This is a genomic window from Achromobacter sp. D7-1, from assembly GCF_059760445.1.
The window spans coordinates 169015-225047 of record NZ_JCBAMT010000001.1; the positions used below are offsets into that span (position 1 = coordinate 169015).

Below are 56033 nucleotides of genomic sequence, written 5' to 3' on the forward strand. Positions count from 1 at the left end.
GCCCGCGCGGTCCTGCACGTCGAAGCCCAGGCCACCCATGCTCCTGGCCACGGCCGCAAAGTCCGTCCCGGGGAAATCCACCCCCAAGTTTGGCTGCCCGGTGCCGCGCTGCTTGATCTCGATCAGGGACAGGGACTCGTCCGCGAACACGAAGACAATGACTGGAGTCTTGGCGTCCCGGGCGGTCGCCAATTCGCCCAGTGTCATCTCCAGGCAGGCATCGCCCGTGAAGACCGCCACGGGGCGTTCGGGTTCCGCCAGCTTGGCGCCTATGCCCAGGGGCAAGGAGCAACCCATGGTGCAAAGACCCGACGACTGCATCAAGGTGCGCGGCTCGTAGCACTGCCAGGTCTGGGACAGCAGGATGCGGTGCGCGCCGCTGTCGACCGACGCCACGGTATTGGCCGGCATTTCCGCGCGCGCGACATCCACGATGGCGCCGGGGCCCCATTCTTCGTCGACGCGGTAGATGCTCGCCAGCGCACGCTTGATGGCCCTGACCTCGTCGTCCTGCCATTCCGATGCGGTGCGCAAGCCGTCGGCCAACACCTCCACCCCGCATTTGATGTCGCCCACGAAGCTGATCGCCGACTGGTGCATGTAATGCGTATTGCGGTTCGAGGACAGCTCGATCACGTGCGCGCCGTCTTCCCAGATGTTGCGCCAGCCCACCCGCATTTCGATCGGGTCATAGCCCAGCAACAGCACCACATCCGCCTCTTTGATCAGCGGCAGCACGATGCTGTCGGCCTTCGGCGAAAGGCCCATGCCGCCCACGGCCATATCGTCACGCTCGTCGATGATGCCCTTGGCCTTGTACGTGGTGATCAGCGGGATCCGGTGCTTCTGCACCAGAGCGCGGACCTGCTCCTCCGCGCGATGATGCAGGGCCTCCACACCGGCAATGATGACGGGGCGCTTGGCATTGCCCAACCACGACCGTGCCAATTCGAGCTGCTCGGTATGCGCGGGAACGGCCGGGGCCGGCTGGACGCGCCGGGCGCCCCTGGCCACAGCGACCTCGGCGATGGCCACGCTGATCGGCACGTCGACATGAACCGGTCCGGGGGGATCGTCCATTGCTATGGCCAATGCCTTGTCCATGATGGCCTCTGCATTGCCCGGCGTCATGCGCAACGAGGCCTTGGTGATCGGCCGCATCAGGGCGGCATGGTCGAACACCTGATGGGTATAGGTGGCGGCTTCGTCCTCGTCGACGCAGCCGGTCAGGAAGATCATGGGCACGCGGTCCTGCAGCGCATTGGCCACCACGTTCACCGCATTGGCCACGCCGGGCCCCAAGGTGGCGACCAGCACGCCCGGCGCGCCAGTGCGGTGGAACACTCCCTCCGCCATGAAGCCGCCGGAGTTCTCATGCTTGACCAGAGTGAATTTGACCCCCGCTTCGTCCAGTCCACGCATGACGGACAGGACCTCGCCGCCAGGAATCCCGAATGCGTGGCGGCACCCTGCCTCGTACAGGCGTTTACCGATGATCTGCGAAACCGTGGACATGCAACATTCCCCTTTAGGAAGGCTTTGATACGAGTGTTTAAAAAATGGCGGCGGCAAACGCCGTGGCTATTGAAGATTGCCCAGGGAGGCGGCCATGCGGGCGGCTGCGATCTGCAGGTTTTGATCGGAAGTCGCGTACGAAAGGCGCATGAATCCCGGCATGCCGAAACCCGAACCCGGCACGGCAGCCACGCCCGCGCCCAGCAGGTATGACGCCAGCGCAACGTCATCCTCCAGACGTAGGCCGGCAGGCGTCTTGCGACCGATGAAACCGCGTACGTCGGGAAACAGGTAAAACGCGCCTTCCGGCCGCGGCGTCGCCAGGCCATCGATTTGCGCGAACTGCGCCAGCAGGTAATCGCGGCGTTGCTGGAAGATGCCGCAGCGGCGGCGCACCTCGTCCTGCGGACCCGCGAGCGCGGCGACTGCGGCCGCCTGCGACACCGAGGACGTGTGCGAGTTGATCTGCATCTGCACTTTCGTCATGGCATCGATCAAGAACCTGGGGCCACAGGCGTAGCCCACCCGCCAGCCCGTCATCGAGTAGGCCTTGGATACGCCGTTGACGGTCAGGATCCGATGCGCCAGATCCGGCGCGATCTGCGCGAACGTGACGAACTTCCTGCCGTCATAGAGTATGTGTTCATAGATGTCGTCGACCATGATCAGGAAATCCTGATTGCGGCTGGACCGGATGACGGCGGCGAACTGCTCCAGCTGCTGTTGCGTGTAAGCGGTGCCACTGGGGTTGCTGGGCGAGTTCAGGACCAGCCATTTGGTCTTCGGCGTGATGGCAGCCTCGAGCACCTGCGGATGCAGCGCATAGGCCTCATCCGGCGTCGTCGCCAAGGGGCGCAGCACGCCGCCATTCATCGACACGATATCGCTGTAAGACGCCCAATACGGGGCCGGGATCATCACCTCGTCCCCGGGCGACAAAGTGGCCAGGAAGGCCTGATAGATCACCTGCTTGCCGCCACAACCCACATTGATCTGCGCCAGCGTGCATTCAATGCCGTTGTCCCTGCGGAACTTCTCGGCGATCGCCTCGCGCAACAACGGGGTCCCGTTGATCGGCGTGTAACGCGTCTGGCCGTCAGCGATAGCGCGCGCCGCAGCCTCGCAGATATGGGCAGGCGTCGGGAAATCGGGTTCGCCCAGCGTCATGTCGATGACGCTGCGGCCCTGTTGAATGGCTTGGCGGGTCTGCTCTGCCATGACCTGGATGGGTGAGGAACGCAGAGTGGAAACGAGTGGCGAGAGCATGGACTTTTTCCGGTGGCAACGGGAATAAGTCTAGAATTCAAAGAATTCAACAACAATTGAATTTGAATTCAATATGACATCTCCGCTTGGACCCAATGCGCCAACCTTGCGTCAACTGGAGCTATTCCTGTCGCTCGCTGCGTCGGACGGCATCGCCAGCGGCGGCTCCAAGATAGGCATGACGCCGTCCACCACCAGCCACGTACTGCGTGCGCTCGAAACCACGCTGGGCACAGACCTGATTGATCGCAATGCTCCGCAGCTGGAACTCACCCATGCCGGGCAGCAGATACTGCCTCATGTGCGCGACCTGTTTGCCGCGATGCATCTCATCCAGGCAACGGCGGGCGCAAGCGCGGGCCTCAACAGCGGGATGCTTCGGTTGGGATCGTTTGGCCTGAGTTCCTCGTTGCAGCTACTTCCGCCGCTGCTGCAACGCTTCCGGCAGCTCTACCCCGGAATCGATGTACGGGTCTTCGAGAAAGCCGATGGCGAGATCGAACAGGACTTGATCGAGCGCCGGCTGGAGATCGGCGTCGTCACCCTGCCGAAAAGCAATTTCGACACCCTCCCATTGGCCGAGGACGAATTGGTTGCCGTGCTGCCGGAAGGACATGCGCTCGCTGCGGAGGCAGCCATCGACATCCGCCACCTGGGCCGCTATCCCTTGATCCTGACTCACGCCGGATCACAGAGCCTGGTCGCCAAAATGTTCGCGCGATCCGACACCACGCCGAAGATTTCACACGAACTGACCCAGATGCTGTCGATCCTGGCGTTCGTGCAGAAGGGCGAAGGAATATCGGTAGTGGCATCGCTGGCATTGCCGGACGCCTATCCCGGCGTGGTCTACCGGCCTTTGCTGCCCAAGACGGCACGGCGCGTCGGACTGGCATGCCTGAACGAGAACCGCCTGTCTCCCGCGGCAGCAGCGTTCTGGAAACAGGCCAAGACCAGCCAGAAGAAGAAATAGCCCACGACGCGGCACGCGCGGTCATGCAGGCGGCAGACAGCGCAACAGCGTCCGCGCCGGTAAACTGCGCCGTTATCTCGGCGCCTGCGGGCTGCCCGAACTTGTACACAACCTGGAGCGCTACACACGATGATCCGTCATCTGGTCTTTGCAGCATCGTTGGCCATGGCAGGCAGCGCCGCGGCTGCCCCCTCTTTCAACTGCGCCAAAGCCACGTCTCCGGTCGAAAAAGCCATTTGCGCCCACCCGGCGCTGGCTGACCAGGACGCGGCCATCGCGCAGCAGTACAAGGCTGTGCGTGCCAAGCTCGACGCCGAGGCGGTCAAATCGCTGACCTCCGATCAACGTTATTTCCTGAGCGTGCGGGACAACATCTATGCCGAGCCCTTTACGGGAAGCACTCCGGTCAAAGAGATCGGCACCAGCATGCGCTACCGCCTGGATTTTCTGAAGGCCATCAATCCCCAGCCGGCTGCCGGCTTTGTCGGCAAGTGGAAGAACCTCGAAGGTGAAATTGAAATCACCCGAACCGCCGACGGCCAATTGTTCGTGGCGGCCAACTCGGCCCAGCCCTACAACGGCCGCTGGGTCTGCGATCTGAGCGGCAAGGCGGTCGCCTCCGGCGACAGCCTGATCGTCAGCTATCAGGACGGGCCGCCCTGGACCCTGGATCTGACGCGCCGCGGCGCCGTGCTGATGGTGCGTGAAACGCCGCCCGCCGGTGTGGCAAACGACGGCTTCGGCCCGCCGTTCTGCGGCATGAATGGCAGCCTGGAGGGGGCTTGGTTCGCGGTGCGCTGAGCAGAGGGGTATTGGGCATGTTGAATGGACTTCGTTCCGCTCAATAGAAAGCGGCGTGGTCCCATCACTCCACGCTCAACAGCCGCAGCTCTCACGCGTGGTTGATCAATGCAGCCGCGTCGAAAAGATTCGCTAAATAAGTAAGGGCTTCGGAAATGTCGGTCTCTATCAATTGCCGCGCCTTGCCACCGTCTCGCTTGCGCAAAGCATCGCATAGCTCATATCGCCATCCTGCGCGCACTTGTTGCACCATGCGGATGAAATCTGGATGCAACAGCCGGATGTAAGGACCGGTCTGCAGCCACAGCATTTCGATGTGCCGCACGAGTACGGGCATTTCGCTAGCCCGGTAAAGAGCGACCTGAAACTCGGCCACCTTTTGCGTGTCCTTTGCGATATCGCCCGAATGACGGGCGGCCTCAACCTCGCCTGCCAACCGCTCCAGCACCTTGATGTCCGCAGCCGTCGCGTTCGCAGCGGCGCGTTCAGCAGCCAGGCCTTCCAACGAAAGGCGGATGTCCCGTAACTCCAGCACCCGTGCCTTCGACAATATGGGCACACGCACGGAGCGGCTGTGCTCCTGCGTCAGCACGCCTTCCGCAATGAGGCGATGCAGCGCCTCTCGAACCGGGGTCAGACTGACCTCGAATTCCGACGCGAGTTGCCGCAGCAGCAGTTTTTCCCCGGGCGCGAAACGCCCGCAGATCAGAGACCCACGAATGCCTTGATAGACGCTCTCGCGCATAGCTGTTTCTGGGGTTGCTTCGGACATGACACGCTGCATGACGGAGTTGAATGTGACATAAAACAGGGCCAATTCTCCCAGAATTTCGCACGGCGCACTCCAGCGTCCTTGCCTAGCTACTTGGCAAGGGAATTCCCTAGCGTTATTTTGTGATCACATTATTTTCCATAAGTGATATATTTCTGGAACAAAATCGACACTCCGGGGATTCGACATGGCCAACACCACGTCCCAGAATTGCAGCATTGATGCCAGCCCACGCGCGCACATAGCCCTCGCCGCCTTCCTTGCCCTCTCGAGCCTGGGGACAGCCGCCGCGGCGGCAGACTTTCCCAAGAACGAAATTCACCTCGTTGTAAATTACGGCCCCGGCGGTAGCACCGATGTGGCTGCGCGCGTTCTGGCCAAGGGCATGGAAGCGAGATTGGGCCGGCCCGTGGTGGTCGAAAACAAGCCCGGTGCGCTCGGGACGCTCGGCCCAAGCTATGTCGCGCGCCAAGCGCCGGACGGCTATACCGTCGGCGTGGTCACTTATTCCACACAGGCCATCCTGCCGCACCTGATGAAGCTCCCCTATGGAGATCAGGATTTCGCCTTCGTGGCTGGCGTGGGGCGATACCGTTACGGCATCGTGGTGCGCACCGATTCGCCCTACCTCACCCTGCAAGACTTGCTGAACGCCGCCAAGAAGGGAGATGGCGTTTTTCTCGGCTCACCCAGCGCCGCAGTCAACCTCGCGGTGCTCGAGCTAAGTCGCCAGACCGGGGGCAAGTTCGAACAAGTCCTGTACAAGTCCGGCACCGAGACTGTCAACGCCCTCCTGGGCAAGCAAATAGACGTCACCGTCGCGAACCCCTCCGACGTTCTACCGCACATGCAGGCCGGCAAACTGCGAATGATTGCGTCAGTGGGGCCGATGCGTTGGCCCGAGTACCCAGACGTACCAACGCTTCGGGAGAGCGGCTGGCCAGTGCAGATCGACTCGTCGATCGGGCTTGCGGCACCACTCGGCACGCCGCCCGAGGTGCTTGCCATTTTGCAAGATGCAGCCCTCGCGGCAGTCCGTGATGCCGCAACGCTCGAGTCATTCGACAAGTTGGGCATGGACGCAATGCCGCTGAACGGCGCCGAATATGCCGCACAGTTAAAAAAGGGCCTCCAGGAAATGGGACAGATGATCCGCGACACGCAGATGCCGCGGATCAACTGAGCGTCTGAACTGGCATGAAAACCGAATCCTTGAAAATTCTTGTCGGCGGCTTTTTCCACGAAACCCATGCGTTCAACCCTCGCCGGACCACCGCAAGCGCATTTACATGGATCGAAGGCCCTGAACTCATAGCTGAGATGCAAGGTGCAGGCACCACCTTGGGAGGCATCGTTTCGGAGCTGACGCAACGGGAGCACACCGTGATACCCGCCCTCTTCGCCGAGGCGGCGCCTGGCGGCCCCGTCGATGAGGACGTGTATGAGAATCTCCTGACGCGATTCAAGACAAGCATCGAAAGCGCTCTTGACCAATTTGGACGAATCGACGGCATCGCGCTGGAGCTGCATGGGGCCATGGCCACCGCGTCGATCAGCGATGTCGAAGGCCACTTCCTTAAACTCTTGCGCACCTGGGTGGGCGAGGACGTACCAATTGCCGTCGGCCTGGATCTTCATTGCCATATAACGGCCGACATGCTGAGTGCGGCAGACATTGTCAGTGCCTGCAAGGAAAACCCCCATCGCGACGTCATGGACTGCGGCCGCCGCTGCGTCCAACTGCTGGAGGCTGCTGTCCGGAAGACGATCAAGCCGGTCTCGGTGCTCACTAAGGCGCGCATGATTCTGCCCGGAAATGCCGACACCAGTTCTGGCCCGCTCCACGCGCTACACGAGCAAGCCCGCCAGATGCTGCGTCAACACCCAGCGCTACTGGATATTTCTCTATTCAACGTTTTTCCCTACGCCAACGGCCAAGCCATGGGCCAGGGCGCGCTGGTCATCGCCGACGGCGATGCCCCGCTCGCCGCCAAGCTGGCCGAAAAATTGGCAGGCGATTTCTGGCTTCGACGTGACGAATTTCTGGATACGCTACCGACTACGGATGCGGCTCTCGAGAAGGTTCAGGAAAGTCCCGAAGAACGCCCATTTCTTTTGGCAGATATGGGAGATCGTGTGCTGGCTGGAGCGCCAGGCGACAGCATTGAAATCCTGCGCCATGCCCAGCATCGCCAGCGGCCGCTACGCGGCGCCGTAACAGTGACCGATGCACAGGCGGTCCAGCATGCGCATGCGCTTGGTGTCGGAGCTCGCTTCGTCGCCAGACTCGGGGGCCTTGATACGCCTGGCCTGTCGTCGCTGGAAACCCAAGTCGAGGTCATCGCCCTGGGCCCGGGGAGCTACGTCGTGAGCGGACCCTACAAGCAGGGAACGTTGATTCAGCTCGGCTCGACAGCTACTTTGCGCATGCCCGATGGTTCCGTCGTCATCGCCACCAGCCAGCCTGGACTGATACACGATCCGCAGGGGTTCCGCAGCCATGGCGTCGAGCCGGGCGAATTTGATTTTGTCGGGATCAAGTCGGGCTACCACTTCAAGCTGAACTTTGCGGGCATCGGGACGGCGCTCGCTGTCGCTACCCCGGGGCTTAGTATTTATGCTCCCGGCCGTTACGCCTGGAGTGATAGTCGGATTTGGCCCGAGCACGACGTAACGGCGGAACCTCTGCTGGGGCCTTGGTACTCGGTCGATCGTTTCGCCTAAGCCGGCGCGGCATATCGCGTCGCGTGGTCCGAGCGCGACATCTTTCATGCCTCGCAGAGAGGCCTTCTCGCAAAAGATGCAATCACATTGCACGTCGACCTTCCGGCGGGCATTCGCGCGTCCATGGAACTGGGCGCTCTCACGGAAATTTCGCGGATGACGATGGATCGTCTTGCCCACTCACGGGAATTCCCTATCTATTTTGTGATCACAAATTATATTGTTCGTGATATCTTAATTTTTCATTCACTTCCACATAAAGCACCTGCCATGACGACGCCTCATTTCCCCCCGTCCCCGCGAATCGAATTTCCAGCCACCGGCACGCCCTGGCCAGCGCTGGAGAAGCGCTTGGATGACGCCAAGAATGGGGACTACCGCTGGGACGAAGGCAGGATGGCGCTCTATGTCTACTGGCTGGATGACGCGCTCGGCGCCGTATCGAAGAACGCCTCGGCAAAGTACTTCATGGAGAATGGCCTGGGCCGCAAGGCGTTTCCCAGTGTCCAGCGCCTGGAATCGGAAGTCATCGACATGGCGCTGTCCCTGTTCAATGCTCCGGCTGGCGCCGCAGGCAGCTTCACTTCGGGCGGGACCGAGAGCATTTTCCAGGCGGTGAAATCGGCGCGTAGCCTGAAAAGAGCGACTGGGGTTGTAGCCGGCCACGAACGGCTCAAGATCGTGGTTCCGCGCTCAGCACACCCGGCCTTTAACAAGGCGGCGTATTACCTGGACATGGACGTGCAGCGTATTGCCATCGGCGACGATTTCCGGGTCGACGTCCAGGCGTTGAATGCCGCCGTTGACGAGCGCACGGCATTGATCGTGGGTTCCGCTCCTGCATATCCGCATGGAGTCTACGATTCGATCGCCGCACTTTCGGAGGTCGCGCTGAAGCACCACGTTCCGCTGCATGTGGACGCGTGCGTGGGCGGCTTTCTCGGCCCGTTCATGAAGCTCAATGGCGAACCCATTCCTGACTTTGATTTCTCGCTGCCTGGCGTCACAAGCATCTCGGCCGACATCCACAAGTACGGATTCGCCGCGAAAGGCGCCTCGCTGATTCTTTATCGCAACGAAACCTTCAAACAACACCAACGCTTCGAATTCGACGATTGGCCCCGTGGCCACTACGAGACGGACACGTTTCTCGGCACACGCCCCGCCAGCCCCGTCGCCTCGGCGTGGGCGGTCTTGAATTACCTGGGCACCGAGGGATATCGGGGTATCGCCAAGATCGTGGCCGATACGCGCAATCGCATGATTCGAGGGATCGAAGACATCGAGGGTTTGGAGGTACTCCGTCCTCATAGCGAGCTTTCTTTCGTGCTTTATCGATCGCGAGATTCGTCGGTCGACATCAACGCTGTCGCTCAAGAGCTGGACAAAAAGGGATGGTTCGTCGGCGTCGGCGTGGATCCCGTGGCAATCCACTTCATGGTGAATCCGGTGCACCAATCGATCATGGACAGCTACCTGGACGACCTGCGCGCAGCCGTCAAAAACGTACGCGATAACAAGCTGACGGCGCAAACCAACGCCCATACCTACTGAGCACCCAAGCACTGTAGCGCCAACAAGAATAGGGGGAGTCGATATGACAGCAATCACCATTGCGAAACTGTCCAAGCATTACGATGGCACGACCGCCTTGCGAGATTTGAATTTGCACGTGGAACAGGGGGAGTTCCTGACCATCCTCGGCCCAAGCGGCTCCGGCAAGAGCACTACGCTGGCCTTGATAGCCGGGCTTACGCTGCCCAGCGAAGGAGCAATTTTCCTCGGCCCGCGCGACGTCACCCGACTCCCCCCTGCACAGCGCAACATCGGTCTCGTCTTCCAAAGCTATGCACTCTTTCCCCATTTGTCGGTGCGCGAGAACATCGCGTTTCCTTTGCGAATCCGGCACAACGATGCCGCCGCAATAGACAAGAAGGTGAAGGAAGTGCTCGCGTTGCTGCGCCTGGACGGTCTGCAGAGCCGTCGGCCCGCGCAGTTGTCCGGCGGGCAACAACAGCGTGTAGCGCTCGCTCGAGCCTTGGTCTTCCAGCCCGACATCCTGCTGCTGGACGAACCCATGGGAGCGTTGGATAAACAACTGCGCGAAGAGGTGCAGGTGGAATTGCGGCGGCTGCAGCGTTCTCTGGGTACGACGACCATCCTTGTTACCCACGACCAGGAAGAGGCATTGTCCATGTCCGACCGGGTGATGCTCCTGGCGGATGGCATGATGCAGCAGGTCGGGTCGCCGCAGGAAATCTACTCGCGGCCAAGCAATTCGTTTGTGGCCGGTTTTCTGGGTACCGCCAATTTCCTGCGCGGCCGTCTTGCGACGGCAGACTCCAAGCTCATTCTTGACCTTGGAGAAGGCGAGAGGCTGGTAGTCCATCCCTCGGGCCTATCACAGCCACCAACGGACGGCGATCTCGTGCAGGCGATCGTCCGGCCCGAACGGGCCACACTATCCGCCCCATCTGCCGGGCACGCGGGCCTCAGAGGGCGCGTCCTGGACATTGTCTATCTGGGGCAGTCCATACGCTATCACGTCCAAACCAGCCAGGCGCGTCCGTTCATAGTCGCCGCCAGCGACGAAAAAGTCCGGTTCGCTATTGGAGACCATGTGGTTCTCTCATGGCCTGAAGACGCCGTCTGGCTGCTTCCGGAGAAACACCCCGCCGAATTGGCGCATCCCCCCGCCACTGTCACCCACCTGCACTAACGGAGTCCTTCATGGAACGTCGTACTTTCATCAAGTCGTCGCTGGCTACCATGGGCGCATGCGCCACCCCCACCCTGGTGCGTGCCGCAGCACCAGCGTCGGCAACGGTCAAGTCCATACGCATCATCGCGGCCGGGGGCCAGTCCGGCGAGGCTCTCCAAAAAGGTTACATCGATGCCTACACCGCGCGCACCGGCATCACGGTGCAACGGGAAGACACTACCGGAACGCCCCTGGGAAAACTGCGGGCGATGGTCGAATCCGGGCGCATCGACGCCGTGCTGCACGAAATCGGCGGCCCCGCCTTGGCCCAAGCCATGGCGCTTGACCTGCTGGCGCCTTTGGACTGGGCACGGATCGATCCCGATGCGATGTTCCCCGAGGCGCGGCACACACATGGGATGGGGTATCAGTATTTCTCGGTCGCGCTATCCGGACGGGCCGATGCCACTCCCTTGGCCAACTGGAAGGATTTCTGGGATACCACGAAGTTTCCGGGCTGGCGTTCACTGCCCGATATCCCGTACTACTCCCTACCCATCGCGTTGCTTGCCGATGGCGTGGCGCCCGAGAACCTATACCCAATCGACTTCGATCGAGCCTTCGCCAGCCTGGAGCGGATCAAATCGCACGTACCGGTATGGTGGTCCAGCGGCGCCCAGCCCGCGCAACTGCTATTGGATAACGAAGTCCGCTACGCCGCCTCCTATTCGGGCCGCGTTGCGGGGAACCCAAAGCTGCGCCTGGAATTCAATCAGGGGCTGCTGAATATTGGTTACTTCGTCATGCCGCGAGGCGCCGCGCCGGCCCAAGCCAGCGCCGCCTTTGGTCTGCTCCATCAGATGACGCTGCCCGCTTCCCAGGCAGAGGCGGCGAAGATCATCCCCTATACCGGCAATAGTCCCTACCTGGACAAGCTGCTCCCGCAGGACAAGCTAGCGCAGTTCCCGACGAGCCGGGCCAATCGGGAGGTACAAATCCTCCCCAATGAAGCATTCTGGGCCGCCCATGCCTCCGTGGTCGAAAAACGGTGGCAACTCTTCAAGCTGGGCCTCTGAACATGCACCCGACACCCAAACACGCTGCGCGGCAGCGCAGCAGCCGAGCGGAGCTGAAGCTGGTCGCACCATTGCTCATGCTGATGGTATTGGCTTTCAATCTACCGCTACTCGACACACTGATCCGCAGCTTCGGTTGGCCAAATCCGACGCTGGCGCACTATGGCGAGTTGCTCGGCTCGCCGCTCTATCTGAAGGTCATTGCCAATACCTTCATCATCTCCGCGCTCGCCACGCTGGCCTGCATGGCGCTAGGCTATCCCTTGGCATACTGGATCAACGGTCTGACTCCCAGAGCACAGCTCTTCGCCCTTGCGCTCGTGGTCATCCCATTCTGGGTTAGCGTGCTCATCCGTACCTATGCCTGGATCATCCTGCTGGGCAACGCCGGCATCGTCAACGGCCTGTTGCAAGCTGGCGGTCTCATCGACGGTCCGATCGCATTCTTGTACAACCGCGGCGGCGTAACCCTCGGCGTGGTCAATGCCCTGCTGCCCTTTCTGGTACTGCCCCTGTACGCGGCAATGCGCAAAGTCGATCCAAGACTCCTGCATGCGGCGCGATCCCTGGGATCGACGGAATGGACGGCATTTTGGCGAATATTCTTGCCGCTGACTCTGCCCGCGCTCGCAGCGGGAGGGCTATTGGTGTTTCTGATGGCCCTCGGCTTCTACGTCACACCCATGATTCTGGGTGGCGGACGCGTACCAATGCTGGTCAACATGCTGGATTTGCTGATCAACCGCATGCCCGACTGGAACCTGGCATCCGCCATTTCCATCGCTCTGCTGCTTGCCTGCCTGGCGCTGTACGCCACAAGCAGACGACTTGGGCGACTCAATCTACGTTCGTCATGAGGTCTCCCATGTCGTCAAGGCTTCTAATGGAAGAATCCAAGGCTATGCAGGACAGCAAGAGAATCCGCAAACCAGGCCCCGCCATACTGGCCGTCTATGCATCTCTTGTCCTGTTCTTCATTTGCATTCCCGTCGCCATCGTGGTGCCGATGTCCTTCTCGAGTTCCAGCACCCTGGAGTTCCCCCCGCCTGGCTACTCGTTGCGATGGTACGAAGCATTCTTCGGCGACCCGCGATGGATCGAAGCACTCCAGAACTCCGTATTCATTGCACTGATTTCGAGCCTTATCGCTCTTTGCCTCGGCAGCGTCGCCGCATACGGACTGGTTCGCGGCAGGTTCCGTGGCCGGTCTCTACTCGAGTTGAATTTCGCGGCGCCCATGGTGGTACCGCACGTCATTACAGGCGTCGCACTCTATATCTTCTTTGCCAACATTGGCCTGCTCGGAACCATGGGCGGACTTGTTCTGGCGCACGCGGTCCTGGCCGCGCCCTATGTCGTACTGGTGGTGTCCACCGGTCTGGCCGCGCTCGATGTCCGCGTCGAGCAGGTCGCCTGCACACTTGGCGCATCGCGCGCAATTGTGCTTTGGCGGGTGGTCGCGCCAAACATGGCTCCCAATCTATTCGCTGCCTGGCTATTCGCTTTCATGATCAGCTTTGACGAAATCACTGTCACGGTTTTTCTGGCCGGGACACACGACACGATACCCAAGCGCATGTTCACTCAGCTTCTCGAACGCATCGATCCCACCATTACCGCGGTCGCGACGATGCTGGTCGCGGTTTCCATCCTGATGGTGGCAGCGATTGCCGCGCTGATGCGACGCCCGAAATTAGAGCGCAGCAGCACTGGGTAGAGGTTGCGTTGCGGCATCCATGTTTACACCGACGACCCTGCCGTTCCGAGGGCTGCAGCCAGCAAATCGACCAGGCCGCGCCCGGCGCTGCCATCTTCGTCGAGATGCGGATTGTAGATAGTGATCTCAAGGCCGACTGCCTTGCCGCTCGACAGCGCAATCCGCAGCGCGGCCGTCAGCTCTTCCCACGACAAGCCGCCAGGCACGCGAAAATCGACAGCAGGCATGATGGCGTCGTCAAGGCAGTCTGCGTCAAGGTGGATAAAGAAGCCGTCAAGCTCTGTTCGCGTCAGGTGATCGACGGCCTGCCGCGCGGCAGCCTCGATGCCCATCGAACGCACTGCGGGGAGATCAAGCGTCTTGATCGTTTCAGGAAGAGGCTGGCTCCCGTACTCCTTTTGGTCGTCGTGATCGCGATACGCGAACGCAACTACGTCTTCAGGGCGGACTAGAGGACCGCGCCCTTCGATGTCGGTTAATAGCGGCGGACCGTAGCCGGTGACGAAGGCTAGGTCCATCGAGGCGCCTTCCCCGTTGGGTTCCGCCTCGGGCTGGAAAAAATCGGCGTTGCCGTCGATGAAGAGCAGACCATAGCGGCCGCGCCTGCGAAACGCGAGCATGGAACCCAGCAAGATTGTGCAATCGCCGCCTAGCAGAACCGGAAACTCGCCCGCGTCGAGCACCGCTTCCACCGCGTCGGCGAGCTTGGGCGACCACGCCGCAATGGCTTTGGCGTTCAGGGTGCCAGTATCAGGATCGGGCGTCGGATCCTTGGGAGGTACAGCCAATCGCCCGCCGTGACGCGCATGGATACGCTCAGCAAGGCCGTGGGCCAGGAGCTGATCAGGCAGGCGCTCAACACCGCAGGTCGCCAGCCCTAGCGTGGAAGGGGCTTCGAGGATTGCATAGGAGAGAGTCGGCATCAGCGTCTCCGCAGGCGGCTATTCCGCAGAAAATATGATGTCAGACTACAAATTACGGCGCGAAAGCTCAATCTGGCCCCCTATCTTCCGCTGCCCTGCCGGGACGCGGACGGCTCCCGATGCGATTGGGAGGCCTGGAACAGGGCTCTCAAGCCTGCGCGTTACGCGGCAGCCAGCGCCAGAACACGCCGGCCGCCACCAGGCCCAGCGTGCCTACGCCGAACGATGCGCCGCCGAGCGACACCAGGGCGGTCAGCACCGACAGCGCCACGGGCCCGCCGCTCGAGCCGAGGTCGGCCATGAAACGCCAGATGCCGAGGAACTGCGTGCGCGCGCCCGCTGGGGCGGCGTCGGCGCCCAGTGTCATCACGATGCCCGATCCGATGCCGTTGCCGAAGCCCAGCACCGCCGACGCCAGGATGAAGCTCGCCACTCCGTCCGTGAGCGGGATCGCCATCAGGCTCAGTCCCATCAGCAGCGTGCAAGGCAGTGCCACCCACAAGCGGCCGCGCTGGTCCATCACCTTGCCCGCGGGATAGAACACCGACATGTCGACTGCGGCGACCAGCCCGTAGATAAGCGAAGTGGTGGCGGCGTCGAGGCCCAGATGGTCTGCCCATAGGGGAATCACCACCTGGCGCGACGCGCGCAGCGCGCTGATCAGCATCACGCCCACGCCGAGCGTGGCGTACACGCCGCGATGGTCGCGCGCGACCTCGCCCATGCGCGCGCGCGGCGCGCCCGCGCCCGCTCCACCCGAGGGCTCGATGTCGGGCGCCTTGATGGCGATGAATCCCGCGCCGAGCATGGCGCAAACGGCAATCCAATAGGCGCCGTCGAGCCCCAGGAAATGAATCAGCGCCGCGCCCGCGAAGGGGCCGAAGAAGGTGCCGATCCGTGTCGTACCGCCGAGCGTGGACAAGGCGCGCGCCCTGTACGTCAGCGGCACGACTTCTATCATGTAGCTCTGGCGCGCCAGCTGAAACACCGACTGCGCGCACCCCTGCATCAGCATGGCCAGCGCCAGCACCCAGAGATTGGGCACGCCGATCACGAGCAGCAGGCCGACCACGCTCAACACCGCCGCGCCGGCCATGGCGCGCTTCTCGCCGAAGCGATGGGTGATCAGCGCGGACGGAATGTTGGAAAGCAACGAGCCGACCCCGATGAGGGCGGCGATCAGGCCGGCGGTCGCCATCGACGCGCCCTGATCGCGCGCGGTGAGCGCGATCACGGGAAGGATGGCGCCGTTGCTGATGCCATAGAGCAGCGACGGGCCGAACGCCGGCACGGCGATCTGCTTCAGATTGAACGAATCGGTTTGCGACATGGCGGGAGGTGAGAGATCGGCCGCCCGCCGCCTTGCCCCAGGGCAAGGGACCGGTCCGGCAGCCATCGGCGCGGAATGCCGAAAGTGTAGCTGGAGCCCCGCGCGCCCGGCTGTCGGCCAGCTGACAGCCGCCAGGTATCTCCCGGGCTGCTCAGCGTCCGGCGTATACCGGCTTTCGCTTTCCGGCGAACGCGGCTGCAACGCTTTGACAATCCTTGACGGTTAAGTCCTGGCGATACATTGCGACACACCGTAATATTTCTCACGCAAATTGTGTCGGCCGAGCATGCGCTCGACTGGGTACTGTTCCACGTATTCGCCTGTCCATGCCCGCAACCCTTCTTGAATGGTCCGTGCCCGCGGCGATCCTGATGTGCGCCATCGGACTCTGCGCCGCACGCTTCATTGGCTTCAATACGCTCCGGTGGGGCTACGCCCTGGCGTGCCTGGGCGTCGGCTACGCCGTCATGCTGGTGCAGGCCAGCGCACTTTCCCCATATAAACAGGTCGTCGAGGATGCTTTCATTCTGGGCGGCGTCATCCTGGCCTGCCGTGCCCTCCAAAGCCGCCGTCGCGGCCGGATTCCCCCCTACTTCGATGTTGCGGTCCTGCTTGCTTCGACGGCGATGGTAGTCGTCTCGGTAGTGCTGTTTGCCAGCGCAAGACTGGAGACGTTCTTCGTGCAAGCCTGTTGCGCGCTCGTGACCTGGCGAGCCGCGCTGTCCTTCGCCAGGCAGGCCGCGACTACGTCGGACAGGGTGCTCACCGCCGCATTCCTCTTCATCGCGCTGGTGTTGACGGGCCAGTGCATCCTGTACCTTGCCGCCCCGATAGCGCCGCTCGCAACGGGCGAATGGAGAACCTCTGTCTGGGGCATCCTGATCCAATACACCGGCCTGCTTGGAAGCATAGTCCTGACCTTCGCAGTCTTCATCGCCACGAGCTACGACGCCATAGAGAAATACCGCCGCCATGCCCATACCGACGCCTTGACGGGCCTGCTGAATCGCCAAGGACTTGATAACCTGCTTGCCTCCGCTTCCGGACGCCTTTTCTCGGATGCGGCGGCGCCGGCCGCGCTGATCATGGCCGACATCGACAACTTCAAACGCATCAACGATGACTTCGGCCATGCGTTTGGCGACATGGTGCTGGCGCGATTCGGCGCCCTGCTCAGGCCGCAGGCAGCCCCTCACATCCATGCAGCCCGGCTGGGCGGAGAAGAGTTCCTGCTGCTGCTGCCCGCGGCGAATCTGGAAAGCGCCACCGCGATCGCCGAGGATATCCGTACCAGTTTCGTGGCGCAGCGCTGGGCGCCGCAGGTTCCGAATTCGCGGTTCACTGCCAGCATGGGGGTGACCCTCATGCGAGCAGGAGAACCTTTCGCCAGCGCGTTGAAGCGAGCAGACGACCTGCTCTACGAGGCGAAGCGACGAGGTCGAAATTGCACGGTTGCGGGTGTAGCGCCGGCCGACACCAGGCATGGCCGCCACGAGCCTGGCGACAACGCAAGCACTCAAGCGTGTTGCGCACAGGTGTGATGTCACTGGCTCGGCCCGCGGCGCACGCAGCGATCCCGACAGGGCTCATTGCGGCGGGCAGCGCACCGCGCTCATAGCGTCATGACCGGCTCGTCTTCGATCCGAAAGAACAAGGCGCTCGGCCCCATGATGCCCGTCCCGTCCAGATACTCGAAGGCAACGCGCTGGCCCGGCGCGGCAGCTTGCCCGAAATGCTCGACCCGATACATCACGCCCCCGATGCGATAGTTGTGGACCAGCGTGGAAACGTTCGAGTTGGACGCGCGCAGGCGATAGGTCACGACTTCCTCGACCAATCCGCGTACCCCGTGCTTGTAGCGGGCGCGCTTCAGCCTGGGGCTGCGCATGCCCAGCACGAGTCCCGTGAGGACGAAGAATGCGGCCAGCAGGATCAAGGGCCCCAGGAACAGGCTGCCGGCCAGCGGCACCAGCGCCAGCGCGTAGAAGAACTTGCGCAGGCTCAGTTCTTCCTTGCGCACGGTCTCGCGGTCGGCATCGCTGACTTCCTCGACCGAATTCCAGGCCTGCGCGCTCATCGGGTATTCAGCCCGCAATAGCACGGGCGGCGTACCGGGCAGCAGCGTCAGCAGATGCAGGCGCACGGGCAGGTTCGTCAGCGCCGCAGCCGTCACTGGCCGAAAGCCTTCGCGGGTGTCGCGCGTGATCTCGTTCCAGAACGGCAGGGCCACGTCCACGCGCTGCTCGCCGAAGATGTAGCAGATGCCGGGGATCTCGGCCGGAACGAAGCCGGTCAGGTGACCGGAAGCGATCTGCTTGGGTATCCGCCCCTTCAACGCCTGGTTGAAGCGGCGCCAAGCGCGCGGCAGCCGCAACAACCTGCGTCCAAGAAAGACCGCGAAGCACATCATCGCCACTGCGCACAACAGGACCACCACCCCGTCAGCGCCGCGGCGCAGACTGCGATCGGACGCGAACAGGACGACGAACACGATCGCGCTGCTCGCCAGCAGCAGGAACATCAGCCCCGCGAACACGGCCGTCAGGGATCTGCCGCGACGGCCACGGCGCAGCAGCACGATGTCCTCATCGGCCAGGGGTTCTTCCGTGACTTGCAGCATTGCGCTCATGCTACCCCGGCAGCTTGCCCTGCTTGCGCGCCGCGCGTTCGGCCAGCCGCTGCGCCATATCCTGCTGGCGCTGCATCAGATCGGCGATCTGTTCGGCGTAGAGATCGGTGAGGTCGCCGGCCAGCGGCTCCACATCGGTCAGGTCATCGATCGCCACGACCGTCCCCGCCTGGTCCAGGCCCCAGATCCGGCTACCGTCACCCACGATCTTCAGCACGGGCAGGATGCCGGACAAACCGGCCTCGGCGAGCTGGCGCTGCTGCGCCGAGATGCTGGCCCATTCGGGCAACTCCGGCGCATCGATGCCCAACAACACCAGACCGCGCCAGAAAGTCCAGGCGGGGCCGACCTCGAACTCCTTCGCATGCGGCCAGACTTCCTCGCGCGCCATCACGCACAGGCCGTTGGTACGCTGGCAGAAGGCCGCAAACGCCGCTGGCAGCGGGAAGCCTACAGCGGTCTCCAGACCGGCAATCGCCTCCGCATCGGGCGCGGGCGCGGCCACGACCTCAAAATGTTCGGTGTCCACGGGATCCAGGATTTCCCACATGCGTTGATGAAACTGTTCGGCGGTCATGGTCATGCAAGCATCCTGAAGCTAAGAAAAATCCTGGCTCGCCGCAAAGGCGGAAGCCTGGAGGGCGCACCACTATATCCTTGTTTGCGGCGGACCTGCCGATGCGAACGGATGGGCCACGGTGTGCCCAGCGCCCTCAGCCCCGCCGGCCAAACAGCATCGTCAATCCGAACAGCGCTCCCAGCCCGCCAACGATAGCCAGCGACATCGACGGCTCGCGCAAGCTCAGCGCCATGACCGCCGCACCCGCCCCCAGCACGATGATCAACAAGCCCGTCAGGCGTCCTGCCGTGGAACCATAGAAATGTGTGCGGCGCGCCGCCTGCGTACCAGCGGGCTGGCGCTTGTGCCACGCCGCCAAGGCCAGCTCAAACTCGCGCAACAGACGTTCACGTGTGGGCAGGTCCACTGCACTGACTAGCAACGTTGGCAGGCCGGGACGAACCAGCTTGAGATAATCGTCAGTGCCCCAGCGGGACAATTGCGCGAAGGCGACGGGAGAGCGGCGCGAAAACTCCAGCCCCTCGGACGTCACCTTGACGGTATTGCGTGTGGGAAAGCCCTTGAACGCCACCAGCGGCGGCACCAGCAACCCCAGCACCGCCAGCACAACCGCCAGAGCAATCGGCCCACGGTTGAACACCACCAGCATGAAGCTACCCGCCGCCAGGGCGAAGGCCAACGGCAGCGACAACTGGTGCCATCGGGTATAGACCGAGGCCTGGATCCCTTCGTTGCTAGTCATGTTTGAGCCAATTGCATGTCGACTTCTCCGTGAATGACGCACGAGTCACGATCAGAGTGTAATCATGCGCCTGTGCGGAACCTGACGCGGCATTGCCTCCAAGCGCCAAATGGCCGCTTTGGATACGACGACTCAGGTCAAGATTCGCAGATCCAGTCCGTAGGCCGGTCATCCGCCGCAAATCGTACGGCCGGCCAATAGCCATCCATGAACCAAGTCGCGTCGCGCGGCGCCAGGTGCAGCACGTAGCCCCCGTCGGCCGCGACGATCAGGTCAGATGGCGTGAAGTGTTCCAGGAACGTCACAGGGGGATCTTCGGGGTCGCCGCTGTCGCGTCCCTCCTGCCAGAGGAAATGCAGCGCCGCGTCGCGGTGCGTATCCAAGACTTGAGCGATCGATCGTGCCCGCGCCAGCAGCGGCTTCGCCGCCAGTGGATCGGCTTCAAGCAGCACCACGCGCAGCCGGCCGCCGTCGGCGGTCGCGCAGTCCAGCCAGGTCTCCTGGGCCAGCATGTTGTCGTGGGTATAGGGCTGCATGGAAGGACCGTTTATCGGCGCTGTCGCGCCTCGGCACGACGCCGGCCGACGTGCATGATAGCCATGCCCGAGATCGCAAGGGCGGCGCCGATGAACAGATTCGCGGGGGTGGCTTCGCCCAGCCAGAGACTGGAAAACAGCACGCCGAACACGGGCACCAGCGTGATGTAGCCGGAGGCCGCGCCGGCGCCCAGCGCCTTCACGCCTTCGAAGTACCAGGCGTAGGCGATCGCGGTCGCCCCGAACGCCAAAGCCAGCAGGCTACCCCAGGCGCTGGCCGGCGCCTGTCCCAGCCTCTGCCAAGCGGGAACGCCTTCCACGATCAGGCTGGTGAGCAGCAGCATCAGCGCGCCGATCACGGTGGTCACCGTGGTGGTGGTCAGGGCGTCCACGCCTTTGAGCACCAGCCGGCCGATCAGGGTGTAGGCCACCCAGCAGGCCACGCAGCCGAGCAGCAGCAGTTCGCCGATGCCCACGCCGGAGCCGGCGGCGGCTTGTGAAACCCCGCCGCCGATGGCGATATACGCACCGATGGCCGACAGAACCATGCCAGCCAGGATGGCGGGGTTGAGGTGTTCGCGGAACAGGATCGCCGCCAGCAACAGCGTCGCGCCCGGATTCAGCGTCACCACGATCGCGGCCTTGCCGGCCGGAACCAGCTGCAGGCTCAACATGAAGAAGCTGGAGTAACCAAAGACGCCCGCCAGCGCGGCGGCGGCCAGGCCGAGCCATTGATTGCGCGTCAGAGACTTCAAGCCCCGCAGCGCCGACGCGCGATGCATCCACAGGACCAACGCCACACTGGCAAACAGGAATCGAAGGCTGGCCGCGGCCAGTGGGGCCATGGACTGGGCGACGACCTTGCCCCAAGACCAGGACGCGCCCCAGAGCGCTGCCATGCCGACCAGGCGCAGGTGCGTGGCCATCAACGTATTTTTCATTTGTGCTTCGAAAGTGAGCCGCAGTGGTCGCGCGAGGCGACGGTGCAAACGCAAGGCATCGAGCTTGTCCATCCGTGACAGCCGTCAGTGCGCATGCGGGATTTTAGCTGGCGCAGTTTCAACGCGATATTGCAATATGGCTCCTTCGCACGCTCAAAGGCTCCTCAGGAAATCGACGAGCGCCTTGTTGACTGCCTCGGGGGCTTCCTGTTGCAACCAATGCCCCGCGCCGGGAATGACTTCAATAGCGCGCAGCTGAGGAACGAGGGCTGGCATGGCCGCGATGATCTGATCCATGCCGGGAATCGCCAAGCCAGTATCCCTTTCTCCTACGAGATAGAGCGCAGGCACATCCACCGTCTTTCCCTCCAAAGCCCCCTGTAGCGCCCAATTGCGGTCCAGATTCCGGTAATAGTTGAGGCCGCCACGAAAACCGCTGGCGGTGTAGCTTTGGACAAAGGTCGCCAGATCCGACGAAGTGAGCCAGACCGGCAGCGTCTCAGGGACAGGCAGCGAATGGAGCAAGCCCCGGCCAGCGGCGACCATGCCAAACGGATTGGGCGTGCCAGGGTCGTCACGCGGTCCGGCGTCGCCCGATGCCGCGAAGTAGATGGCGCGCAGGGTTGCGCTGATGTCGCGCTCGAATTCCCCTTCGGCAACTCCCGGCTCGTTGAAATAATGCGTGTAAAACGCGGCGGACTCGGTTTTGGGGAAGAGGCGGCTGGGTGCAACCGGCGCTCTGCGCATCATGGGAACGCCCAGGGCGACGACGGCCCGAAAGCGGTCCGGACGCAATTGGGCTGCCTGCCATGCGATGCTGGCGCCCCAATCGCCACCCACGATCACCGCATCATCGGCTCCCTCGCTTTCGATAAGCGCGACCAGGTCGCCAATGACATCCAATGTCGTGAACGCCGCCACATCCGTCGGACTGTCGCTGGCACCATAACCGCGCAAATCCGGGGCCACGGCGCGGAATCCCGCCCGCGCCAGGGCTGGAAGCTGGTGGCGCCAGGCATAAGCGGTCTCGGGGAAACCGTGGCACAGCACGACGAGTGGACCTTCGCCCTGGGCCGTGACATTGAGCGTGATGCCGTTGGCGGTCACATCGCGTGTTTCAAGGTCGATCATCGGGTTAGCTCTCAGGAAGTATCCGGCGCAGCTATAATACCGTAACACTTGTAGTTACGGTATTTCGATCCCATGGCCAATGACACCCGCCTTGCCCGTCTGCTGCACGTCTTGATCCACATGCATTTGCGCGGCGGCACGACCACTTCTGGAACGCTGGCCAAAATGCTGCATACGAATGAGGTGGTGGTTCGCCGATCCATGGCGGCGCTGCGCGCCGCCGGCATGGTGACCTCCACGGGCGGGCGCAATGGCGGCTGGGTACTGGCCAGGGGGCTGGAAACCATCACCGCGCGCGATGTCCATGAAGCCATCGCCCATGGCACGGTCTTTGCCATCGGGCCGGCCGACGACAATCCTGCCTGCCCCGTGGAACGAACGGCGAATCAATTAGTGGCGGATTCCCTGCGCGAAGGCGAGCATGCCTTGCTGCAACGCTTGGGCGCGGTATCGCTTTCCGAGCTTGCCGCGGAGATTGCCTCGCGCGAGGAAGGATGACGCCGTAGAGTTGAATGAGCTACGCAGGCGCAGCTTTTATCGTTGTTCTATCTACTGTTCTTTCAGCCCCAACGACTTCATCAACGGCGCGAACAATTTCTTTTCGTCCTGCACGCGCGCGGCATAGTCGGCCACGCGCAGCGGTAGCGCCTCGGCGCCCGCATCGAGAAAGCGCGCCTGGATCTCCGGCCGCGCGAGCACTTTGTTGATTTCGGCGTTCATGCGATCGACCACGTCATCGCGGGTGCCAGCGGCGGCATACACGCCGAACAGGCTGTCCGCGAACACACCGTCGATGCCGACCTCGGAAAAGGTTCGTATGTCGGGCGCCACGGCAGCGCGTTGCCGGCTCGCCACCGCAAGTACCTTCAGTTTGCCCGCTTGCACCATGGGAAAGACCGTGGCGGGTCCAAACGCGAAGTCGATCTGGCCCGCTGCCAGGTCTTGTATCGCCGGCGCCACGCCGCGATACGGCGCATGGGTAGCCTGCATGCCAGTAGCCTGCTTGAGCAGCTCGCCGGCCAGATGCGGCGTCGTGCCGTTTCCGGCCGAACCGTAATTGAGAGGATCGGGCCGCTTGCGCGCGTATTCCACGAACTCTTCGAGCGTATTGACGCCAAGCGAGGACCGGACAAACAGGAACAGCTGGCTGTTGGCCAGCAAGGCAACCGGCCGCAGGTCTCGCTGCGGATCGAACGGCATGCTGGCGAACATCAGTGGGTTGACCGATTCGGTCGTCGATGGATTGAGCAGGAAGGTATGGTTGTCTCCACCGTTGCGCACAACCTCGGCCCCCGCCACGTTGCCGCCCGCACCGCCCCGATTCTCCACGATAACGGTCTGCTTCAAGGCCTCGGCCAAGTGCGGCTGCACCGTGCGCGCCAGCACGTCGACCAACCCTCCGGGCGCCAGCCCCACCACCAGGCGCACGGGCTTGACGGGCCAGGCCTGAGACGGCGTTTGCGCATGGCTGCCCGTCGCCCAGCCGGTCAGCGCCAGCATCATCATGGCCAGACAACGTCTACGCAACAGCATGCGATTCTCCTTATGGGGGCTCACCCCGCGATCCCGCGCACGGTGCGTCACATGCCGCACCACGGTGAACCGCCTTGATGCCGCATCGCGGCGGCGGCCCTGCATCCGCCGCTCATTCTTCACAAAAGTTTAAGCATAAAGAATCCCGGATAACCCTAACTGCCGGCGACAAGCGCGGCTTGTCGAGACGGCTTCAGTCCAAATGACCTGCCCCCCGCAAATCCGTTTCGTGGCTTCTTCCCGCCCCACTCGGGGCGCTGAAAAGTGACGTGCCCCCCTAACCTGCGCGACTCAGTTATGCATCTTCGTTTTTCCCAACAGTAGAAACACCAAAACTGCTGTCGCTGCCGCAGCAGCTGCCAAGACAAGGAGCTGGAACTGAAAGGCGCTCTCATACACCTGCAGCAAGGAATTTTGTTCCATCATCGGTAGGTGGGCCATGGCGTTTTGCAGGTCGCTCATCGCCAGCCGATTCGAAGCCTTCACCAACTCGCTCGTTTTCATCTGGCCTGACGCGCTATCCTCCGCTGCAGTTGCCAAGCCCGATAGAATCCGAGCAGACAGGATGGCCCCGACCGCTGCGATAGCGATGCCATCCCCAGCCAGACGAATCGCGTTGAAGATCCCCGCCGCCATGCCGGCCCGCTCTTTGGGCACCACGCTGACCGCCAGACCGTCCATAAGTCCCCATGGCAAACCGATACCCGCGCCGATCAGCAGCATCGCAGCCAAGCGGTTACTTTGGACATCGCCAGCGATGCCGTAACCCAACCAGGACAAACCGGCCGCGGCGATGACAAGGCCAATACTCGACAACACTCCGACATTGATCCAGCGCGCCAGTTGGCCTGCAATGAACGGAACCACCAGTAATGGCGCAGACAACGCAATCATCATCTTCCCCGCCGCCAACGCGCTGTAGCCTTCCATCCCGATGAATCGGGCGGGCAAGATGATGAGCAGCACGATGTATGCATAGGCCGGCGCAACCGCCAACACCTGCACTCCTACAAAGCGCGCGTTAGCGAATAGGGAGAGGTCGAGCATAGGCTTGGCTCGCCGCAGTTCAATGAAGGCGAAGACCATCAACAGTCCAACGGCACTCGCCAAAGAAGTCAGTACCGACGTGTGGCCCCAGCCCTGCTCGGGGGCAAGGATGAGGCCGTAGGTGAGCACAGCGAGCCCGATAGTGAAGGTGATTGCTCCGGGCCAATCCAATCCTGTGGCTTCGGGATCACGTGTTTCACGTGCAAATAGCGCGATCAGGACGGAAGCAAGCAATGCAACCCCTGCCGGCGCTAGAAACACCCAGTGCCAACCCACGGTATCGATCAAGAATCCGGCTAGGAACGGACCAAATGCAGCTCCCGCGCCAAAGGTCGTCCCAATCAAACTGAAAACACGAGTGCGTGCGTGTCCGTCGAACTCCTGTGTCAATGCGGCCATTGCGCCCGCGAACGCCGCAGCTGCCCCCAGCCCCTGGATCAACCTCAAAATGTCGATCCACAGAACGGATTGCATGAAAGGAATTGCAGCCGTTACGAGCGCGAATAGGACCATGCCCGCCAACCACAGCCGCTTGCGCCCATACGTGTCCGCCAGACTCCCTGCGGCTAGCGTCGCACTGCCGTAGGTAAGGATGTAGGCGTTGATGATCCAAGTAAGTTCCGCGGCGCTCCCCCCAAGGGCCTGATTGATTGAGGGCACCACCACAGCGGGGCCGGCGATGCTTAATGGGATGACCGCTGCTGTCAGGCAGCCAGTCAAGATTAATGGGGCTTTGTAGGCTGTCGAGCCTGCGGCTGAAGTGCTGACTGTCATCGGGTATCCAGGCAATAGGCCAAAGCCACGCAGGAATCCTCACGCCGCTGCTGGCTAAGGCGTGGGCGGAGCTCCGCTGTGGCACTCCCAATTAATGCTACAGAGGAATCAATATGGCAAAAATATGGGTAAATTCATCGCTGACATGACTAATTTGTCACTTATTGGAGGCGGAATGGATAGCCTGAGTGGTATGACAATTTTTGTGCTGGTCGCTGAGATGCGTAGCTTCGCTGCTGCTGGGCGCCAACAGGGCGTCTCCGCATCGGCAATCAGCAAGGGGGTAGCCCGGCTCGAGGAAAAGCTCGGCGTGCGCTTATTTCAGCGCAGTACCCGCAGCGTCAGCTTGACACCAGAGGGCACACTGTTCCTTGACCGCTGTCGACGGATCCTGGCTGAAATCGCGGCGGCAGAGAATGAATTGACCAGCACAACCGCCAGTCCTAAGGGCCGCCTGCGGGTGAGTCTGCCCTTGGTCAGCGGTCTGATGCTGCCGGCAATATCGGCCTTTGCACATCGCTACCCTCAGATTGAGCTGGATCTGGACTTCAGCGACCGGCTAGTGGACGTCATAGCCGAAGGCTTCGATGCCGTGGTGCGTACGGGCGAACTCAGCGACTCCCGTTTGTTGAGCAAGCGCCTGGGCAGCAGCCGCTTCGTGTATGTCGGTGCGCCTGGTTACTTCGCACAACGAGGGACGCCGCTCCATCCGGAAGAACTGACGCAACACGCCTGTCTGATGCACCGATTTCCGACTACTGGCACGTTAGAGAAATGGCCATTTGTCCGCCCGCCGTCGGAAACGGTGATTCGTCTGACGGCCAGCATGACCAGCAACCACGTCGAGACGCTACTGCATATGGCAGTGCAGGGCCACGGCATTGCCTGCCTGCCTGACTTTGCCGTTCAACCGGCATTGGAAAGTGGCGCGCTTCAGATTGTGCTGGATCGGTGGGCGGGTAGTTCCAGCACGTTTTGGGTCCTATGGCCGTCCAATCGGCAGCTATCTCCCCGAGTCCGGGCATTTGTAGATTTCATGGCAGAGAACCTATTTACTGAACCGAATCTTGTTTAGAAATTCGACTGAACTTCGGCATCAGTGTGGTTCGACGCTCGCCAGCTTCCCCCAATATGTAACAACCCGCCCCCTCCCCCTTGAACCCTAGAACATCATCCCTATAATTAGCACTCGACACCGGTGAGTGCTAACAAGCGTTCCCGGGCCTAACCGATCATTCCCTTCTCTTTTAGCAACAGGAGTTCCTCATGGCCTTGCGTCCCCTGGGCGATCGCGTGATCGTCAAACGCCTCGAAAACGAGCGCAAGACTGCATCGGGCATCGTTATCCCCGACAGCGCCGCTGAAAAGCCCGACCAGGGTGAAGTCGTGGCCGTCGGCCCCGGCAAGAAGACCGAAGACGGCAAGATCCTGCCGGTCGACCTGAAGGCTGGCGACAAGGTTCTGTTCGGCAAGTACGCCGGCCAGTCCGTGAAGGTTGACGGCGAAGAGCTGCTCGTCATCCGCGAGGACGAAATCCTCGCCGTGGTCCAGTAAACCCCGCCTCAAACGAATTTTCGAAGGAAGCTAAGAAATGGCTGCCAAGCAAGTATTGTTCGGTGACGACGCCCGCGTGCGCATCGTCCGCGGCGTGAATGTTCTCGCCAACGCTGTCAAGACCACCCTGGGTCCCAAGGGTCGCAACGTCGTGCTGGAGCGCTCGTTCGGCGCCCCGACCGTGACCAAGGACGGCGTCTCCGTCGCCAAGGAAATCGAACTGAAGGACAAGTTCGAAAACATCGGCGCTCAGCTGGTCAAGGACGTTGCCTCCAAGACCTCCGACAACGCCGGTGACGGCACCACCACCGCCACCGTGCTGGCCCAGGCCATCGTTCAGGAAGGCCTGAAGTACGTTGCCGCCGGTTTCAACCCGATCGACCTGAAGCGCGGCATCGACAAGGCTGTCGCCGCCGCCGTCGCTGAACTGAAGAAGCAATCCAAGCCGGTCACGACCAGCAAGGAAATCGCCCAGGTCGGCTCGATCTCCGCCAACAGCGACACCTCCATCGGCCAGATCATCGCTGACGCGATGGACAAGGTCGGCAAGGAAGGCGTCATCACCGTCGAAGACGGCAAGTCGCTGGAAAACGAGCTGGACGTCGTCGAAGGCATGCAATTCGACCGCGGCTACCTGTCGCCCTACTTCATCAACAACCCGGACAAGCAAGTTGCCGCTCTGGAAGATCCGTTTGTCCTGATTTTCGACAAGAAGATCAGCAACATCCGCGACCTGCTGCCCGTGCTGGAACAAGTTGCCAAGTCGAGCCGTCCCCTGCTGATCATCGCGGAAGACGTCGAAGGCGAAGCCCTGGCCACCCTGGTTGTGAACAACATCCGCGGCATCCTGAAGACGACCGCCGTCAAGGCTCCTGGCTTCGGCGACCGCCGCAAGGCCATGCTGGAAGACATCGCCATCCTGACGGGCGGCACGGTGATCTCCGAAGAAACCGGCATGTCGCTGGAAAAGGCCGGCCTGGCTGAACTGGGCCAAGCCAAGCGCATCGAAGTGGGCAAGGAAAACACGACCATCATCGACGGCGCTGGCGACAGCAAGTCGATCGAAGCTCGCGTCAAGCAAGTCCGCATCCAGATCGAAGAAGCCACGTCCGACTACGACCGTGAAAAGCTGCAAGAACGCGTGGCCAAGCTGGCCGGCGGCGTTGCCGTGATTCGCGTTGGCGCTGCCACCGAAGTCGAAATGAAGGAAAAGAAGGCTCGCGTCGAAGACGCCCTGCACGCTACCCGCGCTGCAGTGGAAGAAGGCGTTGTGGCTGGCGGCGGCGTTGCTCTGCTGCGCGCCAAGCAAGCCATCACCGACCTGAAGGGCGACACGCCTGACCAGAACGCCGGCATCAAGCTGATCCTGCGCGCTGTGGAAGAGCCCCTGCGCACCATCGTCACCAACGCCGGCGAAGAAGCCAGCGTCGTGGTCAGCAACGTGCTGAACGGCAAGGGCAACTACGGCTACAACGCCGCGACCGGCGAGTACACCGACCTGGTCGAGCAAGGCGTGCTGGATCCCACCAAGGTGACCCGCACCGCCCTGCAAAACGCCGCTTCCGTCGCCAGCCTGCTGCTGACCGCCGAAGCTGCCGTGGTCGAACTGGCCGAAGACAAGCCCGCTGCTCCGGCCATGCCCGGCGGCATGGGCGGCATGGGCGGCATGGACTTCTAAGTCCCGCTACCCTTGCAAGGCCTCCCCGGCTTCGGCCGGGGAATGCAGTATCCCGAAAAACCCCCGGTCCTTCGCCCCGGGGGTTTTTCTTTTTCTGCCGCAACGCTGCCTCGCCAAAGAACACGTTTGCGCACAATCTGCGGGTTTCGCCGCGGCGCATGCGTCCCTACAATAAAGGGTCCGCAGAACGAGCCTAGCCCCATGCGTTTTTCCAAGACCCTGTTGCGTGTACTGCGCCCGGCCGAAATCGGCGGGCTGTTGATGGACTCCGCCAAGCAGTGGTCCACCCATCGCGCCTCCAGCAAGGGCGCGGCGCTGGCGCTGTACATGGTGTTTTCGCTGGCGCCCATGCTGATCCTGGTGATCGCCGTGGCGGGCGCATTTTTTGGCGAGGATGCGGTGCGCTCGGAACTGTTCACGCAGTTGCGCGATTTGATCGGCGACCGCGGCGCGGAGGTGATCCAGACGGTGCTGGCCAGCGCCCACGAATCGGGCGGCGGCTGGATCGCGGCGCTGATATCGATTTTCGTGCTGATCTTCAGCGCCACCACGGCCTTCGCGGAATTGAAGGCCAGCCTGGACGAGCTGTGGGAAGTTTCCGCCAACCAGAAAAGCGGGCTGCACGGCATGGTGCGCAGCCGCATGCTGTCGTTCGGCCTGGTGCTGGTGCTGGCGCTATTCCTGCTGGTTTCGCTGAGCGTGAACGCGGGACTGGCCGCGGCGCGCAGCTATTACGGCGATTTGTGGACCGCGTCGTCCTTCGCGCTGGTGGCGGAGTGGATCTCCAACTTTTTTTCCTTCTCCATCGTAGTGGCGCTGTTCGCGGTGATCTTCAAGCTGCTGCCGAGTGCCAAGATTTCCTGGCCGGACGTGATACCCGGCGCGATCGTGACGGCAGCGTTGTTCCTGATCGGCAAGTGGGGCATCGGCGTCTATCTCAGCCGTGGCGCGGCGGTGTCCGCCTACGGCGCGGCGGGATCGTTGATCGCGCTGCTGCTGTGGATCTACTATTCGGCGCAGATCTTCTTCTTTGGCGCGGTCTTCACGCGCCAGTTCGCGCTGCGCTTTGGCAGGAACAGCGCGTCCGCGCCAGCGCCGGCAGACTCAACGGCCGCGCCGGGCGCCTGAATCCGACGCCGTCAGGCAGCGGCGGCGTCCTGCTGTTCCAGCCCCGCCATCAGACGCAGGCATTTCAGGAACACCGGCCGCAGCTCCTCTGGTATCGGCGCCAGCACTTCCGCTTCCACGGCCGCGTCCTGCGGCAGGATGCGCGCCAGCAGCGCGATGCCCTCTTCGGTGATCTCCAGCGCATAGGCCCGGCCGTCCTGGGCCGATCGCTTGCGGCGCACATAGCCCTTCTTGGTCATGCGGGCGATCATTTCGGCAAAGGAATTGCGGTCCAGCGCGATCAGTTCGGCGATGCGGTTCTGGGTCGCACCGGGATTCTGGTAGACGGTGATCAGCAGCGCCTTCTGGCGCGGGGTCAGGTCTTCGTCGGGAAAGGCCTGCGCGAACAGGGCTTCGGCGCGGAAATGAGCCCGGCGCAGCAGATGGGACGCGACCTGGGTCAGATCGAACGCCTGCAAGGCCTGGGGAGCGGCCTGGTCGGCAGGGGCACGTCGGGATGTAGCGGTCATCGGGCTTCCAAGGGATGGATGTCAGCGGTCATGGCATTGTTCCGCAGTTCTATAAGATAGCTCACGCCCCTTTCAGACTTCATCATGTCCTGCCTTTCCGGTAGTCGGTCAACCCCACGCCGGTATGGCGCTTGAAGAACTTGCCTAAATAGGAGGCGTCGGCGAAATGCAGCTCCTCTGCAATCTGCTGCACGGATTTCCCGGGCTGGGTAAGGCGCTTTTTTATCTCCAGCACGACCTGCCTGTCGATCAGCGTCTTGGGCGCGTCGTTGAAGAACCTCCTGCTCAACTGCGACAGGTAGTACGGAGTGATGTGCAGCAGCCCTGCATAGAATGCCACCCCGCGCTGTTGCACGCAGTGCTCCGAGATCAGTTCCCAGAATTTCCAGCAGACCGCCTCCGATCTGCTGAAGTCATTCTGCGTCCCGGCCCCAAGGCCTTCCGTCTTTTCGCAGATCCACAAGAACAGGTTTTGGACATGGTTGACGATCATGGTCCGCTTGTAGGTCCCGCACTGCTCATGGATCAGCGCGGCCTGGCCCTCCCAGGCCCTTGAATAACGTGGCGACAGCTTTTCCGCGGCGAAGAACGGCGAACGGCTCAAGAAGGAAAACAGGCTGTTGGGCAGGGCGTGCGCAATCTCCGCGGCGATCGACCGGTTCATCAAATAGCAGACGCACGAAAAGTCATCCGACTTGCGTTTGATGAGCGCGATGGAGTCTTCCGCCAGGACCAGCAGATCGTCTTTCTTCATGCGGTGTGGCTTGAAGTTCACTTCCCACTCAGCGCTACCTTCGCGGCAGATCAACACCGCCACATACGACAACGCCAAGGGAGGCCCCACCTGTCCGTCGAACCCATTGAGACCGATGCAGAAGTCTTCGAGGCCCGTATACGAGAGTTGAGAGAGAGTTTTCATTTATGCATAAATTCTAAAGGAATCCTCATAAATTCTGGCTCTTTGTTTTCATAATTACCTAATCTACTCAAGACTGTCTGTTATCAATCGCGTGGGCAACTCCTAGAATTCCAGCTGTTGTTTTCATTGCTGAAAGGAAGGGAAATCATGCTGCGCACCGAACGCCTCATCTTGCGGCCCTGGCACACCGACGACGCGCCGAGCCTGTTTGAGTATGCGAGCGACGAACGAATCGGCCCCGCCGCGGGCTGGCCCCCGCATACAAGCGTCGAACATAGCCGGGAGATCATCCAGACGATTTTTTCGCGGCCACTGGCCTATGCCTTGACACTGAAGGCAGACAACACCGCCATAGGCCTGGTGGCGTTGCTCATGGGGAAGGACAGCAATTTCGACATTGCCGATGATGAAGCCGAAATCGCGTATTGGATCGGCGTGCCGTTCTGGGGCCACGGACTGATTCCTGAAGCCGTCAGGGAGCTGATGCGCCACGCGTTTGAAACGTTGAACTTCAACGCGCTATGGTGCGGCTACTTCGCCGACAACGAGAAGTCGCGCAAAGCCCAGGAAAAGTGCGGCTTCAAGCATCATCACACCGAGGAGAACAAGTTCAATCAGTTCATGAACGACTACCGGACGGAGCATGTCAGCCGCATCGGCAAGGAAGAATGGCAGACGCTGGAGGCTTCGAAATCGCATTGACTTGAGGCAGGCCGCTGTCTATGATCCAAAATATAGTACGTATACGTATTTATTTTGCATCCCGACCGAGCCCTGCCCATGACGATCCGACAATTGCGCAACTACATCGACGGCCGTTTTGAAGACGGCGCGTCCACCTTCGACAAGCACAGCCCGGTGGACGGGCGCCTGATCGCCCAGGTCCACGAAGCCGGCCGCGACCAGGTGGACCGCGCGGTGGCGGCGGCGCACCGCGCCCTGCCGGCCTGGGCCGGGTTGCCGGTCGCCGCGCGCACCGACCATCTGCTGGCGCTGGCCGACGGCATTGCGCGGCGCTTCGATGATTTCCTGCAGGCCGAGATCGGCGACACGGGCAAGCCCGTGGGCTGGGCCGGGAAGATCGATATTCCGCGCGGCGCGGCCAATTTCCGCGCCTTCGCGGAACTGGCGCGCACGCTGGACATGGAAAGCTATATGACGGACACCCCGGACGGCAGGCAGGCGTTGAACTATGCCTACCGCAAGCCGTTGGGCGTGGTGGGCGTGATTTCGCCCTGGAACCTGCCGCTGCTGCTGCTGACCTGGAAGGTGGCCCCCGCACTGGCATTCGGCAATACGGTGATCATGAAACCGTCCGAAGTCACGCCGTCCACGGCCACGCTGCTGGCCGAGGTGGCGCACGAGGCCGGGCTGCCGGCTGGCGTATTGAACCTGGCGCACGGCTTTGGCCCGAACTCGGCGGGCGAATTCATGACCACGCACCCGGACATTGACGGCATCACCTTCACCGGCGAATCGGCCACGGGCGCCGCCATCATGCGGGCGGTTGCCCCCGGCGTGAAGCCGGTGTCCTTCGAACTAGGCGGCAAGAACGCGGCGCTGGTGTTCGCCGACGCCGACTTCGATGCGGCCGTGGACGGCGTGACGCAATCGGTGTTCGCCAATTGCGGGCAGGTCTGCCTCTGCACCGAGCGCGTCTACGTCGAGCGTCCGATCTACGAGCGCTTCGTCGCGGCGCTGGCGGCTCGGGCCGAAGCCTTGCGCATCGGCTGGCCCATGGATCCCGCCACGGAGATGGGGCCGCTGGTGTCGCGCGAACATCGCGAGAAAGTGCTGTCGTACTTTGCCTTGGCGCGCGAGGAAGGCGCGACGGTGGTAGCGGGCGGCGGCGTGCCGGTATTCGACGATGCGCGCGACGACGGCGCCTATGTGCAGCCCACCATCTGGACCGGTCTGGCCGAGAACGCCCGCTGCATCAAGGAGGAAGTCTTCGGCCCGGTTTGCCACGTGGCGCCCTTCGATACCGAGGAAGAAGCCATCCGCCTGGCCAACGACACACGCTATGGGCTGGCGGCCGCGGTCTGGACCCAGAACCTCACGCGCGGCCACCGGGTGGCGCAGGCGATGAAGGTCGGACTGGCCTGGGTCAATTGCTGGTTCCTGCGCGACCTGCGCACGCCCTTCGGCGGCAGCGGCCTGTCGGGCATCGGCCGCGAAGGCGGGCGCCATTCGCTGCATTTCTATACCGAACCCACCAACGTCTGCATTAAGCTCTGACCCATCCACGCAAAGGAAGACGCGATGAACCAGTCCCAGACAAGTCAACCCGGCCAGCCCGGCGTCAGCGCCACCGTCGTCGCCGGCAAGGCCACGCCGCGCGGCAAGTATCCGCACATCAAGCGCGCCGGTGATTTCCTGTATGTCTCCGGCACCAGCTCGCGCCTGCCCGACAACCGCATCGCGGGCGCCGAGGTCGACGCGATGGGTACCGCCACGTTGGATATCCGGGTGCAGACGCGCGCCGTCATCGAGAACATCCGCGACATCCTGGCCACGGCCGGCGCCACGCTGGCCGACGTGGTCGAGATCAGCACCTTCCTGGTCAACATGAACGACTTCGGCGGCTACAACCAGGTGTACGGCGAGTACTTCGATTCCGACGGCCCGGCCCGCACCACCGTCGCGGTGCATCAGCTGCCGCACCCGCAGCTGCTGATCGAGATCAAGGCGGTCGCCTACAAGCCGCAGGCGCGCTAACGGCGCATGTCGGACTTCCGCATCACGCCCAACGCACTCAGCCGCAAGCTGAAGCTGCACCAGATGCAAATCTTCGAACGCGTGCTGGCATGCCGTTCGCTGTCGCGCGCCGCCAGCGAGCTGCACCTGACCCAGCCCACCGTCACCAAGGCCATCCACGAACTGGAAACCTTCTTCGGCGCCCCGCTGTTCGAGCGCTCCAACCGCGGCGTCACGCCGACGGAACTGGCCGTGGTGCTGGGCCGCCGGGTCCACGCCATGATGGCCGAGATCCGCTACATGGCCGACGACATCGACGCGGTACTGGGCGGCGCCAGCGGCCACGTGGTGGTGGGCACGCTGATCGCCGCGTCCGCCAAGCTGCTGCCCGAGGCCATTGCGCGCCTGATGACCGCCCACCCCGGCATCCAGGTCAGCGTGCGCGAAGGACCGACCTCGCAGTTGCTGCCCGCGCTGGCCACGGGCGACCTGGACATCGTGGTCGGCCGCCTGCCCGGCGCCGACATGGCAGCCATTTCCGGGGTGGCCGTGGACCATCACAAGCTGTACCGGGAGGAGCTATGCCTGGTGGCGCGCGCCGCCCATCCGCTGGCCGGCGCGCCGCCCGCGGCGCTGGCTGAACTGGCCGACCATATATGGATCCTGCCCGCCCCCAGCTCGCCGCTGCGCGCCTCGATCGAGCGCAGCTTCCTGGACGCCGGCCTGCGCCTGCCGGCCCGGCATGTCGAATCGCTGTCCCTCCTGACCAATATCGGCGTGCTGATGCACAGCGACGCACTGGCGCTGCTGCCCTACGACGCGGCCGCGCCCTTCCTGGCCACGGGCATGCTGGCCCGATTGCCTACCGACGCCTTTGGCGCATTTGGCGACGTGGGCTACTCGGTGCGGGCGGACCGCCCGCTCACACCCGCGTGCCTGCGCCTGGTCGACTATCTGAAGCAGATCGCGGCGCAACGCGCCGAAAGCGGCGGCTGAAGATCGGCCCAGGGTTATCCCGCCATAGACAACACGCATATCCGGCGGCGTAATTTCTATTGTGCAGGTCCGCAAGGTCCCGCCTAGACTGCGGGCTATGGGGCAGCCGCGGTCCGCCCCCTGACTCCCGGAGATCCTCATGCCCGCCTATGGCCCGCCACTGAATTTCCAGCGCTGGATCGACGATCACGCGCACCTGCTCAAGCCGCCGGTCGGCAACCAGCAGATCTGGCAGGACGCCGACTTCATCGTCACCGTGGTCGGCGGCCCGAACCATCGCACCGACTACCACGACGATCCGCTGGAAGAGTTCTTCTACCAGTTGCGCGGCAACGCCTGGCTGTCGCTGTGGGTGGACGGCAAACCGGAGCGCGTGGACCTGAAGGAAGGCGACATCTTCCTGCTGCCGCCGCACGTGCGGCATTCGCCGCAACGCCCCGAGACCGACAGCGCCTGCCTGGTCATCGAACGCCAGCGCCCGCAGGGCCTGCTGGACGGCTTCGAATGGTATTGCCCGCAATGCGGCAGCCTGGTGCATCGCGTGGAGGTGCAGCTCAAGAGCATCGTGACCGACCTGCCGCCGCTGTTCCAGGCCTTCTATTCCAGCACCGAGAAGCGCACCTGTCCCGGTTGCGGCGAGATCCACCCGGGCAAGGGACATGCGTCTGCCGCACAGGCGGCTCCGGCCTAGCCGCCCTGTCCCACCTGACCGCAATCCGTCAGGCTCCCGACCGACTTCCTTTCTATCTGCACATGACCCAGAAAATCGACATGCACGCGCACTTCTTCCCGCCGATCACCCGGCAGGAAGCGGCGGCGTTGGACCCCGTCAACGCACCCTGGCTGCGGCTGGACGGAGGCGGCTCCAGTGGCCAGATCATGGCGGGCGAGCGCCCCTTCCGCCCGGTGGACGCCACCTTGTGGGATCCGGCTTTGCGCCTGGAGCAGATGGACCGCAACGGCGTGGACCTGCAGATCCTGTGCGCCACGCCCATCATGTTCGGCTATTCCTACCCGGCACAGGCCGCGGCCGACTGGGCCGCCCGCATGAACGACCTGGCGCTGGAGCATTGCGCCCATGCGCCGGCGCGCCTGAAGGCGCTGGCGCAGGTGCCGCTGCAGGATCTGGACCTTGCCTGCAAGGAAGCGTCTCGGGCCCGCGCCGCCGGCCATCTGGGCGTGCAAATCGGCAACCACGTCGGACCGCGCGACCTGGACGACGAGACCCTGGTGCAGTTCCTGATCCACTGCGCCAACAATGACATCCCGGTGCTGGTGCATCCCTGGGACATGATGACCGACGGCCGCATGAAGAAATGGATGCTGCCGTGGCTGGTCGCCATGCCCGCCGAAACCCAGCTGGGCATCCTGTCGCTGATCCTGTCCGGCGCCTTCGAACGCATTCCACGCAGCCTGAAGCTCTGCTTCGCGCACGGCGGCGGCAGCTTCGCCTTTCTGCTGGGGCGCGTGGACAATGCCTGGCGCCATCGCGACATCATCCGCCAGGACTGTCCGCAACTGCCCTCTTCCTATACCGACCGCTTCTACACCGACAGCGCGGTGTTCGATCCGCGCGCGCTGCGCCTGCTGATCGACGTGATGGGCGAGGACCGCGTGCTGCTGGGTTCGGACTATCCGTATCCGCTGGGCGAGCAGGAAGTGGGCAAGCTGGTGACCCACGCCGGCCTGCAGCAGGACGTGCAGCAAAAGATCCTGTGCCGCAACACGGTGGAGTTCTTCGGCCTGGAGCGGCGCGCCGGGTGACATAAACGGCCCGAAAGAATGGCTGCGATCACGCCTCAGATTGCAATGGCGCGAATGGCGGCAAGGCCACCCCCAGCCTGCCGCTCCATTCGGCCATCTCAGCCTTGAGCGCCGGCGGCACCGGAATCCCCGTGGCCTGGCGCCGCGCCTGCGAGGCCAACTCGGGATCGCCCGGCATGCGTGGCGAGCCGGGCTGCGCCGCCAGTTCGACCGCCATGCCCGCCGCCACCGCGGCCAGCGCGGCGCCGCCTGCGAAGCGGACGGGATCGATGACGATGAAGAACGCCCCCAGTTCGCGCGGACGATCCAGCTGCTCGTACATGGGACCGATGTGCGGTCCGTGGGGATTGCCATTGAGCGGCCCACACAGCAGTTCAACCATCATCGCCAGGCCATAGCCCTTGTAGCCGTACTCGCCGCCCAAGGGCGTCAAGGCGCGGACGCGCGCAGCATCGGTCACGCCTTGCCCCTCGGCATCCAGCGCCACGCCCGCGGGCAACTCCGTGCCGTCGCGGCGCGCGTTCATGACGCGATTCCACGGGATTGAAGTCGTCGCCATGTCCAGGCACAGCGGCTCGCCGCCCAGCCTGGGAAAGGCGAAGGACACGGGATTCGTGCCGAAATACGGTTGCCGGCCGCCGAACGGGGCGGCGATTGCGTCGGAATGCGTGAAGGCGATGCCTATCAGTCCTTCCCGGGCTGCCGCGCGCGTGTACAGGCCGATGGCGCCGCAATGCGAAGAATCGCTGACGCCGACGGCGCCCACGCCAGCCTCGCGCGCCAGCGCCATCGCGGCCTCGTTGGCGCGGTGCGCGACCACGATGCCATGGCCCCTGCCGCCATGCGCCTGCGCGGTAGCCGGACCGCTCTGCTCGATACGGATGGCCGGCCGCGCCAGGATCGAGCCGTGGACGATCCGGTTCAGATAGTGCGGCAGCCGGGCGATGCCATGCGAGTCGATGCCCCATAGGCTGGTCTGCGCCAGGCTGGACGCCAGGCAAGCGGCGTCGGCGTCGCTGAAATCCAGGGCCTGCAAGCAGGCCTCGCCCCATTGCTGCCACTGCGCCGCGTCCACGCTTTCCTGGCCTGCCATGCTGCGCTCCTTGTGGATGCAGGCGGCATGCCGCCTGCGGTCATGCGGCCGGCGCGGATTGGACCGAACCTTCCCGTGCCTCGTCGCGCTCCAGGGCCTCCAGCGCGCCCAGCACGCCCAGCGTCCGCAGTCGCTCCAGATGCAAGGCCAACGCGTCGACGAAGACGGGCTTTCTGCCCAGGTCGCCGAAAACCGGCCGGAACCCGGCCAGCACCGTGGCCCGGCGATGCGCTGCCTGCGACGGCGACGAAGCCGTGGCGGCCACGTCGGCGCGCGCCAGCAGTTTGGCCAGCGCCCCGGCCAGCGGATCCTGGATGGAATAGGCGTTGCCCTGTTCGTCGTAGCCACGCAGGTAGTGCAGCCATGCGGCCACGGCCATGGCCAGCCGGCTGAAATCGTCGCCCCGCTGCTTGCGGTCACGGATGGCGGCGAGCAGGCGCTGCGGCACCTTCTGCGAACCGTCCATCGCGACCTGCCGGGTGAGGTGCGGCAGCGCCGGATTGGCCACGCGCGCCAGGAAGCGCAGGCGATACTCATCCAGCCCCGACTCCGGAACGCCGCGCAGCGTGGGCCCGAGTTCCAGCCGCATCATGTCGTCAACGTAGCGGCGCAGCGCCGGCGTCGCGGCGGCCTCGCTGTTGGTGCGCAGGCCTAGCATCGAACCCAGGTAGGCGAATGCGGAATGCGGCGCGTTGACCATGCGCAGCTTGAGGCGTTCGTAGGGCGCGGCGTTGCGCACGAAGCTTGCGCCTGCGGTGTCCCAGGCGGGCCTGCCGGCCGCGAACTTGTCCTCGATGACCCAGTTCAGGAACGGCTCCCCAACCACGGGCCAGGCGTCCTCGAAGCCCAGGCGGTCCGCCACGCGCGCGCGGTCTTCGTCCTGCGTGCCCGGCACGATGCGGTCCACCATGGAATTTGGAAACGTGCACTGGTTGTCGATCCACGCGGTCAGGCCGACATCGACCCGCAGCGCGAAGGCCAGCACCAGGCTGCGCAAGGTGTCGCCGTTGGCGTGCAGGTTGTCGCAGGACAGCAGCGTGACCGGCGGCAGGCCGCGCTCGCGCCGCAGCGCCAGGCCGTACACCAGCATGCCTATGGTGCTGCGCGGCCTGACCGGATGTTCCAGGTCGTGCGCGATGTCCGGGTCGTCCCAGCACAGGTGGCCGGTGGACGGTTCGTGGCTGTAGCCCTTCTCGGTGACCGTCAGGCTGACGATGCGGGTCTGGGCGGAGGCGATGCGCTCCAGTACCGCCTGGGGATCCTCCTCGGCCACCACGATGCGCAACACCGACCCGACCACCCGCAGCTGTTCCCGCGTCTGCCCATCCGGGCCGGCGTCGCGCAGCGCCAGGGTGTACAGGCCGTCCTGCGGCGTCAGCGCATCGCGCGTGGCCGGGCTGCGCAGCGAAACCCCCACGATGCCCCAGCTAAGATCCCCGCTGGCGGCCATGGCCAGGTCGGTCACGGCCGCCTGATGGGCGCGGTGGAAGGCGCCTATGCCCAGATGCACGATGCCGGGCGTGACCCTGCTGCGGTCATACGCGGGGGATTCCACATCCTCGGGTAGATGCGACAGTGACTCCGAGTTCAAGCGTTCGAGCATGGATTACCAGTGCCATAGTGCGCCATCATGCGCCTGCCGGTTGACCGGCAGGTAGGCGCGTTGGTAGGGATATCTGGCGGCGAGCTCTTCGTCGATGTCGACGCCATGGCCCGGCGCGTCGCCAGGGTATAGCATGCCCTGGTTGAAGGTGTAAGCATGGGGAAACACTGCGTCGGTTTCGTCGGTGTGCCGCATGTACTCCTGGATGCCGAAATTCGGCACCCACAGGTCGAAATGCAGGGCCGCCCCCATGCAGGCCGGCGACAGGTCGGTGGCGCCGTGGCAGCCGGTACGCACCTGATAGAGCGCGGCCAGATCGGCAATGCGGCGCAGATGCGTGATGCCGCCCGCATGCACCACCGTGGCGCGGATGTAGTCGATCAGCTGGTTTTCGATCAGGTCCTTGCAATCCCAAATGGTGTTGAAGACCTCGCCCACCGCGATCGGCGTGACCGTGTGCTGACGGATCAGCCGGAAGGCTTCCTGGTTCTCCGCCGGCGTGGCGTCCTCCATCCAGAACAGGCGGAATGGCTCCAGCGACTTGCCCAGGCGGCCAGCCTCGATGGGCGTGAGCCGGTGATGCACGTCGTGCAGCAGATGGGTGTCCCAGCCCACCGCATCGCGCACCCGCTGGAACAGGCGCGGCGCGTGGTCCAGGTACTTTTCCGTGGACCAGTCATGCTCGGACGGCAGCGAGCCGTCGGCGGGTTCGTAGAACATGCGGCCGCGCCCCACCCCATAGACCGAGTTCAGCCCCGGCACCCCGCTTTGCGCGCGGATGGCCAGGTAGCCCAGCTCGCGATAGCGCAGTACCTCGTCCACGGTTTCGTCGATGTCGCGGCCATTGGCGTGGCCGTAGACCATGACGCCCGAGCGGCTCTTGCCGCCCAGCAGCTGGTACAGCGGCATGCCGGCGGCCTTGGCCTTGATGTCCCACAACGCCGTATCCACGGCAGCGATCGCGGACATGGTGACCGGGCCGCGCCGCCAGTACGCGCCGCGGTACAGGTATTGCCAGATGTCTTCGATCTGCTGCGGGTCGCGGCCGATCAGGCAGGGAATCACGTGCTCGGTCAGGTAGGCCGCCACGGCCAGTTCGCGGCCATTGAGGGTGGCGTCGCCAATGCCATACAGACCTTCATCGGTTTCTATCTTCAAGGTAACGAAGTTGCGCCCGGGGCTGCAGACGATGACGCGCGCTTGGGTAATCTTCATGGATGGTCCTGTGGAATGCTGGAAACCCCTGGCCGACGCCGGGCGCCTACATCACCGCGCCCAGCTGCCAAGGCACGAACTCGTTCTGGCCGTAGCCGTGTTCCTCGCTGCGCGTGCGCCGGCCCGAGGCCGTTTCCAGCATCAGACGGAATATGCGCTCGCCCATCTGGGCCACGCTTTGCGCGCCATCAACCACTTCCCCACAATTGATGTCGATGTCGTCGGACTGCCGCTGCCACAGCGCCGTGTTGGTCGACAGTTTCAAGGAGGGCGCGGGCGCACAGCCGTAGGCCGAGCCGCGGCCGGTGGTGAAACAGATCAGGTTGGCGCCGCCGGCGACCTGGCCGGTGGCGGAAACCGGGTCGTAGCCCGGCGTATCCATGAACACCAGCCCGCGTTCGCGCACCGTCTCGGCATACTCATACACGTCGGCCAGACGGGTCGTGCCGCTCTTGGCGATGGCGCCCAGGGACTTTTCCAGGATGGTGGTCAGCCCGCCAGCCTTGTTGCCAGCCGAAGGGTTGTTGTCCATTTCGGCGTCGTTGCGGGCGCAGTAGTCCTCCCACCAGCGCAGCCGGGCCAGCAGCTTGGCCGCCACCTCGGGCGTGGCCGCGCGCCGGGTGAGCAGGTGCTCGCCGCCGTAGATCTCTGGCGTCTCCGACAGGATGGCGGTGCCGCCGTGGCGCACCAGCAGGTCCACGGCCGCTCCCAGCGCCGGGTTGGCGCTGATGCCCGAATAGCCGTCGGAGCCGCCGCATTGCAGGCCTACGGTCAGCTTGCCGGCGGGTACGGGCTGGCGGCGGACCCGGTCGGCCTGCGCCAGCATGGCCCGCACCAGCTCGATGCCGTGCTCCACCGTCTTGCGCGTGCCCCCGGTCTCCTGGATGTTGAAGGTGTGCAGCAAGCCGCTCTCGCGCAGCCCTTCCTGCTCCATCAGGCCGCCGATCTGATTGGTCTCGCAGCCCAGGCCCAGCACCACCAGGCCCGCGAAATTAGGATGGCGGGCGTAGCCGCCCAGCGTGCGGCGCAAGAGGCGCAAGGGTTCGCCTTCGCTGCCGGTGGCGCAGCCCGCGCCATGCGTCAGCGCCACCACCCCGTCCACGTTGGGATATGCGGCCAGCGCATCCGGATGGATGTCGCGGCGGAAATGATCGGCGATGGCGCGCGCGGCGGTGGCGGAACAGTTCACGCTGGTGAGGATGCCGATGTAGTTGCGCGTGGCGACGCGGCCGTCGGCCCGAACGATGCCGTCGAACTGCGCGGGTTTGTCCACGTAGTCGGTGGCGCGCGCGTCGGCCCCCACGGCGTAGTCGCGCTCGAAGTCGGAGAACTCCAGGTTCTGGGTATGGACATGCGAGCCGGCCGGGATGTCGCAGCGCGCCACGCCTATGACCTGGTTGTAGCGCCGCACCGGCTCGCCGGCGGCGATGGCGCGCGTCGCCACCTTGTGGCCAGGCGGCACCAACCCTCGCACGATGACGTTTTCGCCGGCCAGGCGCATGCCGCCGGCCAGTTGGCGCCTGGCGATCACCACGTTGTCCGCCGGGTGGATGCGTATGACCGCGGTATCGGTTTCTGACATGGAAGGCTCCTGGCGCGCTTGCCGCTAACCGTCGATCAGCGACGGATCCCAGGCGTGGACGCGCTGCCGCTGCTCGCCCAGGCCGGCAATGCCCAACCGCATCTCGTCACCCGCCTTCAGGTACACGGGCGCGGGCTTCTGGCCCATGCCCACCCCTGGCGGCGTGCCGGTGCTGATCAGGTCGCCCGGGTACAGCGTCATGAAGCGGCTGACGTAGGACACAAGCTGCGCCACGCCGAACACCATGGTGCGGGTGCTACCGTTCTGATAGCGCTTGCCGTTGACCTCCAGCCACATGTCCAGCGCCTGCGGCTCGGCGATCTCGTCGGCGGTGACCAGCCACGGGCCGACGGGGCCGAAGGTGTCGCAACCCTTGCCCTTGTCCCAGGTGCCGCCGCGCTCGATCTGGTACTCGCGTTCGGACACGTCGTTCACCACGCAATAGCCGGCCACGTGCTTCATGGCGTCGGCTTCGCTGACGTAGCGGGCCCGGTCGCCGATCACCACGCCCAGCTCGACTTCCCAGTCGGTCTTGACGGAGGCTTGCGGCAGCACCACCGGATCATTGCAGCCGACCACGGCCGAGGTGGGTTTCATGAAAATCACCGGCTCGGCCGGTACCTGCAAGCCGGACTCAGCCGCATGGTCGGCGTAGTTCAGGCCGATGCAGATGAACTTGCCCATGCCGCTCCAGGGCGGCGCCAGGCGGCCCGGGCGATCCACCAGCGGCAGGCTGGCCGGGTCCAGCGCGCGCAGCGGCGCCAGGCCGGCCTGCGTGAGCGTGGCGGCGGCAATGTCCGGCAGCACGGCCGACAGATCCCGCACCTGCCCATTGGCATCAAGCATGCCGGGCTTCTCTGCGCCTTTCGCGCCATAACGCAACAATTTCATCGCATGTTCCTCGTGTGTGTCGTAGATGTTCAGTTCGACCAGCCGCCGTCGATGACCTGGGCGGTGCCGGTGGTGAAGGCGGACTCGTCGCTGGCCAGGTACAGCGCCAACAAGGCGATTTCCTCGGCGCTGCCGATGCGGCCCATGGGTTGGCGGGCAACGAAGGCGGCCTCGACGGCGGCCAACGTCTGTCCGCCAGCGCTGGCCTGCGCCTCGATGCGCTGGCGCAGCGAAGGCGATTCCACCGTGCCCGGGCAGATGGCGTTGCAGCGTATGCCCTGGCCCACGTAGTCCGCGGCCACCGACTTGGTCAGCCCGATCACCGCCGCCTTGGTGGCGCCGTAGACGCAGCGGTTGGGCGCGCCCTTGATGCTGGACGCCACCGAGGCCATGTTGACGATGGAGCCGCCGCCGCGCGCCAGCATGCCGGGCAGGCAGGCGCGGATCATGCGGTACATGGACTTCACGTTCAGCTCGAACGAGAAGTCCCAGGCCTGTTCATCGCAGTCCAGGATGGTCCCGGCATGCACGAAGCCGGCGCCGTTGAACAGCACGTCCACCGGCCCGGCCTCGGCGACCAGCGCGCCGATCGCGGCGGCGTCAGTCACGTCCAGCGCACGGCGCCGGCATCCCGCCAGGGTCTCGAGCGCCCCGCCGTTGATGTCCAACGCCAGCACGTCGGCGCCTTCGCGGGCATAGACCTCGGCCACGGCGCGGCCTATGCCCTGGCCTGCGGCGGTGACGATGGCGGTCTTGCCTTGCAGTCTTCCGGTCATGACGATTTCCTCTTTACTTGGCCATGCCCATGACGGTGGGCAGCCAGAGTGTGATCTGCGGGATATAAGTAATGGCGATCAGCGCCGCGAACAGCGGCACCAGCCAGGGCAGGATGGCGACCGTGGTCCGTTCCACCGACAGCTTGGAAACGCGCGCCAGCACGAACAGCACCATGCCCATGGGCGGATGCAGCAGGCCTATCATCAGGTTCAGCGTCATGATCAGGCCGAAATGGATCGGGTCGATGCCGAGCTTGAGCACGATGGGCAGCAGGATAGGCACCAGGATGGTGATGGCGGCGATGGTGTCGATGAAGCAGCCCACGATCAGGATCAGCACGTTGGCCATCAGCAGGAATACCCACTTGTTCTGCGTCACGCTGAGAATGCCGTCGGTCAGCGCCTGGGCGGCCTGGGTGGTGGTCAGCAGCCACGCGAACACCGAGGCGGCGGTGACGATGAACAGCACCGAAGCCGTGGTCTCTATGGTGTCGAAAGTGGCTTTGGCCAGGGTCCGCAAGGTCATGGAGCGATAACGCACCAGCCCCAGGAACAGCGCCCATATCACCGCGGCCACGGCGGCCTCGGTGGGCGTGAACCAGCCCAGCGTCATGCCCCCGATCAGGATGACGGGCGCCATCAGCGCCATCACCGCCGAAAAGTTGTAGCGCCAGTCCAGCGCCAGCAACACCGCGAAGGCGATGCCCGCGGCCAGATTGGCCGACACGCCCGCCTCGGTCATGAGCCAGATCGCCAGCGGGAACGCCAGCACGATGCCGACTTCCAGCCCGGCTGCGCCCAGCCGCTTCCAGTCGAAAGACACATCGCCGCCCCAGTTGTTGCGGCGCGCGTAGTAGGCCACGGTCAGCATCATCAGCACGGTCAGCACCGCGCCGGGGATCAGGCCCGCCAGGAACAGCGAACCGATGGATACGTTGGCCATCATGCCGTAGATCACGAAAGGCAGCGACGGCGGGATGATGGGGCCCAGCGTGGCCGAGGCGGCCGTCACGCCCACCGCGAACTCGGTCTCGTAGCCGTGGTCCTTCATGGCCTTGATCTCGATGGTGCCCAGGCCCGCGGCGTCGGCGATGGCGGTGCCGGACATGCCGGCGAACACCACCGAGCCGATGATGTTCACCTGCCCCAGCCCGCCGCGCATCCAGCCCACCAGCGCCACGGCGAAGTTATAGATGCGGCCGGTGATGCCGGCGATGTTCATCAGGTTACCGGCCAGGATGAAGAACGGCACGGCCAGCAGCGGGAAAGACTCTACGCCCGCGATCATGCGCTGCGCCACCACCACGTCGGGCACGCTGCCCGAAATCAGCACGAACAGCAGCGACGCGCCCGCCATGGCCACCGCCACCGGCAGGCCGAAGATCATCAACAGCAGAAAGGTTCCGATCAGTATGCCCATGTCTCGCTTCCGGTTGTCGTTGTCGGGTTCCGGGGCTGCCCCGGCTAGTCCTGCGACTCGTAGGCCGCGGGGTTTTCCAGGATGGAGTAGCCCTGGCGCCAGTTGCGCGCCGACACCTGCACCGAGCGCAGGAACATCAGGACGAACCCCGCCAGCGCCATCCAGTAGACGTAGGCCTTGTTCCAGAACAGCGTGGTCATGGGCTCGTCGCCCACCAGCACGATGTAGCGGTAGGTGAGCCATACCGCATAGCCGAAGAATGCCGTGCGCAACAGGTCGATGATGGTGGCCAACGCCCGGCCGGCGGGACGCGGCAGATAGCGATAGAGGAAGTCCACCTGGATGTGGCGGCAGGCCCGCACGCACATGGCCGAACCAATGAACACCACGCCGATCAGGCAATAGACGGCAAGTTCCTCGGTCCAGGCATAGGAATCGTTCAGCACATAGCGCGAAAAGAACTGCAGGAAGACCAGTAGCGCCATGACCCAGAAGATGCCCAGGCAGATCCAGTCCTCGGGCTGGTAGCCAGCCAGGCTGACCTCGTGCTGGTCGGCTTCCTCGAAACTGTGGACGATTTCTTCCGCCGTGGCGGGCGGCTGGTGCCCGGCGGGATGGACAGGGTTGTTGCTGGCGGCCGCCATGACGGCGGCCTTGGCATCTGAATGCATGGCGTTCCCCTTGTGCGGAATCGGACGGGTCGCTGCGGGGCCGCGCTGACGGCCCCGGGTGCGCTTACTTCACGGCCTGGATCCGTTCCCAATCCGATTTTTCGTAGCCGTACTGCTTGAACGGCACCTTCTCCAGCACGGTGTCGCGGAAATCCGCGACGTTCACTTCCGCCACGTTCAGGCCGCGCTTGCGGAACACCTCGACCATCTTCTTCTCGCTTTCGGCGACCTCGGCGGACGCCTTTTCCGCCGCCTGCTGCGCGACTTCGGAGAAGATCTTCTTGTCCTCGTCGGACAGGCTCTTCCACAGCTTTCCCGAGATGACCGTGTTCAGGTGATCGACGATGTGGCCCGTGAGGATGATGTTCTTCTGCACTTCGTAGAACTTCTTGGCCTCGATGGTCGTCAGCGGATTCTCCTGCGCTTCCACGGTGCCGTTCTGCAAGGCCAGATAGACCTCGGCAAAGGCGATCGGCGCGGTGTTGGCGCCGCAGGCGCGCGGCATGGCCAAATAGGCAGCCACGTCGGGCACGCGGATCTTCAGGCCCTTCATTTCGGAACACTTGGTGAAGGCGCGGTTGGAGGTGGTCTGGCGCGTGCCGTAGTACGTGGTGGCGACGATGTGGTTGCCGCTCTTCTCGTCGTAGCCGCGCGTGAGCTCTTTGTAGATGTCGCTCTTGGTGTAGGCGATCAGGTGCTCGGGATTGCGGAAGATGTAGGGGTAGTAAGTGACGCCGATGCGGGGAAAGCTCTTGGCCGCGAAGCTGGAGCCCGAGATGATGATGTCCACCGTGCCCAGGGTCAGGCCCTGGTTGATGTCGTTTTCCTTGCCCAGCTGCGAGGCTGGGTACACGTCGATCTGGTAGCGGCCGTTGGTGCGTTTGCCGATTTCCTGCGCCGCCCAGACGGAAGCGGTATGGAAGGGTTCGGATGTCTCGTACACGTGGGCCCACTTGAGCTTGGTCTGCGCCAGCACGCTGCCGCTGGCGGCGAGCGCCAGGGCGGCAACCAGCGCCTTGACGGCGTTGCCTAGGTTCATGTCGTCTCCTCGTTGTTTTTTGAATGCCCGGCGTGGCGGCCCATGGTGGACCGCCAGCGGTTCATGCTTCAACTACAAGTTGCACCTTGGTACTGCGACTGCGATCCGCCGCCAGCTCGAAGGCCTCGAATGCCTGCGACAACGGCAACTGCGCGCTCATCAGGGGTCGCACGTCCACCTTGCGCGTACGCAGGTAAGAGACCGCCCAATCGAACTCCACGCCCGCGCGGAACGCGCCGACATAGTCGAGCTCCCGCGCCATGATGTTGTTGGCCGGAAACGCGATGCCCTCGGCCGGCAGCGTTCCCACTTGCACGATGCGGCCGCCGCGCCGCGTCGCCGTCAGGCAGGTCGCCAGCGCCGCCGGGCTGCCGGCGGCCTCGATGCTGATGTCGGCGATATCGGCCAGATCGGTGGGCGCGAGCAGGTCGCTGCGCATGGCCTCATCGGCGCCGACCTGACGCGCCATGTCCAGCGGCCGGTCGGCCACGTCCACCACCGTCACGCGCGCCGCGCCCGCCAGTCTGGCTGCCAACACGGTCATGCAGCCTATGGTGCCGCCCCCCGTCACCAGGACATGCTTGCCCATCATCGGCCCAGCCCGGTTGACGCCGTGCAGGCCGATGGACAGCGGCTCGGCACAGGCGATCTCGCCCAGCGAGACATCCTCTTCCGGCACCGGCGTCAGTTGCCGCTCGCCCATCACGAAACGCTCGCGGAACATGCCTTGCACATGCGGATAGAGGCTGGCGCTGCCGAGAAAGCGCATATTGCGGCAAAGATTGTCGCGGCCGGCGCGGCAGTAATCGCAGCCGCCACAGGGATGAGAGGGATTGATCGCAACCTTCATGCCCGGCGCCACCGAGCGCACGGCCTCGCCGGTGCGCAGCACCACGCCCGAGGCCTCGTGCCCAGGGATGAGAGGCTCGCGGATGACGAAGGCGCCCACGCGGCCATGCAGGAAATAGTGCAGGTCGGATCCGCAGATGCCCGCCGCCCCAAGCCTCAGTTCCACCTCGTGCGGCGCCAGCGGCGCGACTTCGTCCGGTTCCAGGCGCAGGTCGCGCGCCCCGTGGATGCGACAGGCCAGCGTCATGGCGATTTTCTCCTGGTCATTCCGAACGGGGGGCACCGGCGCGTGATGCTCATGGTGTCGTCTGCTCCCGGCTGGCTAGCGGTTGGCCGGGAGCGTCTGCGCCGGGCCAGCTTGCGGTAAGGCGGTCATGCGAGCAGGCCAGATGATGATGCATGGCGGCGCGCGCGCCGCGGTCGTCGCCGGCGCGAATGGCGTCGATCACCTTGCGATGCTCGGCAATCGCGGCCGCCCAACTGGAAGGATTTTCGAAGTAGTCGCCCAGCTTCACGGACAAGGGGTTGTGGCGCTCGTCGAACAGTTCGCTCACCACGCGCACCAGCACGGCATTGTTCGCCATCTCGGCGACGCGCAGATGGAACAGCCGGTCGCCGCGGATCGGCACGTTGCCGGCCAGCGCCTCGTCTTCCATGGTGCCGACGGCTTCGGCCAAACCATCCACCAGCGCGGGGGAGTTGCGCAACGCGGCCTGCGCGGCCAGTTCGCCTTCGATCACCTGGCGGGCGCGTATGGTTTCCAGCGGGCTCTCGGCCATCAGGCTGGCGCGCGGCCCCCCGGCCAGGCTTTGCACATAGACGCCCGAGCCCATGCGCACTTCCACCCAGCCTTCGACCTCCAGCGCGATCAGCGCCTCGCGTACCGAAGGGCGCGACACGCCCAACTTGAGCGCGAGATCGCGCTCGGGCGGCAGGCGCGCGCCGACCGGAAACTCGCCCGTCTCGATCAGCAAGCGGAGCTGGTCGGCGATCTGGCGGTACAGGCGGCGAGGTTCGATGGTCTGGATCGGCATGGACTGGATGGAAAATTCAGGCCAAAAGGTAAAGTGGCCTTACCAATTGACCAAATCTTGCGCCGCTCCCGCATGCGTCACAATTAGGGTTTGCCCAAAGATCCACGCGATGGCTTCGCGGGCAATGCATATCTGTTAAAAAGCCGCCACACCCAGCCCACTTTCAGCATCCATGTCACACAATCCGCATCACTCGCCCTACAAGAGCACAGGCGGCCTGCGTCGCATCCTCAATGCGCTGCGCTACTCCCTGCAGGGCCTGAAGGCCGCCATCAAGTACGAGGCGGCTTTCCGCCAGGAACTGGCGCTGGCCGTGCTGATGATTCCGGCCGCGTTCTTCCTCGGCCGAACCACGGTCGAAGTGTTTTTCCTGATCGGCACGGTGATCATGGTGCTGGCGGTGGAGTTGCTGAATTCCGCCATCGAAGCGCTGGCCGACGCGCTTTCGGTCGAATCGCACCCGCTCCTGGGCCGCGCCAAGGACCTGGGCAGCGCCGCGGTGATGCTGCTGCTGATCTTCGCCGGGACGGTCTGGGTGGGCGTGGCCATCAGCCGTTTCGTCATGCATTGACACGGCTAGTCATCTCCGGGGAGATGCGCCGCTATTTATACTGGGAGCCATGATGCCTAGATCGACGCCCAATTCTTCTGAGCGCATTGTCATCGTCGGCGGCGGCGCCGGCGGCCTGGAATTGGCGGCCAAGCTGGGCCGCGTGCATGGCCGGCAGCACATCACGCTGGTCGACAGCCGCCCCTTCCATATCTGGAAGCCCTCGCTGCATGAGGCGGCCGCGGGCACCTTGGACATCCACCAGGAAGGCCTGTCCTACCTGATGCTGGCCCATATGAACGGGTTTTCGTTCGCGCAAGGCCGCCTGGAACAGGTCGACCGCGAGCAACGCCGCATCACCCTGGACGCGGTGAACGACGCGCAGGGCCAGGAAGTCCTGCCGCGCCGCGAACTGGCCTACGACACCCTGGTGCTGGCGATGGGCAGCACCTCCAATTTCTTCAATACCCCCGGCGCGGCCGAACACGCGGTGACGCTGGATTCCACCGAAAACGCCGAGCAATTCCGCCTGACCATGCTCAAGGCCATGGCGCTGGTGGACCAGGCCAAGGTGCGCAACCCCTCGGCCCGGCTGGATCTGGTGATCGTGGGCGGCGGCGCCACCGGCGTCGAACTGGCGGTGGAACTGGTCGAGGCCAGCCACGTGGTCAGCGCCTACGGCCTGCCCAATTTCCAAGCCGAACGTGACCTGGCCATCACCCTGGTCGAGGGCGCGCCGCGCATCCTGTCGGCCCTGCCCGAAAAAATCTCAGTGGCGGCCACCAAGCGGCTGACCGAGTTGGGCATCCGGGTCGAAGCCTCCTGCAGGGTCTCGGAAGTCACGGCCGACAGCGTCAAGACGGCCGATGGCCGCGAATTCCCCGCCCAGCTCTGCATGTGGGCCGCCGGCATCCAGGGTCCGGCCCTGCTGGCCGACCTGGGCCTGCCGCTGAACAAGGTGGGCCAGCTGGAAGTGAACGAACGGCTGGAAACCGCCGATCCGCACATCCTGGCGCTGGGCGACTGCTGCGCCGCGCCCTGGCGCGACGGCCGCAGCGTGCCGGCCCGCGCGCAGGCCGCGCACCAGGAAGCCGACTACCTGGCCAAGAAGCTCACCGCGCGCCTGCGCCACGCGGCCGAGCCCACCGCGCCCTATTTCTACGAGGACCACGGTTCGCTGGTGTCGCTGGGCCAGGACGCCGGGGTCGGCAGCCTGATGGGCAAGCTGGCGGGGCGGGGACTGTTCGTAAGCGGTACACTGGCACGCCTGATGTACATGAGCCTGCACCTGATGCACCACAAGGCGGTGCTCGGCATCTCGCGTACCGCCTCCCTTGCCCTGGCCCGCCTGCTCATGCGGCGCACGCGCCCGCGGGTCAAACTGCACTGAACTCCCATGAATTTCCTGCAAAAACTCGAACACGCCTGGACCACCAGCAACTCGCTCCTGCAAGTCGGGCTGGATCCCGATCCGCAGCGCTTCCCGCGCGAATTGCAGGACAAGCCGGACGCTATCTTCCAGTTCTGCCGCGACATCGTGGACGCCACCGCGCCCTACGCCTGCAGCTTCAAGCCGCAGATCGCCTACTTCGCCGCGCACCGCGCCGAAGACCAGCTGGAAGCGCTGTGCCAGCACATCCGCGAGAAGCATCCGGACCTGCCCATCGTGCTGGACGCCAAGCGTGGCGACATCGGCTCCACCGCCGAAAACTATGCCCGCGAAGCCTACGAACGCTACCAGGCGCATGCGCTGACCGTCAGCCCCTACATGGGCCTGGACTCGGTCGAGCCCTACCTGGCGTGGCGCGACCGCGGCGTGATCGTGCTGTGCCGCACCTCCAACCCCGGCGGCTCGGACCTGCAATTCCTGAAGATGGACAATGGCGAGCCGCTGTACCTGCACGTCGCGGGCCTGGTTGCCGACAAATGGAACGCCAACGGCCAGTGCGGCCTGGTGGTGGGCGCGACCTTCCCGAATGAGCTGGCCGCGGTGCGCGAGCGCATCGGCGACGCGGTGCCCCTGCTGGTGCCGGGCATCGGCGCCCAGGGCGGCGACATCACCGCCACCGTGAACGCAGGCGCCAACGCGGCCCGCAGCGGCATGATGATCAACTCTTCCCGCGCCATCATCTACGCCAGCGGCGGCGACGACTGGCGCGAAGCCGCCGGCACGGCGGCCAAAGGCCTGCGCGACGCGATCAACGCGGTGCGCTGATCCGGCGGGGGGCTTGCCCCCCTGCCGCGGAAATCCTTGCTTCAGCGCCGGTTGACCGGCGCTCCCAACAACTCCAGCAGGCCACGCAGCGCATAATCCACCGCTGCCTGGCGCACTTGCGCACGGTCGCCCGGGAACACGTGGGTGACGGCGCGGCTGCTGATGCCCTCGCCCGCACGCAGCGCGAAACCGAAGCACACCATGCCCACCGGCTTGCCGGGTGTGGCCCCGCCAGGACCGGCAATGCCGGTCGTCGATACCGCCACATGCGCAGCGGGGGACGCCAACAGCACGCCATTGGCCATCTCCAGCGCCACCGGTTCGCTGACGGCGCCGAAGTGGTGCAAGGCGTCGGGCGACACGTCCAGCTCGGAGACCTTGGCTTCGTTGCTGTAGGTGACGAAGCCGCGCTCGAACCAGTCGCTGGAACCCGCCACCGCGGTCATCGCGCCGGCCAGCAGGCCGCCGGTGCAGGATTCGGCCGTGCCCAGCATCCAACCCTTGCGCCGCAGCGTTTCGCCCAGCCTTTCGGCCAGCGCCAGCGACGTGGCCTGCGCCAGTTGCCCGGCCGACAGATTCGGCCGGCTGCCTTCTTGTTGTCCGCTCATCCCAAGACTCCAGTGCGCACGACCAGCGCCATGACCAGCAAGGCGTATGCGGCCGCCACGATATCGTCCCACATCACGCCGAAACCGCCCTTGATGTGGGCGTCGAAGAACTTGATGGGAGGCGGCTTGACGATGTCGAACGTGCGGAACAGCACGAACGCCAGCGCCTGCGACAACCAGCCCGCTGGCGTCAGCCAGAGCACCAGCCAGAACGCCACCATCTCGTCCCAGACCATTCCGACATGATCCGACTGCTGGAGTTCACGGCCGACGCGATGGCAGGCCCAGCATCCGTACAAAAAAGCCAGCGCCAGGAACACGCCGATTGCCAGGTCCGATGCGGCGGGCGCGGCGGCGACCCAGATCGTCCAGGCCAGCAGCGTGCCCCAGGTGCCCGAGGCCGGCCGGATCAGGCCGCTGCCGAAGCCGAAGGCAATGAGCCTCCCCGGATCCCGGCAGACCCAGGACAACGGTGGATATGCGGTCCGGGCGCGGTCGCGCATGGAGGTGGGACGATTGTCGGTCGCGGACATGGGGGGTGAGGGTTGGAACGCGGCGGATCAAGCCGCGGGAAAGTGATCGAAACCCGCCGGCAACTCGGCCAGGGGCTGGCCCTGGCTGTCCAGCACGGACAGGCCGGGCTGCGCCTGGGTCTGCCCCACGCGGGTGACGCGCGCGCCGGCCGACGCCGCCGCGGCCAGCACGGCCTCGCGCCGGGAGACGGGCGCGGTGAAGCATAGCTGGTAGACGTCGCCACCGCCCAGCACCGCGCGGCGCAGCGGCGCATCTTCCAGGGACGCCAGGGCGGCTGCCACGGGCATCTGCGCGTAATGCAGCGTGGCGCCCACGCGGCTGGCGGCCAGGATGTGGCCCAGGTCCTGCAGCAGGCCGTCGGAGAGGTCAATGGCGGCATGGGCGACGCCGCGTAGCGCCATGCCCAGCGTCACCTGGGGCTGCGGCCATTCGAGGGCGCCACGGGTCGCCGCGAGCAGCGCGGGGTTGGCGGGGTACTGCCCGTCCAGCAGGCGGTAGGCGACGTCAGCCGCCCCCAGTTCGCCCGATACCCAGATGTCGTCCCCAGCGCGCGCGCCGTCGCGGCGCAGGGCCTGCCCGGCGGGTACTGCGCCGAACACGGTGACGCTGATGGCAAGGTCATGCGCGCTGCGGGTGGTGTCGCCGCCGATCAGCGGGCAGTCGTGAGCGCCGGCCAACGCATGGAAGCCTTCGGCGAACGCCGCCAGCCAGGGCTCGTCCAGCCGCGGCAAGGCCAGGCCCAGCACGCAGCCGATGGGACGGGCGCCCATGGCGGCCAGGTCGGACAAGTTCACCGCCAGGGCCTTGTGTCCCAGCGACTTCGGATCGACATCAGGAAAGAAATGGCGGCCTTCCAGCAGCAGGTCCGTGCTGGTAGCCACCTGCTCGCCGGGCGGGACGGGGAACAGGGCGCAATCATCGCCCACGCCCAGCAGGCCGGCAGGGGCCGCGCGGGTGAAATAGCGCGCGATCAAATCAAATTCGGACGCCAAGGCAACTCCGCAGTCCGGCGCAGCTGGCCGGCATTGAAACCCACGGGGGCTTGCCGCCCCCACAAATCATGCGGCGCGCCCCCGCACAACCAGAGGGGCCACCCGCGACACCAGTCGCAAGAAACAGGTGCTCCCCCAATCCGGGCCGCGCGGATCCGGCTCCGCCGGTCCGCAGCGGCGCCCCCCTGGGGGGGAAGCGCGCAGCGCTTCGGGGGGGGAAGACTACCTCTTGTTGACTTCGTTCGCGCGCACGTCGGCCGCCAGCTTGTCGAGCACGCCGTTGACGAACTTGAAGCCGTCGGTGCCGCCGAACGACTTGGCCAGTTCGACGGCTTCATTGATGGCGACCTTGTACGGCACTTCGACGTGATGGATCAGTTCGAAGCTGCCGATCAGCAGGATGCCATGCTCGACTGGCGACAGTTCGGCCAGCGGACGGTCGACATAGGGCGTGAAACGCTGACGCAACGCAGGCGCTTCGCGCAGCACGCCATGCAGCAAGGTCTTGAACCACTGCGCGTCGGCCTCGGAAAAGTCCTCGGTGTCGCGCAGATGGGCGTCGATCTCGCCGGCGTCCTGCGTGCCTTCGCCGCCGCGCAGCAGCCACGCGTACACGCCCTGCAGGGCGAACTCGCGGGCGCGGCGGCGCGCGCTGCGCGCGTTGGCGCGGGCTTGCGCCGCGCTATCAGCGCTGGTCGTCGTCTTCTTCGTCGTCAAAATCTTCGTCCTCGTCTTCGTCGTCTTCGTCTTCTTCCTCGGGCTCCAGGGCCGCCACCAGGTTGGCCATTTCAACGGCCACCTGGGCGCAATCGCGGCCCTTGCCGGCGGCGCGCGCCTGCGCCTGCTCGTCGGTGTCGACGGTCAGCACGCCATTGGCGACGGGGATGCCGGTTTCCAGGGAAATACGGGTGATTGCAGTGGCCATTTCATTGCTGACCACTTCAAAGTGATAGGTCTCGCCGCGGATGACCGCGCCCAGCGCGATCAGGGCGTCGAATTCAAACGTTTCAGCCATGTGGGACAGGGCCACGCCCAGTTCCAGGGCGCCCGGAACGGTGGCGACCATCACGTCGCGCTCGTCCACGCCCAGTTCGGCCAGTTCCTTCAGGCACGCTTCGAGTTCGGCCTGGCCGATTTCCTCGTTGAAGCGGGCGCGTACGATGCCGATGTGCAGCCCTTCGCCGTTCAGGTCGGGGGTAAGGATGTAAGGGTTCATATGTCGGCCTTCAGTGTGTTGCGGGAGTATTCGGAGGGTCGCAATCGTAACCCGTAATGGTGAGCGAGAAGCCCGCCATGCTGGGCATCTTGCGCGGCCGGGCCAGCAGCTTCATCTGGCCCACGTTCAGGTCACGCAGAATCTGGGCGCCTATCCCGTAGGTACGCAGGCCGTAACGGTCGGCGTTAGCCGGGTTGGCCTGGGCCTTCGGGTCATTCCAGCCGGCAATCTGGCCGAACAGGTGCTCCGTGGACGATTGGCAATTCATCAGCACCAGCACCCCGGCAGGCGCAGCCGCAATCGCTTGCAGGGCCTGCGCCACGCCCCAGCTGTGCGGGCTGGCGCCGGTGTCCAGCACGTCCAGCACGGAGGCCGGTTCGTGCACGCGCACCAGCGTTTCGGCATCGGGAGTCACGTTACCATGCACCAGCGCCAAATGGGCGGAGCCGGTGGCGGCGTCTTCGTAGGCCACGGCCTCGAACTCGCCCCAGGCCGTCTGCATGGTGCGCTTGCCCACGCGCTTGACGATGGATTCGTGTTCGCTGCGGTACTGGATCAGGTCGGCGATGGTGCCGATCTTCAGGCCGTGCTCGCGGGCGAACTGCACCAGGTCCGGCAGGCGGGCCATGGTGCCGTCGGGCTTGAGGATTTCACAGATCACGGCGGCGGGCGTCAGGCCGGCCATGGCGGTCAGGTCGCAGCCCGCCTCGGTGTGGCCGGCGCGCACCAGCACGCCGCCGGGCACCGCCCGCACCGGGAAGATGTGGCCGGGCTGGACCAGGTCCGCGG

Annotated in this window: 56 protein-coding genes (2 of these 56 only partly in view); 24 read left to right on the forward strand and 32 right to left on the reverse strand. The window is 64.3% G+C overall.

Annotated elements, in window-relative coordinates; translation table 11 throughout:
- Positions 1–1515 carry the 5' portion of a thiamine pyrophosphate-binding protein gene (locus tag AC6LKD_RS00785; RefSeq protein ID WP_498114752.1) on the reverse strand. It extends 93 nt beyond the left edge of the window, so 1515 of the gene's 1608 nt are visible here — the first part of the coding sequence; the start codon lies at positions 1513–1515; the stop codon falls past the left edge of the window.
- Between the two features lie 66 nt (positions 1516–1581).
- Positions 1582–2781, reverse strand: coding sequence for a pyridoxal phosphate-dependent aminotransferase (locus AC6LKD_RS00790; protein WP_498114753.1), 1200 nt, complete (start codon positions 2779–2781; stop codon positions 1582–1584).
- A 73-nt stretch (positions 2782–2854) separates the two neighbouring features.
- Between AC6LKD_RS00790 and AC6LKD_RS00795 the strand changes: the two genes are divergently transcribed.
- Both AC6LKD_RS00795 and AC6LKD_RS00800 read left to right on the forward strand, forming a co-directional pair.
- Positions 2855–3754: a LysR family transcriptional regulator gene (locus tag AC6LKD_RS00795; RefSeq protein WP_498114754.1), complete on the forward strand. Its 900-nt coding sequence runs from the start codon at positions 2855–2857 to the stop codon at positions 3752–3754.
- A gap of 129 nt (positions 3755–3883) precedes the next feature.
- A complete protein-coding gene (locus AC6LKD_RS00800; RefSeq protein ID WP_013396114.1) occupies positions 3884–4555 on the forward strand; it encodes a lysozyme inhibitor LprI family protein in 672 nt (223 codons plus the stop codon).
- A gap of 91 nt (positions 4556–4646) precedes the next feature.
- Here AC6LKD_RS00800 and AC6LKD_RS00805 read toward each other — a convergent pair whose 3' ends face one another.
- Positions 4647–5327: a GntR family transcriptional regulator gene (locus tag AC6LKD_RS00805; RefSeq protein ID WP_207470672.1), complete on the reverse strand. Its 681-nt coding sequence runs from the start codon at positions 5325–5327 to the stop codon at positions 4647–4649.
- Positions 5328–5514: 187 nt separating this feature from the next.
- On the opposite strand from AC6LKD_RS00805, the gene AC6LKD_RS00810 reads away from it, so the two are divergent.
- The 7 genes from AC6LKD_RS00810 (at position 5515) to AC6LKD_RS00840 (ending at position 13545) form a co-directional block, all read left to right on the forward strand.
- Positions 5515–6510: a Bug family tripartite tricarboxylate transporter substrate binding protein gene (locus AC6LKD_RS00810; RefSeq protein ID WP_498114755.1), complete on the forward strand. Its 996-nt coding sequence runs from the start codon at positions 5515–5517 to the stop codon at positions 6508–6510.
- Between the two features lie 14 nt (positions 6511–6524).
- Positions 6525–8051 carry a M81 family metallopeptidase gene (locus tag AC6LKD_RS00815; RefSeq protein ID WP_498114756.1) on the forward strand — a complete coding sequence of 509 codons (1527 nt, stop codon included), beginning with the start codon at positions 6525–6527 and terminating at the stop codon, positions 8049–8051.
- Positions 8052–8138: 87 nt separating this feature from the next.
- Positions 8139–9605, forward strand: a complete 1467-nt coding sequence (locus tag AC6LKD_RS00820; protein ID WP_498114757.1) for a pyridoxal phosphate-dependent decarboxylase family protein — start codon at positions 8139–8141, stop codon at positions 9603–9605.
- 43 nt (positions 9606–9648) lie between these two features.
- Positions 9649–10770: an ABC transporter ATP-binding protein gene (locus tag AC6LKD_RS00825; RefSeq protein WP_013396119.1), complete on the forward strand. Its 1122-nt coding sequence runs from the start codon at positions 9649–9651 to the stop codon at positions 10768–10770.
- 11 nt (positions 10771–10781) lie between these two features.
- Positions 10782–11828 carry an extracellular solute-binding protein gene (locus tag AC6LKD_RS00830; protein WP_498114758.1) on the forward strand — a complete coding sequence of 349 codons (1047 nt, stop codon included), beginning with the start codon at positions 10782–10784 and terminating at the stop codon, positions 11826–11828.
- Between the two features lie 2 nt (positions 11829–11830).
- The gene (locus tag AC6LKD_RS00835; protein WP_498114759.1) at positions 11831–12685 is read left to right on the forward strand and encodes an ABC transporter permease; all 855 of its coding nucleotides are present in this window, start codon (positions 11831–11833) and stop codon (positions 12683–12685) included.
- A gap of 26 nt (positions 12686–12711) precedes the next feature.
- On the forward strand, positions 12712–13545 hold the full coding sequence (locus tag AC6LKD_RS00840) for an ABC transporter permease (protein WP_498114760.1): 834 nt from the start codon (positions 12712–12714) through the stop codon (positions 13543–13545).
- 23 nt (positions 13546–13568) lie between these two features.
- Here AC6LKD_RS00840 and AC6LKD_RS00845 read toward each other — a convergent pair whose 3' ends face one another.
- Both AC6LKD_RS00845 and AC6LKD_RS00850 read right to left on the reverse strand, forming a co-directional pair.
- Entirely contained in the window at positions 13569–14468 is a 900-nt protein-coding gene (locus tag AC6LKD_RS00845) for an arginase family protein (protein ID WP_013396123.1), read from the reverse strand.
- Between the two features lie 148 nt (positions 14469–14616).
- A complete protein-coding gene (locus AC6LKD_RS00850) occupies positions 14617–15798 on the reverse strand; it encodes an MFS transporter (protein ID WP_013396124.1) in 1182 nt (393 codons plus the stop codon).
- Positions 15799–16124: 326 nt separating this feature from the next.
- On the opposite strand from AC6LKD_RS00850, the gene AC6LKD_RS00855 reads away from it, so the two are divergent.
- Positions 16125–17339, forward strand: coding sequence for a GGDEF domain-containing protein (locus AC6LKD_RS00855; RefSeq protein WP_013396125.1), 1215 nt, complete (start codon positions 16125–16127; stop codon positions 17337–17339).
- A 71-nt stretch (positions 17340–17410) separates the two neighbouring features.
- Here AC6LKD_RS00855 and AC6LKD_RS00860 read toward each other — a convergent pair whose 3' ends face one another.
- The 6 genes from AC6LKD_RS00860 to AC6LKD_RS00885 form a co-directional block, all read right to left on the reverse strand.
- The gene (locus AC6LKD_RS00860) at positions 17411–18427 is read right to left on the reverse strand and encodes a hypothetical protein (protein ID WP_498114761.1); all 1017 of its coding nucleotides are present in this window, start codon (positions 18425–18427) and stop codon (positions 17411–17413) included.
- Between the two features lies 1 nt (position 18428).
- Entirely contained in the window at positions 18429–19010 is a 582-nt protein-coding gene (locus tag AC6LKD_RS00865; RefSeq protein WP_013396127.1) for a hypothetical protein, read from the reverse strand.
- Positions 19011–19140: 130 nt separating this feature from the next.
- Positions 19141–19749: a hypothetical protein gene (locus AC6LKD_RS00870; protein WP_498114762.1), complete on the reverse strand. Its 609-nt coding sequence runs from the start codon at positions 19747–19749 to the stop codon at positions 19141–19143.
- 137 nt (positions 19750–19886) lie between these two features.
- Positions 19887–20285 carry a hypothetical protein gene (locus tag AC6LKD_RS00875; RefSeq protein ID WP_492274326.1) on the reverse strand — a complete coding sequence of 133 codons (399 nt, stop codon included), beginning with the start codon at positions 20283–20285 and terminating at the stop codon, positions 19887–19889.
- 11 nt (positions 20286–20296) lie between these two features.
- The gene (locus AC6LKD_RS00880; RefSeq protein ID WP_041654337.1) at positions 20297–21226 is read right to left on the reverse strand and encodes a DMT family transporter; all 930 of its coding nucleotides are present in this window, start codon (positions 21224–21226) and stop codon (positions 20297–20299) included.
- A 153-nt stretch (positions 21227–21379) separates the two neighbouring features.
- On the reverse strand, positions 21380–22357 hold the full coding sequence (locus tag AC6LKD_RS00885) for an alpha/beta fold hydrolase (protein WP_013396131.1): 978 nt from the start codon (positions 22355–22357) through the stop codon (positions 21380–21382).
- Between the two features lie 72 nt (positions 22358–22429).
- Between AC6LKD_RS00885 and AC6LKD_RS00890 the strand changes: the two genes are divergently transcribed.
- On the forward strand, positions 22430–22855 hold the full coding sequence (locus AC6LKD_RS00890) for an RrF2 family transcriptional regulator (protein ID WP_013396132.1): 426 nt from the start codon (positions 22430–22432) through the stop codon (positions 22853–22855).
- Between the two features lie 51 nt (positions 22856–22906).
- On the opposite strand, the gene AC6LKD_RS00895 is transcribed toward AC6LKD_RS00890, so the two are convergent.
- Together AC6LKD_RS00895 and AC6LKD_RS00900 are read right to left on the reverse strand one after the other, a co-directional pair.
- Positions 22907–23890, reverse strand: a complete 984-nt coding sequence (locus AC6LKD_RS00895; RefSeq protein ID WP_013396133.1) for a Bug family tripartite tricarboxylate transporter substrate binding protein — start codon at positions 23888–23890, stop codon at positions 22907–22909.
- 291 nt (positions 23891–24181) lie between these two features.
- Positions 24182–25711 (reverse strand): MFS transporter, encoded by a 1530-nt coding sequence (locus AC6LKD_RS00900; protein ID WP_498114763.1) that lies wholly within the window; start codon positions 25709–25711, stop codon positions 24182–24184.
- Between the two features lie 175 nt (positions 25712–25886).
- Here AC6LKD_RS00900 and AC6LKD_RS00905 point away from each other — a divergent pair, with 175 nt between their 5' ends.
- From AC6LKD_RS00905 to AC6LKD_RS00920, 4 genes are all read left to right on the forward strand, one after another.
- On the forward strand, positions 25887–26786 hold the full coding sequence (locus AC6LKD_RS00905; RefSeq protein ID WP_498114803.1) for a LysR family transcriptional regulator: 900 nt from the start codon (positions 25887–25889) through the stop codon (positions 26784–26786).
- A 191-nt stretch (positions 26787–26977) separates the two neighbouring features.
- A complete protein-coding gene (gene groES, locus AC6LKD_RS00910) occupies positions 26978–27265 on the forward strand; it encodes a co-chaperone GroES (protein ID WP_006221616.1) in 288 nt (95 codons plus the stop codon).
- A gap of 37 nt (positions 27266–27302) precedes the next feature.
- Positions 27303–28943 (forward strand): chaperonin GroEL, encoded by a 1641-nt coding sequence (gene groL / locus AC6LKD_RS00915; protein ID WP_013396136.1) that lies wholly within the window; start codon positions 27303–27305, stop codon positions 28941–28943.
- A gap of 201 nt (positions 28944–29144) precedes the next feature.
- Positions 29145–30071: a YihY/virulence factor BrkB family protein gene (locus AC6LKD_RS00920; RefSeq protein WP_498114764.1), complete on the forward strand. Its 927-nt coding sequence runs from the start codon at positions 29145–29147 to the stop codon at positions 30069–30071.
- Positions 30072–30082: 11 nt separating this feature from the next.
- Here AC6LKD_RS00920 and AC6LKD_RS00925 read toward each other — a convergent pair whose 3' ends face one another.
- Both AC6LKD_RS00925 and AC6LKD_RS00930 read right to left on the reverse strand, forming a co-directional pair.
- The gene (locus AC6LKD_RS00925; RefSeq protein ID WP_498114765.1) at positions 30083–30580 is read right to left on the reverse strand and encodes a MarR family winged helix-turn-helix transcriptional regulator; all 498 of its coding nucleotides are present in this window, start codon (positions 30578–30580) and stop codon (positions 30083–30085) included.
- Positions 30581–30662: 82 nt separating this feature from the next.
- A complete protein-coding gene (locus AC6LKD_RS00930; protein WP_498114766.1) occupies positions 30663–31499 on the reverse strand; it encodes a helix-turn-helix domain-containing protein in 837 nt (278 codons plus the stop codon).
- Between the two features lie 147 nt (positions 31500–31646).
- On the opposite strand from AC6LKD_RS00930, the gene AC6LKD_RS00935 reads away from it, so the two are divergent.
- The 6 genes from AC6LKD_RS00935 (at position 31647) to AC6LKD_RS00960 (ending at position 36956) form a co-directional block, all read left to right on the forward strand.
- The gene (locus AC6LKD_RS00935; RefSeq protein WP_498114767.1) at positions 31647–32201 is read left to right on the forward strand and encodes a GNAT family N-acetyltransferase; all 555 of its coding nucleotides are present in this window, start codon (positions 31647–31649) and stop codon (positions 32199–32201) included.
- Positions 32202–32279: 78 nt separating this feature from the next.
- Positions 32280–33737, forward strand: a complete 1458-nt coding sequence (locus AC6LKD_RS00940; RefSeq protein WP_498114768.1) for a 2-hydroxymuconic semialdehyde dehydrogenase — start codon at positions 32280–32282, stop codon at positions 33735–33737.
- Positions 33738–33761: 24 nt separating this feature from the next.
- Positions 33762–34217, forward strand: a complete 456-nt coding sequence (locus AC6LKD_RS00945; RefSeq protein WP_013396142.1) for a RidA family protein — start codon at positions 33762–33764, stop codon at positions 34215–34217.
- Between the two features lie 6 nt (positions 34218–34223).
- Positions 34224–35192: a LysR substrate-binding domain-containing protein gene (locus AC6LKD_RS00950; protein ID WP_498114769.1), complete on the forward strand. Its 969-nt coding sequence runs from the start codon at positions 34224–34226 to the stop codon at positions 35190–35192.
- Between the two features lie 139 nt (positions 35193–35331).
- Entirely contained in the window at positions 35332–35883 is a 552-nt protein-coding gene (locus AC6LKD_RS00955) for a 3-hydroxyanthranilate 3,4-dioxygenase (protein WP_498114770.1), read from the forward strand.
- A 62-nt stretch (positions 35884–35945) separates the two neighbouring features.
- Positions 35946–36956, forward strand: a complete 1011-nt coding sequence (locus AC6LKD_RS00960) for an amidohydrolase family protein (protein ID WP_498114771.1) — start codon at positions 35946–35948, stop codon at positions 36954–36956.
- A gap of 28 nt (positions 36957–36984) precedes the next feature.
- On the opposite strand, the gene AC6LKD_RS00965 is transcribed toward AC6LKD_RS00960, so the two are convergent.
- The 11 genes from AC6LKD_RS00965 to AC6LKD_RS01015 form a co-directional block, all read right to left on the reverse strand.
- Complete coding sequence (locus AC6LKD_RS00965) at positions 36985–38049, reverse strand: Ldh family oxidoreductase (RefSeq protein ID WP_498114772.1); 1065 nt, start codon at positions 38047–38049, stop codon at positions 36985–36987.
- Between the two features lie 40 nt (positions 38050–38089).
- Entirely contained in the window at positions 38090–39652 is a 1563-nt protein-coding gene (locus tag AC6LKD_RS00970; RefSeq protein ID WP_498114773.1) for a mannitol dehydrogenase family protein, read from the reverse strand.
- Between the two features lie 3 nt (positions 39653–39655).
- On the reverse strand, positions 39656–40867 hold the full coding sequence (gene manD, locus AC6LKD_RS00975; RefSeq protein ID WP_498114774.1) for a D-mannonate dehydratase ManD: 1212 nt from the start codon (positions 40865–40867) through the stop codon (positions 39656–39658).
- A 46-nt stretch (positions 40868–40913) separates the two neighbouring features.
- Positions 40914–42449, reverse strand: a complete 1536-nt coding sequence (locus tag AC6LKD_RS00980; RefSeq protein ID WP_498114775.1) for a UxaA family hydrolase — start codon at positions 42447–42449, stop codon at positions 40914–40916.
- A 24-nt stretch (positions 42450–42473) separates the two neighbouring features.
- Positions 42474–43340, reverse strand: a complete 867-nt coding sequence (locus AC6LKD_RS00985) for a fumarylacetoacetate hydrolase family protein (RefSeq protein ID WP_498114776.1) — start codon at positions 43338–43340, stop codon at positions 42474–42476.
- A 29-nt stretch (positions 43341–43369) separates the two neighbouring features.
- On the reverse strand, positions 43370–44116 hold the full coding sequence (locus tag AC6LKD_RS00990) for an SDR family oxidoreductase (RefSeq protein ID WP_498114777.1): 747 nt from the start codon (positions 44114–44116) through the stop codon (positions 43370–43372).
- 13 nt (positions 44117–44129) lie between these two features.
- On the reverse strand, positions 44130–45536 hold the full coding sequence (locus AC6LKD_RS00995) for a TRAP transporter large permease (protein WP_207470582.1): 1407 nt from the start codon (positions 45534–45536) through the stop codon (positions 44130–44132).
- Positions 45537–45580: 44 nt separating this feature from the next.
- Positions 45581–46207 (reverse strand): TRAP transporter small permease, encoded by a 627-nt coding sequence (locus AC6LKD_RS01000; RefSeq protein ID WP_498114778.1) that lies wholly within the window; start codon positions 46205–46207, stop codon positions 45581–45583.
- A 64-nt stretch (positions 46208–46271) separates the two neighbouring features.
- Positions 46272–47246: a sialic acid TRAP transporter substrate-binding protein SiaP gene (locus AC6LKD_RS01005; protein ID WP_013396154.1), complete on the reverse strand. Its 975-nt coding sequence runs from the start codon at positions 47244–47246 to the stop codon at positions 46272–46274.
- 61 nt (positions 47247–47307) lie between these two features.
- The gene (locus tag AC6LKD_RS01010) at positions 47308–48342 is read right to left on the reverse strand and encodes an L-idonate 5-dehydrogenase (protein ID WP_498114779.1); all 1035 of its coding nucleotides are present in this window, start codon (positions 48340–48342) and stop codon (positions 47308–47310) included.
- Between the two features lie 49 nt (positions 48343–48391).
- The gene (locus tag AC6LKD_RS01015) at positions 48392–49129 is read right to left on the reverse strand and encodes a FadR/GntR family transcriptional regulator (protein ID WP_013396156.1); all 738 of its coding nucleotides are present in this window, start codon (positions 49127–49129) and stop codon (positions 48392–48394) included.
- Between the two features lie 172 nt (positions 49130–49301).
- Here AC6LKD_RS01015 and AC6LKD_RS01020 point away from each other — a divergent pair, with 172 nt between their 5' ends.
- The 3 genes from AC6LKD_RS01020 to pyrF are packed head-to-tail and all read left to right on the forward strand — an operon-like array spanning position 49302 to position 51894.
- Positions 49302–49700 carry a diacylglycerol kinase gene (locus AC6LKD_RS01020; RefSeq protein WP_013396157.1) on the forward strand — a complete coding sequence of 133 codons (399 nt, stop codon included), beginning with the start codon at positions 49302–49304 and terminating at the stop codon, positions 49698–49700.
- Positions 49701–49749: 49 nt separating this feature from the next.
- On the forward strand, positions 49750–51069 hold the full coding sequence (locus AC6LKD_RS01025) for an NAD(P)/FAD-dependent oxidoreductase (protein WP_498114780.1): 1320 nt from the start codon (positions 49750–49752) through the stop codon (positions 51067–51069).
- 6 nt (positions 51070–51075) lie between these two features.
- The gene (gene pyrF / locus AC6LKD_RS01030) at positions 51076–51894 is read left to right on the forward strand and encodes an orotidine-5'-phosphate decarboxylase (RefSeq protein ID WP_013396159.1); all 819 of its coding nucleotides are present in this window, start codon (positions 51076–51078) and stop codon (positions 51892–51894) included.
- A gap of 41 nt (positions 51895–51935) precedes the next feature.
- On the opposite strand, the gene AC6LKD_RS01035 is transcribed toward pyrF, so the two are convergent.
- The 6 genes from AC6LKD_RS01035 to ribBA all read right to left on the reverse strand — a co-directional run.
- Complete coding sequence (locus AC6LKD_RS01035) at positions 51936–52502, reverse strand: CinA family protein (RefSeq protein WP_498114781.1); 567 nt, start codon at positions 52500–52502, stop codon at positions 51936–51938.
- A complete protein-coding gene (locus tag AC6LKD_RS01040) occupies positions 52499–53005 on the reverse strand; it encodes a phosphatidylglycerophosphatase A family protein (RefSeq protein WP_498114804.1) in 507 nt (168 codons plus the stop codon). The genes AC6LKD_RS01035 and AC6LKD_RS01040 overlap by 4 nt, the downstream gene beginning before the upstream one ends.
- A 57-nt stretch (positions 53006–53062) precedes the next feature.
- Positions 53063–54028 carry a thiamine-phosphate kinase gene (gene thiL / locus AC6LKD_RS01045; protein ID WP_498114782.1) on the reverse strand — a complete coding sequence of 322 codons (966 nt, stop codon included), beginning with the start codon at positions 54026–54028 and terminating at the stop codon, positions 53063–53065.
- Between the two features lie 222 nt (positions 54029–54250).
- Positions 54251–54745: a transcription antitermination factor NusB gene (gene nusB, locus AC6LKD_RS01050; RefSeq protein ID WP_013396163.1), complete on the reverse strand. Its 495-nt coding sequence runs from the start codon at positions 54743–54745 to the stop codon at positions 54251–54253.
- Positions 54714–55244, reverse strand: coding sequence for a 6,7-dimethyl-8-ribityllumazine synthase (gene ribH / locus AC6LKD_RS01055; protein ID WP_006391339.1), 531 nt, complete (start codon positions 55242–55244; stop codon positions 54714–54716). The genes nusB and ribH overlap by 32 nt, the downstream gene beginning before the upstream one ends.
- 10 nt (positions 55245–55254) lie before the next feature.
- Positions 55255–56033: the 3' portion of a bifunctional 3,4-dihydroxy-2-butanone-4-phosphate synthase/GTP cyclohydrolase II gene (gene ribBA, locus AC6LKD_RS01060; RefSeq protein WP_498114783.1), read on the reverse strand. The gene runs 397 nt beyond the window's last position; only the last 779 of its 1176 coding nucleotides appear in the window; its start codon lies beyond the right edge, outside the window — the gene reads right to left on this strand; it ends in the stop codon at positions 55255–55257.

Coding starts and splice junctions, on each gene's coding strand:
- AC6LKD_RS00935 (WP_498114767.1), top strand. CDS start 31,647: ATGCTGCGCACCGAACGCCTCATCTTGCGGCCCTGGCACACCGACGAC.
- AC6LKD_RS00945 (WP_013396142.1), top strand. CDS start 33,762: ATGAACCAGTCCCAGACAAGTCAACCCGGCCAGCCCGGCGTCAGCGCC.
- AC6LKD_RS01025 (WP_498114780.1), top strand. CDS start 49,750: ATGATGCCTAGATCGACGCCCAATTCTTCTGAGCGCATTGTCATCGTC.
- AC6LKD_RS00840 (WP_498114760.1), top strand. CDS start 12,712: ATGGAAGAATCCAAGGCTATGCAGGACAGCAAGAGAATCCGCAAACCA.
- AC6LKD_RS00805 (WP_207470672.1), bottom strand. CDS start 5,327: ATGTCCGAAGCAACCCCAGAAACAGCTATGCGCGAGAGCGTCTATCAA.
- AC6LKD_RS01020 (WP_013396157.1), top strand. CDS start 49,302: ATGTCACACAATCCGCATCACTCGCCCTACAAGAGCACAGGCGGCCTG.
- AC6LKD_RS00855 (WP_013396125.1), top strand. CDS start 16,125: ATGCCCGCAACCCTTCTTGAATGGTCCGTGCCCGCGGCGATCCTGATG.
- AC6LKD_RS00955 (WP_498114770.1), top strand. CDS start 35,332: ATGCCCGCCTATGGCCCGCCACTGAATTTCCAGCGCTGGATCGACGAT.
- AC6LKD_RS00850 (WP_013396124.1), bottom strand. CDS start 15,798: ATGTCGCAAACCGATTCGTTCAATCTGAAGCAGATCGCCGTGCCGGCG.
- AC6LKD_RS00960 (WP_498114771.1), top strand. CDS start 35,946: ATGACCCAGAAAATCGACATGCACGCGCACTTCTTCCCGCCGATCACC.
- AC6LKD_RS00845 (WP_013396123.1), bottom strand. CDS start 14,468: ATGCCGACTCTCTCCTATGCAATCCTCGAAGCCCCTTCCACGCTAGGG.
- manD (WP_498114774.1), bottom strand. CDS start 40,867: ATGAAGATTACCCAAGCGCGCGTCATCGTCTGCAGCCCCGGGCGCAAC.
- AC6LKD_RS00995 (WP_207470582.1), bottom strand. CDS start 45,536: ATGGGCATACTGATCGGAACCTTTCTGCTGTTGATGATCTTCGGCCTG.
- AC6LKD_RS00835 (WP_498114759.1), top strand. CDS start 11,831: ATGCACCCGACACCCAAACACGCTGCGCGGCAGCGCAGCAGCCGAGCG.
- AC6LKD_RS00990 (WP_498114777.1), bottom strand. CDS start 44,116: ATGACCGGAAGACTGCAAGGCAAGACCGCCATCGTCACCGCCGCAGGC.
- AC6LKD_RS01005 (WP_013396154.1), bottom strand. CDS start 47,246: ATGAACCTAGGCAACGCCGTCAAGGCGCTGGTTGCCGCCCTGGCGCTC.
- AC6LKD_RS00885 (WP_013396131.1), bottom strand. CDS start 22,357: ATGATCGACCTTGAAACACGCGATGTGACCGCCAACGGCATCACGCTC.
- groES (WP_006221616.1), top strand. CDS start 26,978: ATGGCCTTGCGTCCCCTGGGCGATCGCGTGATCGTCAAACGCCTCGAA.
- AC6LKD_RS00800 (WP_013396114.1), top strand. CDS start 3,884: ATGATCCGTCATCTGGTCTTTGCAGCATCGTTGGCCATGGCAGGCAGC.
- pyrF (WP_013396159.1), top strand. CDS start 51,076: ATGAATTTCCTGCAAAAACTCGAACACGCCTGGACCACCAGCAACTCG.
- AC6LKD_RS00920 (WP_498114764.1), top strand. CDS start 29,145: ATGCGTTTTTCCAAGACCCTGTTGCGTGTACTGCGCCCGGCCGAAATC.
- AC6LKD_RS00815 (WP_498114756.1), top strand. CDS start 6,525: ATGAAAACCGAATCCTTGAAAATTCTTGTCGGCGGCTTTTTCCACGAA.
- groL (WP_013396136.1), top strand. CDS start 27,303: ATGGCTGCCAAGCAAGTATTGTTCGGTGACGACGCCCGCGTGCGCATC.
- AC6LKD_RS00875 (WP_492274326.1), bottom strand. CDS start 20,285: ATGCAGCCCTATACCCACGACAACATGCTGGCCCAGGAGACCTGGCTG.
- AC6LKD_RS00870 (WP_498114762.1), bottom strand. CDS start 19,749: ATGACTAGCAACGAAGGGATCCAGGCCTCGGTCTATACCCGATGGCAC.
- AC6LKD_RS00880 (WP_041654337.1), bottom strand. CDS start 21,226: ATGAAAAATACGTTGATGGCCACGCACCTGCGCCTGGTCGGCATGGCA.
- AC6LKD_RS00900 (WP_498114763.1), bottom strand. CDS start 25,711: ATGACAGTCAGCACTTCAGCCGCAGGCTCGACAGCCTACAAAGCCCCA.
- AC6LKD_RS00890 (WP_013396132.1), top strand. CDS start 22,430: ATGGCCAATGACACCCGCCTTGCCCGTCTGCTGCACGTCTTGATCCAC.
- AC6LKD_RS00940 (WP_498114768.1), top strand. CDS start 32,280: ATGACGATCCGACAATTGCGCAACTACATCGACGGCCGTTTTGAAGAC.
- AC6LKD_RS00790 (WP_498114753.1), bottom strand. CDS start 2,781: ATGCTCTCGCCACTCGTTTCCACTCTGCGTTCCTCACCCATCCAGGTC.
- AC6LKD_RS00865 (WP_013396127.1), bottom strand. CDS start 19,010: ATGACCATGACCGCCGAACAGTTTCATCAACGCATGTGGGAAATCCTG.
- AC6LKD_RS01000 (WP_498114778.1), bottom strand. CDS start 46,207: ATGCATTCAGATGCCAAGGCCGCCGTCATGGCGGCCGCCAGCAACAAC.
- AC6LKD_RS00860 (WP_498114761.1), bottom strand. CDS start 18,427: ATGAGCGCAATGCTGCAAGTCACGGAAGAACCCCTGGCCGATGAGGAC.
- AC6LKD_RS01040 (WP_498114804.1), bottom strand. CDS start 53,005: ATGCGCGACCGCGCCCGGACCGCATATCCACCGTTGTCCTGGGTCTGC.
- AC6LKD_RS00925 (WP_498114765.1), bottom strand. CDS start 30,580: ATGACCGCTACATCCCGACGTGCCCCTGCCGACCAGGCCGCTCCCCAG.
- AC6LKD_RS00830 (WP_498114758.1), top strand. CDS start 10,782: ATGGAACGTCGTACTTTCATCAAGTCGTCGCTGGCTACCATGGGCGCA.
- AC6LKD_RS00950 (WP_498114769.1), top strand. CDS start 34,224: ATGTCGGACTTCCGCATCACGCCCAACGCACTCAGCCGCAAGCTGAAG.
- AC6LKD_RS00970 (WP_498114773.1), bottom strand. CDS start 39,652: ATGCTCGAACGCTTGAACTCGGAGTCACTGTCGCATCTACCCGAGGAT.
- AC6LKD_RS00985 (WP_498114776.1), bottom strand. CDS start 43,340: ATGAAATTGTTGCGTTATGGCGCGAAAGGCGCAGAGAAGCCCGGCATG.
- AC6LKD_RS00905 (WP_498114803.1), top strand. CDS start 25,887: ATGGATAGCCTGAGTGGTATGACAATTTTTGTGCTGGTCGCTGAGATG.
- AC6LKD_RS01035 (WP_498114781.1), bottom strand. CDS start 52,502: ATGAGCGGACAACAAGAAGGCAGCCGGCCGAATCTGTCGGCCGGGCAA.
- AC6LKD_RS01010 (WP_498114779.1), bottom strand. CDS start 48,342: ATGACGCTGGCCTGTCGCATCCACGGGGCGCGCGACCTGCGCCTGGAA.
- AC6LKD_RS00980 (WP_498114775.1), bottom strand. CDS start 42,449: ATGTCAGAAACCGATACCGCGGTCATACGCATCCACCCGGCGGACAAC.
- AC6LKD_RS00930 (WP_498114766.1), bottom strand. CDS start 31,499: ATGAAAACTCTCTCTCAACTCTCGTATACGGGCCTCGAAGACTTCTGC.
- AC6LKD_RS00825 (WP_013396119.1), top strand. CDS start 9,649: ATGACAGCAATCACCATTGCGAAACTGTCCAAGCATTACGATGGCACG.
- AC6LKD_RS00795 (WP_498114754.1), top strand. CDS start 2,855: ATGACATCTCCGCTTGGACCCAATGCGCCAACCTTGCGTCAACTGGAG.
- ribH (WP_006391339.1), bottom strand. CDS start 55,244: ATGAACCCTTACATCCTTACCCCCGACCTGAACGGCGAAGGGCTGCAC.
- AC6LKD_RS00965 (WP_498114772.1), bottom strand. CDS start 38,049: ATGGCAGGCCAGGAAAGCGTGGACGCGGCGCAGTGGCAGCAATGGGGC.
- AC6LKD_RS00895 (WP_013396133.1), bottom strand. CDS start 23,890: ATGCTGTTGCGTAGACGTTGTCTGGCCATGATGATGCTGGCGCTGACC.
- AC6LKD_RS00810 (WP_498114755.1), top strand. CDS start 5,515: ATGGCCAACACCACGTCCCAGAATTGCAGCATTGATGCCAGCCCACGC.
- AC6LKD_RS01015 (WP_013396156.1), bottom strand. CDS start 49,129: ATGCCGATCCAGACCATCGAACCTCGCCGCCTGTACCGCCAGATCGCC.